The following is a 43,493-nucleotide window of genomic DNA, read 5'->3' on the forward strand; positions in this document are numbered from 1 at the left end:
CGCCCCGAAGGGGCGCGGGGAACTGCGCGACCGGCCACGACGGTGCCGCAGGCGGCCGACGGCACAGCGCGGCACTTCCAGCGGAGCGCTCAGCGTCGCCGCTGCATGAAGTACGCCCCACACAACGCACCGATCGCCGCCGTGCCGAGCAGCGCCATCCACAGGGGCATCGTGACCTCGGGAATCAGCACGCGGATCTTCGTGGTGCGGGTGTTCCCGAAGATGAAGACCAGGGCGAAGACGCCGAGCACGATGACGGCGATCCGGCCGGGGGTCAGCAGACTCCTGGCGCCGGTCCCGCCGCCACTGCCGCGCTTCGAGGACTTCGAGGTCTTCGGGCTCATGCAATCAGGATGGGCTCAGGAGCGGGGGTTGCGCGCGGCGAGGGGGTTCCTCCGGGTGAGACCCGCGCCGTGACCGCCGGGGGCCCGAGGCGTCAGGCCAACGCCGGCGCGTCCAGCGTCAGCGTCGCCGTGCCCGCGCCTGCGTCCAGCTCGGCCCGCACCCCGAACGGAATCGTCAGCGCCCCTTCCCCGTGCCCGAACCCGAACTCCTCGGCGATCGGCACCCCGAGCCCGCCGAGCCGGTCGAGGACGAGGGCCCGCACCCGGTCGTACGGGTCGCACCGCTCCCAGGAGCCGAGCAGGATCCCGGCGACCCCGTCGAGCCAGCCCGCGCGCAGGAGTTGGGTGAGGTAGCGGTCCAGGCGGTACGTCTCCTCGCCGACGTCCTCGATGCAGAGCAGGCCGCCGCTCGCCGAGGTCCGGGCGTGCGGTGCGCCGAGGTCGGCGGCGAGCAGGGAGAGGCAGCCGCCGAGGAGGACGCCGCGGGCCCGGCCCGGTACCAGGGCGCGTCCGGTCGAGGTGATGGTCCGCACCGACTCAGGGTCGAAGAGCGTCGCCCGGAGGTGCTCCTGGGCCCGGGCGCTCTTGATGAAGTCGACGCCCGCGGCCATCGGGCCGTGCAGTGTCACGAGCCCCATGCGCGTCGCGAACGCCTCGTGCAGGGCCGTGATGTCGCTGAAGCCGAGGAACACCTTGGGTCCCGCGGCCCGCATCGCGTCCCAGTCGAGCAGGTCGGCCATGCGCTGCGCGCCGTACCCGCCGCGGGCGCACAGCACCGCGTCGACGGCCGGGTCGCACCAGGCCGCCTGGAGGTCGGCGGCCCGGTCGGTGTCCGAGCCCGCGAGGTAGTCGAACTCCCCGTGCCGGTCCAGGACATGGGGCGTGGCGAGGGGCTCCAGGTCCCAGCCGCGGAGGATGTCGAGCCCCGCCTGGAGCCGCTCCTCGGGCACCGGCCCGCTGGGCGCGACGACGGCGACACGGGCACCGGGGGCCAGGCGCCGGGGTCTTACGAGTTCCTTCACGCGGTGTGTTCCTTCAGGTGGTACTTCGAGTGGTACTTCGAGTGGTCTTTCAGTCGGCTCTTCACTTGGCTAGCTCCAGGGTGGGGATGCCGGGCGGATTCAGGCCGAACACCTGGGCGTACAGGGAGAGTTCGGACTCCAGGACCCGCACCATCGTGTCCGCGCGCCGGAAACCGTGGCCCTCTCCCTCGAAGGCGATGTAGGCATGCGGCACGCGCCGCGCCTGCTGCTCCATCCCGGCCAGGAAGCGCTCACACTGGGCGGGCGGGCAGATGACGTCGTCGAGGCCCTGGAGGAGCAGGAAGGGCGTGGTGACGCGGTCGGCGTGCTCGGTGGGCGAGCGCTCGGCGTACCGTCCGGGGACCTCGGCGAGCGGTCCGACCAGGGTCTCCAGGTACTGGGACTCGAAGTCGTGGGTCTCGCCCCCGGCCCAGGCCGCCAGGTCGAGGATGGGGTAGAGGATCGTCCCGCAGGCGTACACCTCGGTGCTCACCAGGGACGCGGCCGTGGTCCAGCCGCCCGCGCTGCCGCCGCGGATGGCGAGCCGGTCGCGGTCGGCCGTGCCCTCCTCGGCGAGGGCGAGCGCGACGGCCGCGCAGTCCTCGACGTCCACGACGCCCCACTGCTCGCGCAGCCGGTTGCGGTACTCGCGGCCGTACCCGGTGGATCCGCCGTAGTTGACCTCGGCGACACCGATGCCGCGCGAGGTGAAGTAGGCGATCTGCAGGTCGAGGACGAGCGGGGCGCGGTCCGTGGGACCGCCGTGCGCCCAGACGACGTACGGCGGGAGTTCGTCGCCGGGTGCGACATGGCCGGGGTGGTGCGGCGGGTAGATGTGCGCGTGGACCTCGCGCCCGGCGGGCCCGATGAAGGTGCGGATCTGCGGTTCCGGGTAGTACGCGGGGTCCACCGGGTCGCTGTGCGCGGCGCCGATGACGCGCGCCCGGCCGGTGCGGGCGTCCAGCTCGACGACCTCCCACGCGCTGCGCGGGCTGGCCGCGATGGCGGCGACTCGGCTGCCGTCGACCGCGAGGACGGGCGAGTAGTCGGTCCACGGTCCGGCCGCGTCGACGACCTCGCCGGTCTCCGGGTCGAGGATGCCGAGCGCGCTGGCGCCCCGGCCGTGCACGACGGCGATCAGCCCGCTCTCCAGCGGCGCGAACCAGCGGCGGCCGATCGTCCACAGCGGCCCGCCGAACTCCTCCTCGCGCGAGCAGAGAGGTGCGGCAGGCCCGCTGCCGGCGGCGCGGTAGAGGTTCCACCAGCCGGTGCGGTCGCTGGAGTACAGGAGGGACCCGTCGGGGGCCCAGTCGGCCTGGGCGATCGACTCCTGCGGGCCGCCCGCGGCCGGCCGGGCCCGCCGCAGCGTCCCGTCGGGAGCCACGTCGGCGACCATCAGCTCGGTCCCGTCCCACGGCATCCGCGGGTGGTCCCAGGCGAGCCAGGCGGCGCGCGTTCCGTCGGGCGAGAGCCGGGGCCCGGTGACGAACCGGTGCGGCCCGTCGGTGAGTTCGCGCACCGCGTCCCGGTCCTGGGCCGCCGAGCCGTCCAGCGGAACCGCCGCGACGACCCGCCGGACATCGGTGGGCCCGTCGCCGGTGAACTCCTCCAGTACGCACCAGACTTCGCCCCGCTCCAGGTGCAACCGCGGGTCCACCCAACGCAGTCCGCCGCCCACCGGCGACACGGGCGTCAGGGGGCGCGGCTCGCCGCCCTCGTACGCGTACAGCCGCTGGTCGGCGAAGTTGACGAAGACCACCAGCGGCCCGTCCTCGCGCATCGCCCCGGCCCAGGGCTGTCCGCCGTACTCGATGACGCGGCTGCGGACGTTCCACGGAGCGGGCAGCACCGTCTCCTCGGTGCCGTCGGCGCGGCGGCGTACCAGGGTGCGGCGGCCACCCTCGGTGGGCCGGGGCTCGATCCACCAGGCCTCGTCGCCGACGAAGCCGACGTGGTCGGGGTGCCCGTCGTGCGCGGCGGCGAGCGACGCGTCGATGGGTGAGGGCCAGGAACCGTAGGCCAGGGTCTGCACGTTGTCCCCCATTTTCCCTAGGCCGTGCGCAGAAAGCGGTCGAGCACGCGGACGCCGAAATGCAGCGCCTCGACCGGCACCCGCTCGTCCACTCCGTGGAAGAGGGCCTGGTAGTCGAAGCCCTCGGGGAGCTTCAGCGGCGTGAACCCGTATCCGGTGATGCCCAGGCGCGAGAACTGCTTGGCGTCCGTGCCGCCCGACATGCAGTACGGCACGACATACCCCTCGGGCGCGAACTCCTCCACGGCGGCGCGCATCCGCGCATACGTCGTCGAGTCCACCGGCGCCTGGAGGGCCACCTCACGGTGCTGGTACTCCCACTCCACGTCCGGTCCGGTGAGCTGGTCAAGGGTCGCGCGGAACTCGTCCTCGGCGCCGGACAGATAGCGGCCGTCCACATACGCGACGGCTTCGCCCGGAATCACGTTGATCTTGTAACCGGCGTTGAGCATGGTGGGGTTGGCGCTGTTGCGCACGGTCGCCTCGACGAGGGCGGCGGCGGGACCGAGCTTGCCGAGGAGTCCGTCGACATCGTCGAGGTCGGCCTTGATGCCGTACAGGGCGGCCATTTCGGTGAGTGCCGCACTGACCGTCGGGGTGAGCCGGACGGGCCACTCGTGGGCGCCGATCCGCGCGATCGCGGCGGCCAGCCGGGTCACGGCGTTGTCCCGGTTCACCTTGGAACCGTGGCCCGCTCTACCGCGTGCGGTGAGCTTCAGCCAGCCGGTGCCGCGCTCCCCGGCCGCGAGGGGATACAGCTCGCGCCCGGTGCCGTCGTGGAAGGTGAACGCCCCGGACTCGCTGATGCCCTCGGTGCAGCCCTCGAAGAGCCCCGGATGCCGGTCGGCGAGGAAGCCCGAACCGTCCTCGGCGCTCGCCTCCTCGTCCGCGGTGAAGGCGATGACCATGTCGCGGCGGGGGCGTACGCCGGTACGCGCCCATTGCCGTACGACCGCGAGGATCATCGCGTCCATGTTCTTCATGTCGACCGCGCCCCGGCCCCAGACGACCCCGTCGCGGATCTCCCCGGAGAACGGGTGCACGCTCCAGTCCTCCGCCTGCGCCGGTACGACGTCCAGGTGACCGTGCAGGAGCAGCGCGTCGGCGGACGGGTCGGTGCCCTCAAGTCGCGCGACGACGTTCGTACGCCCCTTGGTGCGCTCCAGCAGGGTCGGCTCCAGGCCCGCCTCGGCGAGCCGCGCGGCGGCGTACTCGGCGGCCGGCCTCTCCTGGCAGTCCCCGCCGCCGCGGTTGGTGGTGTCGATGCGGATGAGGTCGGAGGTGAACCGCACGACCTCGTCCAGCGCCTGCTCGTCGACCGGGTGCTCGTCAGCCATACGTCTCCTCCACGGCGGCCGAGACGATCGTGGTGACCGCCTTGAAAGTACGGATGCCTTCGTACATGGTCGGGCTGGTGTACGCGACCTTGCGTTCCCCCGTCCGCTCGACGCCCGGGACGACGGTGGCCGCCATCGCGAGATGTTCGGCGTCGAACTCCAGGGCCACGGTGAAGGGGCCGCCGTCCACGGGCGCGTGCCGTACCGCGAGCTGGGCCGCCTCCTTGGCCGCCGCCCGGATGTCCGACGCCGTGCGCGCCGGTGTACGGCACACGGCCGCGTACCGCGAGACATGGTCCTTGACGGCGACCTTCAGTGCCTCGGGCGCGTAGCCGAGCGCGTCCTCGCAGGCCACGTCGTCGCCGGTGACCAGGACGACGGGGACGCCGTACTCGGCGACGACGTGTGCGTTGAGCAGGCCCTCGCTGGCGCGGACGTCGTTGATCCACACGCCGGTGATCGAGTTGGCGAGGTAGGTGTGGGCGAGGACGCCCTCCATGCCCGCTCCCGCGTGGTAGCCGACGAACGCGATGCCGTCGACGTCGCCGTGCTGCACGCCCTCCACCATGGACAGCGACTTGTGCCGCCCGGTGAGCATCTGGGCCCGCTCGTCGAGCTGCTCCAGGAGCAGGTTGCGCATGGTCCAGTGGGCCTCGTTGACGAGGACCTCGTCGGCGCCGCCGTCGAGGAAGCCGAGGACGGCGGCGTTCACGTCCGAGGTGAACATCGACCGGCACCGCTCCCACTGCGGGGTGCCCGGCAGCACGTCGGCCGGCCAGGTCACGCCGGTGGCGCCCTCCATGTCGGCACTGATGAGGATCTTTACCATGCTCCAGTTGTATCGCAGTCGGGTTGAGGCCCACAGGGGCGGGCGGTCAGGTGGACGAACCCACCGAAACCTTCATTCGGCCGTCGGCGTACTCCTGGTCCACGGTGATGGTCGTGCCACCGAGACCGCGGAAGACCGGGACGCCGGGCCGGGACCGGATGGTCGTCTCCACTCCGTTCAGGTGGAAGGTGAGCGGGGCGGTGGGCCGTCGGCCGAAGGGGGCGTCGTACGACTGGAGGCGGCCCCGGATCACGGCTCCCGAGGTGTCCCGGGCGGGCTCGGCGTGTGCGTCGACCGGCAGGATCTGGCCGTGACCGCCGTTCGCCTTGGTCCTGTTGTCCCGGTACTTGGTGTTCCAGTACCAGATCAGCGCGCCGGTCTCGTAGTGCAGCCGCTCCTTGAGCCGGGGCTTCGTGGAGCGCCAACCCAGCTGGAACGGACCCGACTTGAGGTACCTGTCCTCGCCGGTGTCCTGCCGGTTCTCGACGAGGTAGTAGCGGGCGTTGCCGTCCGTGTCCGCGGGGAGCTTCACCAGCAGGGCTTCCCTGCCCTTCGTCGCGGAGTCCACCGACAGCGGGTTCAGGGTGACCGAGGCGGCGGTGGCGGCTCTCACCGTCGCATGGTCGAGCCAGCCGAGCCGCAGCTTGGCCCAGGCTCCCAAGTCGCCCGGGTGGGCCGCCAGTTGGTCCGCTTCCGAAAGAAGAGACCCCTGCGCCATGACCGACCAGAAGCCGGTGGAGTTCTCGCCGCCCGAGGTGTCGTACAGGTCGGGCAGGCCCAGGTCGTGGCCGTACTCGTGGGCGAGGGTGCCCAGGCCCCGGTTCTCGTTGGTCATCGTGTAGTCGTTGGCCCAGACGCCGGAGTCGCCGATCTCGCTGCCGCCGTCCCGGTTGCCGTTGGCCGGGCCCAGCGTGGCGGAACCGGTCTGGAGATGGCTGACTGTTCCGCGGTGGGAGCCGAGGGCGTCGGTGCCGTTGACGCCGCCCCCGTTGGCCTGCGACTCGCCCGCGAACGTGAGCATCACGCGGTCGAGGTAGCCGTCGGGCTCGTTGAAGATCCCGTCCTTGTCGTAGTCGTTGCGGTCCCATGTGTCGTACGCGGAAAGGTACTTGGCCAGTGCGGCGGCGGTCAGGCCCGCCGCGCGCCGGTTCTCGTACCACTGGTCGAGGCCGTCGGTGACGAGCTGCTTGTTGCAGTAGTACGTCGAGATGGCGAGGCCGTTCTTCCGGCAGGCGTCGGTGCCGTAGTGCGCGAGGGTGTGGTCGACGCGGGTCCAGTCGTGGACGGTGCCGGTGATCGAGTAGGCGCCGCTGGACTGGCGGCGGTAGTACGAGGCGAGGGTGTCGCCCGTGCTGTCGCCCGTACTGCCGGCGGTGCCGAAGATCTGCCGCTGGTAGTAGGCCGGGCTGTAGTCCGGGGCCCACACCGTGGAGTTGTCGGTGGTGCGGTCGGGCTCGGGGATCTCGTTGTGCGCGTAGTCGGTGAACTCCACCGGCAGCACGAAGATCCGGTCCGAGGTCCGGGCGGTCTCGGCGTACGTACCCTTCTTGTACTCGATCCGCTGCGAGGAGCCCCGGGTCTCGGGCGCCACCTCACCGGCGGCGACCTTGGCGACGGCCAGGGCGCGGGCCCGCCGGGTCCGCTCGCCCGCCGTGCCCGGCAGGTCGTGGCCGAGTGCCTCCGCGTCGGGAGCGTCCGCGTGAGCCGCGGCCCTCGGAGAGGCGGTCGCGACGGCCGCGGAGACGCCCGAGACGGGTGCGGCCAGTGCGGCGGCGGAGACGGCGACGGCGACGGCGGCCAGGGATCTTCGGTTGCGCTTGCTCAACGTGCGTCCTCACTCGGGGGCGGCACTCAGGAGAGCATGCGTGTGCGGGCGGGGCGGGTCACCGTGAGCGTGTCGCCGCATAGGGCCCTTCTGATGGATCTCCGTGGGAGAAGGAGCGGCGTTCGGTGCGTGCTCTCGGTGTGCCGGACGGAAGTCCTCGATGGGGGTCCCCCCGCGCGAGCGAAGCCGAGCGTGGGGGAGGAGCTACTAGGGCTTGTGTCCGGTGCGGCGAGTGGGGGTCCCCCCGGCCGAAGGCTGGGGGAGCGTGCCGGGCGTCGCGACGCCGCGGAGATCCATCAGAAGGGCCCTAGGTCACCCGGCCGCCCACAGGCCCCGTACGTGTCCGAGGTGGCGCGTCATGACGGCCCGTACGGTCTCCTCGTCGCGGGCGATGAGCGCGTCGAGGATCTCCAGGTGCTCGGCGGCGGACGCCTCCAGGCGGCCCGCCTTCACCAGGGCGTGCAGGCCGTAGAGGCGGGAGCGCTTGCGGAGGTCGCGGACCACCTCGACCAGGTGCTCGTTGCCGGCGAGGGCGAGGAGGCCGAGATGGAACCGCATGTCCGCCTCGACGTGCGCGATGAGGTCACCGGTCGCGGCCGCCGTGACGCTCTCCAGCGCGGCCGGGCGCAACGCCTCCAGGGCGGCGGGATCGGCGGTGGCGGCGAGCGCCGCGGTCGTGGGGATCTCGATGAGCGAGCGGATGTGGGTGTACTCGTCCAGCTGCTTCTCGGAGACGGCCGTGACCCGGAAGCCCTTGTTGGGCACGGTGTCGACCAGGCCCTCCTTGGCAAGGTCGAGCAGCGCCTCGCGTACGGGGGTTGCCGAGACGCCGAAGCGGGCGGCGAGGGTCGGTGCGGAGTACACCTCGCCCGGGCGCAGTTCACCGGCGATCAGCGCGGCACGCAGGGCGTCCGCGACGCGCTCGCGGTAGCTGGGCTTCTTGCCGCCCAGCGTGGGCAGGGCGGGGGCGCTGGGACGCTGGGCGGGCATCGAGGTCTCTCCTTGGTGTGTGCGGTTTCCACCAGGCAGGCGGTTCTAGAGGACGAAGCCGGCCGGGAAGGGGTCGCTGGGGTCGAGCAGGTACTGGGCGGTGCCGGTCACCCAGGCGCGGCCCGTGAAGCTGGGCAGTACGGCCGGGATTCCGGCGACCTCGGTGGTGCCGAGGAGCCGGCCGGTGAAGTGCGTCCCGATGAAGGACTCGTTCAGGAACTCGGTGTGCAGGGGGAGTTCGCCGCGCGCGTGCAGTTGGGCCATGCGCGCGCTGGTGCCCGTCCCGCAGGGTGAGCGGTCGAACCAGCCGGGGTGGATCGCCATCGCGTGCCGCGAGTGCCGGGCGGTCGAGCCGGGGGCGACGAGGTGCACGTGGTGGCAGCCGCGGATGGAGGGGTCCTCGGGGTGGACGGGCTCCGCCTCCGCGTTGACGGCGTCCATCAACGACAGCCCGGCGGCGAGGATGTCGTCCTTGCGCTCCCGGTCGAAGGGCAACCCGAACTGGTCGAGCGGCAGGATCGCGTAGAAGTTGCCGCCGTACGCCAGGTCGTAGGTCACCGTCCGCCCGTCGGCGAGCTCGATCTTGCGGTCGAGGCCGACGGAGAAGGACGGCACGTTCTGGAGCGTGACCGCCTTGGCGGCCCCGTCCTCCACCGCGACCTCGGCGACGACGAGGCCGGCCGGGGTGTCGAGGCGGATGGTGGTCACCGGCTCGACGACCTCCACCATGCCGGTCTCGACGAGCACGGTCGCGACCCCGATGGTCCCGTGCCCGCACATCGGGAGATAGCCCGAGACCTCGATGTAGATGACGCCGTAGTCGCAGTCGGGACGGGTGGACGGCTGGAGGATCGCACCGCTCATCGCCGAGTGCCCGCGCGGCTCGTTCATCAGCAACTGCTTGATGTCGTCGCGGTGTTCACGGAAGTACAGGCGGCGTTCGTTCATGGTCGCACCCGGGACCGTGCCGATACCGCCGGTGATCACGCGGGTCGGCATGCCCTCGGTGTGCGAGTCGACGGCGTGCAGGACTAGTTTGCTGCGCACGGTCTGCCTCTCGTCGTTCGGGTCCTCGTTCGGGGATCAGGCGAGCCCGGCGGCGACGGCCCGCTCGGTGGCCTCGCGCACCGCCTTCTCCTGCTCGGGCGGCAACGGCACACGCGGCGCCCGCACCGGACCGCCGTGCCGCCCCACGATGTCCATCGACAACTTGATGGCCTGCACGAACTCGACCTTCGAGTCCCAGCGCAGCAGCGGGTGCAGCTGCCGGTAGAGCTTCCCGGCCGTGTCCAGGTCGCCCGCGACCGCGGCACGGTAGAGGGCGACGCTCGCGGCCGGCAGCGCGTTCGGGTAACCGGCGACCCAGCCCTTGGCACCGGCGACGGCGAGTTCCAGCAGGACGTCGTCGGCGCCGATCAACAGGTCCAGTTCCGGGGCGAGTTCGGCGATGCGGTAGGCACGGCGTACGTCGCCGGAGAACTCCTTGACGCCCTGGATGTACCCCTCGCCGTGCAGCTTCGCGAGCAGTTCGGGCACGAGGTCGACCTTGGTGTCGATGGGGTTGTTGTACGCCACGATCGGCACGCCCGCCTCGGCGACCTCCGCGTAGTGGGCGAGGACGGAGCGTTCGTCGGCGCGGTAGGCGTTCGGCGGCAGCAGCATCACGGAGGCGCAGCCCGCGTCGCGCGCCTGCTCGGCCCAACGGCGGGCCTCGGCCGAGCCGTAGGCCGCGACGCCCGGCATCACCCGCTCCCCGCCGATCGCGTCGACCGCGGTCTCCACGACCTTGGCCCGCTCCTCCGGGGTCAGCACCTGGTACTCGCCGAGCGAGCCGTTCGGTACCACGCCGTCGCAGCCGTTCTCGACGAGCCACGCGCAGTGGTCGGCGTACTTGTCGTAGGCGACGGAGAGGTCGTCGTTCAGCGGGAGGGCGGTGGCGACGAGGACGCCGCGCCAGGGGCGGTGGTCGGTCATGAGGACTCCTGTCCGATCAATGGGGGTGACCAATGGGGTGTGATCAAAGAGGTCTAACTGTTCACAGGGACTCACGGGCCGGGACTCACGGGGACTCACCGGGCTCGCGCGCCAGCACGCCGAGCGGCACCGGCCGGGCGAACGGCCGTCGCGAGGGCGTCTGAGGGCATCCGGCGAGCCCCGCCACCGCGGGGCCGCACATCCGCCCCTGACACCAGCCCATCCCGGCCCGGGTCAGCAGTTTCACCGTGCGTACGTCACCCGCGCCGAGTTCGTCGACGGCCTCCCGGATCGCGGAGGCGGGCACCTCCTCGCACCGGCACACGACGGTGTCGCCGGTGACCTGCTCGGCCCAATGGGCAGGCGGGGCACAGACGCTGTCGACGGCGTCGAAGAACTCCCGCAGTCCCGTACGCACCTTGGCGGCGGACGCGTACGAACCCCTCTCAGGTGTACGGGAGTTGAGGCGTGCGGCGACGGACAGTCCCGCGATCCGGCCCTCGGCCAGCGAGAGCACCGCACCGCCGATCCCCGTGGTCTCGCCGGCGGCCCACACTCCGGGCACATCGGTGCGCTGCTCGTCGTCCACGGCGACGTTCGGCCCGTCGAGACGGCAGCCGAGTGCCTCGGCGAGGTCGGTGTGCGGGAGCATGCCGTGGCCGACGGCGAGGGTGTCGCAGGGGATGCGCCGCTCGGTGCCCGGCCTGACCCGCCCGGCACCGTCGAGAGCGGCGACGGTCACGGCTTCGAGCCGGCCGGTGCCATGTGCCGCGACGACGGTGTGGCGGAGCCGGACCCTGACCCGGTGGCGCGCCAACTCGGCGGCGTACTGGGCGCCTTCGGCCAGCTTGGCGGGATGGGCGGCGAGGGTGCGGGCGTGCCGTACCAAGGACCTGGGGTCGGCGGACTCCACCAGGGCGACGACCTCCGCCCCGGCCGAGGCCAGCCCGACGGCGACGGGCAGCAGCAGCGGCCCGGTGCCGGCCACCACGGCGGTACGTCCCGGCAGCACGAGCCCGCCCTTCAGCATGGCCTGCGCCCCGCCCGCGGTGACCACTCCGGGGAGCGTCCAGCCGGGGAACGGCAGCACCTTCTCGTACCCCCCGGTGGCGAGCAGCACGGCGTCGGCGCGGACGGCGACGGACTCCTCCTGCTCGGGGCCGAAAAGAGCATGGACGCTGAAGACGTCGGAGACCTCGGAGTGCCGCTCCACGAACCAGACATGATGATCCGTCAGGTGTGTGATGCGACCCGCGGCGACATGCGTCGCGAGGCCGTCCCGGAGTCGTTCCCAGGTGCGCCACTGGTGGTGCAGAGCCTGCGGTCGGCGGGCGCCGAGTTCCGGGGCGGGCTGACGGTAGAACTGCCCGCCCGCCTCCGCGGCGGCGTCGACCAGTGTCACCCGTACACCGCGTCCGGCGGCGGCGAGGGCGGCCGTGAGTCCGGCGGGCCCCGCGCCGACCACCGCGAGGTGCGGCCGGTCGGCCATCGGGTCAGTCATCGTGACCGGTCCCTTCCTGTGTGCGGAGCACGTCCCCGGGCTCCACCCGCACCAGACAAGCCCGTTGATTCGTACGGCCGTTGACGCTCACCAGGCAGTCGAAGCACACCCCGATGCCGCAGAAGACACCGCGCGGCTCGCCGCTCCCCCGGGTCGTACGCCAGGACGTGATGCCCGCCGACCAGAGCGCGGCGGCGACCGTCTGGCCTGGCAGGACGGTGATCTCGCGGTCGTCGAAGGTGACGGTGAAGGCGGGACCGGGCCGGGCGTCCACCAGTTCCAGCGGGGTACGGGGCGTCACAGAACCTCCTCGGGGTCCTCGGGCGACGGGGCGGGAAAGCGGTCGGGGCGGAACGGCGCCAGATCCAGATCGGGCGTCTTGTCCGCCAGCACCTGCGCGATCAAGTGGCCCGACCCGGTGGCGAGCCCGATCCCGGCGCCCTCGTGCCCGCACGCGTGGAAGAGACCCGGCACGCGCGCGTCGGGCCCGATGGCGGGCAGATGGTCGGGCATGTACGGCCGGAAGCCGAGGTAGCCCCGCATGGCCTTCACTCCTGCCAGGAAGGGGAACAGCCTGGTGGCCCCGGCCGCCAGCGCCCGCGCGACGGGCAGCGAGAAGGAGCGGTCGAAGCCGACCCGCTCCCGGCTCGACCCGATCAGTACAGGCCCCGCCGCCGTGCCCTCCACCACCGGGGAGGTCTGCAACGCCGCCGAGTCGCTGGCCACGTCGGCGACATAGTCCGCGGCGTACACCTTGTGCCGCACCCTGCGCGGCAACGGCTCCGTGACGAGGACGAAGCCCCGCCGGGGCAGCACGGGCAGGGAGATCCCGGCCAGTGCGGCCAGCTCCCCGCCCCATGTCCCGGCCGCGTTGACGACCGCGGGTGCGTGGACCTCGCCCCGGGAGGTACGCACTCCGCGCACCGCCCCGGCCGCCGTGCGCAGCACCTCCGTGACCGTCGAGCCGGTCCGCAGTGTGGCGCCGGCCGCGCGGGCGAGTCGTACGAGATGGGCGGCGGCGAGCGTCGGCATCACCTGGGCGTCCTGTGGATAGAAGACCCCGCCCGCGAGCCCCTTCGCCAAGTAGGGCTCCAGTTCGTGCAGTTGACCGGCGTCGACGGGAACAGCCTCCACTCCGGCCGAGCGCTGCCCGGCGGCGAACCCCTCCAGCGCCGCGAGCCCCTCCGGCGCGGACGCCACGACTAGGCCACCCTTGGCCTCGTACTCGACGGCTCCGGCCACCCCGGGCTCGGCGGCGATGTCGGCCCACAACCGCCCGGAGAGCAGGGCCAGTTCGAGCTCCGGCCCAGGCTCCTTGTCCGAGACGAGCAAGTTCCCCTCACCCGAACCCGTCGTACCACCGGCCACCGGCCCCCGGTCCACCAGAACAACACACAGCCCCGCCCGAGCCGCATACAGGGCACTGGCCGCCCCCACCATCCCGGCCCCGACGACCACAACATCGCAGGTCAACGGCTTGGTCATGCCAGTACTATGTCACATACCTCTGCCGCGGCCAAGGGTGCCGCTGATGAGCGTGGTGGCCTCCTCCCGTCAGGGGCACCGCGGGAGCCCCGCGCCCCGTCAGGGGCGCGGGGAACTGCGCGACCAGCCCCCACACACCCGCAGCCGACAACCCGCCCTCAAGCCCTCACACGCTCAGCTACGCCCCGCCACCAACCACTTCGACGGCAACTCGATCCGCCGACCATCGTCACCGAACTCCGTGGTGACAAGCGGCAACTCCCCACTCGCCAGCACAGCAAGCCCAGCCACCCGCAAATACTCCGGCACCGCGGCATCAGCCACCTCACCAGGAGCGATCCCGTGCCGAAAGACGGGCGCGAGCTTGGCCGGCGGCCCACCAGGCCCTTGGGCAAGCCCGCGCAGGACGGCCCCCGCGGCCTCGGCGAGCTCGACAAGGAAGGCCCGGCCACGCTCACCGACGAGCGCGGCAAGACCATCGACCAGCGGCTGCCGATCATCGGTCTCGCACTGGTGCAGAACACCCCGCATATACACATTGACGTCACCGAGCTCGGCATGCAGCCTCTCGGCCTCACTCTTCTCGGCCGCGTCGAACAGCCGGTAGGCGACCTGGCCCGCCGGGTCCGCCTGCCGGGCATGGTCGAGGGCGGCGGCCGAGAGGTCGACGCCGACGACCCGCGGATAGCGGTCGGCGAGATACCGGGTCTGGGTGCCGTTTCCGCAGCCGAGGTCGACGAAGGGCAGGCCGGGAGCCGCCAGGTGCGGCTCGAACAACGGAAGATGGACGCCGATCGTGAGCGCGGGCTCGGCGTCCCAGAACACCGCCCCCTGATCGTCGGGGGCCTCGCGCCAGAAGCCCTCCCAGGCCTCCCTGTACCGAGTCGTCACGCTCATGCCAGCTCCCCAGGATGCGACCGCGAACCGCCCAAAAGTGACGGGCAGTCCGGTTTATCGCGCCCCGGGCAAAGCGACAAGCACATGGCGCATACCTTCACTGCTCATTCCACAGCCGTACGCGGATGCACGCCCCTCGCGCCCTTCGTGCCCTTCACGCCCCCGAGCGTCAGCGGCGCGGCACGGTCATCTCGAACCACACCGTCTTGCCGGAGTTCGTACGGCTGGTGCCCCACTCGCGCGCCAGGGTGCTGACCACACGCATCCCCCGCCCGACCTCGTCGAGCGGCCCCGCGCTGAGCAGGGTGGGCAGCGTGTGGTCGTCGTCCTCCACTTCGCACAGCAGTGTGTCGCCCCGGACCAGCCGGAGCTCGATCGGGCGACTGTGCGAGTGGCGGATGGCATTGGTGACAAGCTCGCTGACCATCAACTCGGCCTGCGGAGCCAGGGAGTTGAGGCCCCACTCGTGGAGCTGCTCACGGACCACCGCGCGCGCCCTGCCCGCCTCGACCGGGCTGAGCCCGATCCGCCACTGAGCGACGTCCGCGGGCTCGATGCCGTTGAGCCGGGCCATCAGGAGCGCGACGTCGTCCTTGCGGCCGCCGCCCTGGCCCGCTTCCGCGAACGTCACAGCGAGGGCGCGGATGATGGTGTCGCAGGCGTCGTCCATGGACGCGGCGGGGTGGGCGGCGGACTCGCAGAGCGCCGCGAGGCCGACACCGATGTCCTCGCCGCGCACCTCGACCAGTCCGTCGGTGCACATCACGAGCCGGTCGCCGGGCGCCACCCGGACCCGTACGGACTCGAAGGGCACACCGCCGACGCCGATGGGCGCGCCCGTCGGCAGGTCGAGCAGATCGCTGCGGCCGTCCTCGGCGCGCACCAACACCGGTGGTATGTGGCCCGCGTTGGCGATCTGCAGCTCGCTCGCGATGGGGTCGTACACCGCGTACAGGCAGGTCGCGAGGTAGTGCTCACCGAGGCGTTGCGCCAAGTCGTCGAGATTGCGCAGGAGTTGGGCGGGCGGCAGGTCGAGAGCGGCCATGGTCTGTACGGCGGTGCGCAACTGGCCCATCATCGCGGCCGAGTTGAGGCCGTGGCCCATCACGTCGCCGACGACGAGCGCGGTCCGTGACCCGGGCAGCTTGACCGAGTCGAACCAGTCGCCGCCGACCCGCCCCAGCAACGTACCCGGCAGATAGCGGGTGGCGATGTCGCAGCCGGCCATGCGCGGCGCGATGTGCGGCAGCATGCTGTCCTGGAGGGTCTCGGCGACGCTCTCCTGGTGCGTGTACATGCGGGCGTTGTCGAGCACGAGCCCGGCGCGGGCGGCGAGTTCGGCGCCGGTGACGCGGTCCATGTCGTTGAACTCGACGCGCTCCGGGTGGCGGAGCAGGATCATGAACCCGAGCACCACGTTGCGGGCTTTCAGGGGCACGACCAGCATGGAGCGGTTGGTGATGAGGGGCCGGATGTCGCGCTTCTCGAACTGCGCGGCGATCATGTGCCCCATCTGCTCGCTGATGCGCGGCACGAGGACGGGCTCGCCGGTGGTCATGCACTGGAAGAACGGGGTGTGCGCGGGGAACGGCATGGCCTCGCCGACCGGTACGACGTCGTCCCAGCGGCCCGGCTCGTCCGTGTGCTCCAGGGCGACCCGGTGCCACATGGTGGTCGTGTCGGGCACGCCCTCGGGGAAACCCTCACCGGCGACGACCTGTTCGCGCAGATAGGTGCCGGCCACGTCGGTGAAGCGCGGCACAACGGCCTTGCTGACCTCGATGATGGTGCGGGACAGGTCGAGCGAGGTGCCGATGCGTCCGCTGACCTCGTTCAGGAACTCCAGGCGTTCGCGGACGGCGGTGTACTCCAGGTCCTCGCCCTCGTCCTGGAGGTCCTGCGGCGGCGGATCACCGGAGACGGCCGCCGCGGCCGCCCGGTCCCGGCGCGCCTTGCGTTCGGCACGACGCGGCACGCCCCAGTCGGGGGTGACGGGAACCCGGTCGTGCTGGCTGAACTCCAGGACGGGATAGCCCAGTTCGAGAACCTGCGCGACGATGCGGGCCCCCTCCCCGACACTCATGCTGGGCAGGATCTCGGGCAGCCGGCGGGCCAGCTCCTCGGCGCCGGGAAAGTCGGTGTGCAGGGCGAATCCGGGCGCGATCCGCTCCAGACCCGCACTTCCGCCGCTGCCGTTGTCGTCGTCGGGGCGGAGCCCGCCCGCGTCGGCGGCGAGCACAAGGAGCCGTTCCGGTCCTGGGCCCACCAGCGGGTACGCCCACCACAGCACGTCGATCCGGTCGCTGCCCGCCGCTGTGAGCCGCGCGCGGCCCGCCGCCGGGTAGGACAGCCGCCCGTCGAGGGAGGACTCCAGGTCGGGACCGAGTCCGTCGTACACCGCGTAGGCGCTGTAAGGCGCGCCCTCGTCGTCCTCGGGCAGGGCGCCGGAGACGGGGAGCAGATCGACGGCGGGACGCCCGACCGCCTCTTCCTTGGCGACACCGAACAGCCGCCGGGCACCCCGGCTCCAGTGCGACACCAGCCCGTCCCGCCCGACGACCACCACAGCCAGCGGAACCCGCCCGGCCACAACACCGTCACCGCCCGCGTGATGAGGAGTCGAGCCCATCCCGGTACCACGATCCATGGCCCAGGCCCCCTTCTCCCACGGTCCGCAAAGATCTGTACCGCCACAACCACGGTACGTCCGCGCCTGGTTGCCATGTGTGGCAATACGGGAATTGCCCCGGCGCACGACGGCGCCCCTTTTAGGGGCGCGGGGAACGGCGCGACCAGCCACAGACGCCCCGCACCCACCAAACAACCATCAGCCCTCATACCCCAACTGAAGATCCCGCTCACTCCGCCCACCCCCGGCCACCTGAAGCACCGTGGCCACCGGCGGGTACCCGGACGCGATCACCGTGTACTCCCCGGACGAAAGATCAACGAACCGGAACGTTCCCTCTCCACCTGTCGTCACCGTGTCCACCACATTCCCCGCGGCATCCAGCAAGGTCACCCGCGCGTCCTCCACCGCCCGCCCCTCACTCGCCCGCACAGTCCCCCGCAGCACGGCCCCACCCGCGAGCTCGACGTCCTGCCGCGTCTCCCGCGCGGCCTGCACACTGACGGGCAGCGCGGCCGGCCGAAACGCGGGCGCACTCGCGGCCAGCGTGTACTCCCCCGCCACCAACTCACTGATGACATAAGTCCCTTCACGCCCACTGCGCGTGGTGGCCACCACCTCCCCGTGCACGTTGGTGAGCGTGACGGCGGCGTCACGAACAGGCGTCCCGTCCGCCGTCAGCACGCCCCCGGCCAGCCGCCCGGCACCGCCGAGCACGACGTCCAGTTCCACCGCCCGCTCGCCGACGGTGACGCTGACGGCCTGCGGCTGGTGCCCGCCGGCCGCGGCGATCAGGACGTACGACCCCGGTCCCGGCGTCGACAACGCGTACCGCCCGTCCTCGCCGCTCGCGCCCCGTCCGATCTGCTGCCCCGCGATGTCGATGAGGGTGAGCGCGGCCCGGGGCACGGCGGTGCCGTCGGGATGCTGCACCGTGCCGCAGACGGGGAGCCCGGCCGCGTATGACGAACGGGCCTGCGGGATCGAGGCGTTCAGCGGTGTGGTCCCGGGGTCGGCGGTGTGGGTGTGGTGGGACACCAGCGGTTTCTCCTTGAGGAAGAAGGCGATGAGCAGGCCGAGGACGAGCACCGGCACGAGGTAGAGGAAGATCCGCGGCATGGCGTCGGCGTACGCCTGGATGTAGCCCTCGCGCAGATCGGCGGGCAGCGTCCGGACGAGTTGCGGGGTGACGGACTCGGGGTCGGGCAGGCCGGCTTCGGCGGCGGCACCGGCGGGCAGCCGTTCGGTGAGGGCGTCGGCGAGCCGGTGGGCGAAGAGCGTGCCGAAGATCGCGGCGCCGACGCTGCCGCCGATCTGCCGGAAGTAGTTGTTCGCGCTCGTCGCGGTGCCGAGGTCGCGAGGGTGCGCGGAGTTCTGCACGGCGAGGATCAGTACCGGCATGACCAGGCCGATGCCGGCGCCGAGTACGGCCATCCAGACGCTGTAGTGCAGTCGGGGTGTGTCGGCCGCCAGTCTCGACAGGAGCCACATGCCGATCGCGGAGAGGGCGCAGCCGAGGATCGGGTAGATCTTGTAGTGGCCGCCTCTGCTGATGAGTTGGCCGGAGACGACCGAGGCGCCGACGATGCCGCCCATCATCGGGAGCATGAGCAGGCCGGACTCGGTGGCGGTGGCGCCGTCGACCATCTGCAGGAACGTCGGCAGATAGCTGGCCGCGCCGAAGAGGGCGACCCCGGTGATCACGCCCACCAGGCCGGTGACGTTGAAGACGCCGTCGCGGAACAGCCGGAGCGGGATGAGGGGTTCGGCCGCGAAGTGCTCGGCGACGAGGAACAGGATCGTCGAGGCGACGGCTCCCGCGCCGAGCCCGAGGATGACCCGCGAGCCCCAGGCGTACTCCGTGCCGCCCCAACTGGTCAGCAGCACCAGGCACGTTGAAGCGGCGGCGAGCAGCAGTGCGCCGAGTACGTCGAGGCGCGGCTTCGCGGTGGGCTTCGGGAGTTTGAGCACGACGGCGACGACCGCGAGTGTGAGCAGGCCGAAGGGCACGTTGATGTAGAAGCACCAGCGCCAGGAGAGATGGTCGGTGAAGTAGCCGCCGAGCAGTGGGCCCGCGACCGACGCGAGGCCGAACGCGGCACCGATCAGGCCCATGAAGCGGCCGCGTTCGCGGGGCGGCACGATGTCCGCGATGATCGCCTGGACGCCGATCATGAGACCGCCCGCGCCGACGCCCTGGAGGGCGCGGAAGGCGATCAACTGGTCCATGGTGCGCGACCGTCCGGCCAGCGCGGAGCCCACGACGAAGACGACGATCGCGAACTGGAAGACGCCCTTGCGGCCGTAGAGATCGCCCGACTTGCCGTAGACGGGCAGTCCGATGGTGGACGTGAGCAGATACGCGGTGATCGCCCAGGACATCCGGTCCAGGCCGTGCAGCTCGCCGACGATCTTCGGGAGTGCGGTGGCGACGATCATCTGCTCCAGCGCGGCGAGCAGCAGCGCCAGCATCAGCGCGAAGAACACCATCCGGACGCGGCGTGGACTGAGCTCCGCCAACCGCTGGGATTCCAGAGGCCCTTGGCGGGCTCCCGGGGCCGGAGCCGAAAGGGCCCCCTCGCTCTTCGTCAGCGTCGTCCCGCCCACGTGCTGCTCCCCTCGTCGCGCCTGCGGGGCCCATTTCTCGCATTACGCGACATCTGGGAGCAAGCGCGACGAGTCGCCCTTCAGGCCGGCCGGGCGGACGTAACCGCCGGTGGGAGCCCTACGGCGGACGACTGAGCCATACCGAAAACCACTCGAAACGGTGAGCGTGAGAATCGCCCGGACGGGCACTTCCGGGCTCGCCGGGGACCGCGGCAACGGCTGTCCCCGACAGCGGGAAGGACTACTTCTCCACCTCGGTGGCGAGCTTCTCCAGCACCCCGTCGTAGATCCGGCCGAGACCCTTGGGCGCGAAGGTCTTCTCGAAGAAGCCGCCGATACCGCCGGCGCCGTTCCAGACGCTGCTCACGACGACCCGGGACCTGCCCTCACCGGCCGGGGTGACCCGCCAGGTGGTCACCATCGAGGAGTTGCGGTCCTTCTCGACGAGCTCGCCGTCGGTGGGCTCGCTCACCTCCAGCAGGCAGTCGCGGACGCGCTTGCTGGTGGCCTGGAGCTTCCAGTGAACGAGGGAGCCCTCTCCGTCGCCGCCCTCGCGCACCTCGTACTCGCTGAAGTGCTCGGTCAGGAGTTTCGGGCGCGTGCCGCTGTAGTCGGCCAGCGCATCGAACACGTCGTCCGGCTGAGCCGCTACAACTCGCTCCGTGGTGGCCTCGACCTGCGCCATTGCGTTCCTCCAGCACTCGGGATCTCGGGGGTCGACGCTCAGCCAACCACCACGCGCCCGAGCCGCCCAAATCGGGGTCCCCCAAGGCCGTCGAAATCCCGTTCGCACGATCAAGGGAACATGTGTTCTATTCTGTGGCCAGTGCTATCGAGGAGGCGTCATGCGCTGGGAGAACCTCACAGTGGAGTCCGGCGGGAACCAGCCCGCGGACGCCGCGCTGTTCGGCGCGGACGCGGTGACCACCCGTACGTTCGACTCCCCGGAGTTCCGTGGAATCACCTTCCACGAGGTCCGGGCACGGTCGATCGTGAACCGGGTGCCGGGGGCGTCCCGCCTGCCCTTCGAGTGGACGGTCAACCCCTATCGGGGGTGCACGCACGCGTGTGTCTACTGTTTCGCCCGCAAGAGCCACAGCTATCTGGACCTCGACACGGGCCTCGGCTTCGACAGCCAGATCGTGGTGAAGGTGAACGCCCCGGAGGTGCTGAGGCGGCAACTGGGCTCGCGGCGCTGGCTGGGCGAGCACATCGCGATGGGTACGAACGTGGACTGCTACCAGCGCGCGGAGGGCCGCTACCAGTTGATGCCCGGCATCATCGCCGCCCTACGGGACCACGCGAACCCCTTCTCGATCCTGACGAAGGGCACGCTCATCCTGCGCGACCTCGACCTCCTGAAGCAGGCGGCCGCCGTCACCGAGGTCGGGATCTCCGTCTCCGTGGGTTTCACCGACCAGGAGCTGTGGCGGACCGTCGAGCCCGGCACGCCCGCCCCGGAGCGCCGCCTCGACGTCGTACGCGCCCTGACCGGGCACGGCATCGGCTGCGGGGTCCTGATGGCCCCGGTGATCCCCTTCCTGGGCGACGAGCCGTCCCAACTGCGCGCCACGGTACGGGCCATCGCGGCGTCCGGCGCCACCTCGGTGACCCCGCTCGTGCTGCATCTGCGGCCGGGGGCACGCGAGTGGTTCATGAGCTGGCTGGCGCACTACCACCCGCATCTGGTGCGCCGTTACGAGCGGCTGTACGCGGAGGGCGCGTACGCCCCGAAGTGGTACCAGCGCCGGATCACCCGTCAGGTGCACGAGCTGGCCGAGGAGTACGGGATAGGTCCCACGCGCGCGGGGATGCCGCGACGAGTCCCCGCGGCGGACCCGGCAGACCCGACGAACACAGTGGAACCCGCGGCGGGTCCGACGCAGCTGACCCTCCTGTGACGGAGACCGACTCTTTTCGGCCTGCCTCTGACCGGCATCCGAGGGCATCGCGCGGTCCAATCGGCTCAACTCTTGTCAGAACCACTCCTTCCGGGCGCCCGTTCCGGGACGATGCGGCGAAGGCCGTGGCGTGCACGGCTCAAAACCTCCGTCTTGGGAGGACCCATGCTGCATCTCCCCGGGGGACGACCCCCGGCCCCCCAGCCCGAAGAACAGGCCGGGATCCGCGCCCGGAAAGCCAATGCGAAGCGATTCTCCGTGAACCGACGTGCGGCCGCCCTGTGCGGTGCCGCCGCCATGGTGGCCGGAATGGTCACCGCGATCCCGGCCGGCGCGAGCACGGACTCCGCGACCGCGCCGCGCACCACCCGGACCGCCGACCCGGCGAAGCTCACCTGGAAGAAGTGCGGCACCGCGGACTATCCGACGCTCCAGTGCGCGTCCCTGAAGGTGCCGCTCGACCACGCGAACCCGCACGGCGAGCGCATCACGCTCGCCCTGTCCCGGGTCCCGCACACCTCGAAGAAGGCGTACCAGGGGCCGCTGCTGGTGAACCCGGGCGGGCCCGGTGCCAGTGGTCTCACGATGGCCGGGTTCGTCGCGAGCTCGCTGCCGAAGGCAGTGGCGTCGGAGTACGACGTCATCGGCTTCGACCCGCGCGGCGTCGGCGCGAGCAAGCCCGCCCTGAACTGCGGGCCGGGGCACTTCTCGCCGGTACGCCCCGACTCCGTACCGAGCACCCCGGCCATCGAGAAGGCCAACCTCGACCGGGTGCAGGCCTTCGCCGAGGCGTGCGGCACGAAGTACGGGGACCTGCTGCCGTACCTCGACACGGTGAGCGCGGTCCGTGACATGGACGCGATCCGCGCCGCACTCGGCGCCAAGAAGATCAACTACTTCGGGTACTCGTACGGCACCTACCTGGGGGCCGTCTACGCGAAGCTCTACCCGGAGCGCGTACGGCGCCTGGTGCTCGACTCCATCGTCGACCCCACCGGCGTCTGGTACGACGACAACATCGCGCAGGACTACGCCTTCAACGACCGCCACCGGGCCTTTATGGCCTGGGTCGCCAAGCACAACACGACGTACAAGCTGGGCACCGATCCGGAGAAGATCGAGGCCAAGTGGTACGCGATGCGCGCGGCGCTGGCGAAGAAGCCGGCGGACAAGATCGTGGGCGCCTCCGAACTGGAGGACACGTTCGTCCCCGGCGGCTACTTCAACGGCTACTGGCCGTACCTCGCCGAGGCGTTCGCGGCCTTCGTGAACGCCAAGAACGACGACCCGCTGGTCGAGGCGTACGAGAACTTCGGCGCCGTCGACGCCGCGGGCGACAACGGCTACAGCATCTACACCTCGGTGCAGTGCCGTGACGCGGAATGGCCACGCGACTGGGACCAGTGGCGCGGCCACAACTGGGCGGTGTACGAGAAGGCGCCGTTCATGACCTGGAACAACGCCTGGTACAACGCGCCGTGCGCGTTCTGGCCGACGGACACCCTCGAACCGGTGGACGTCTCCAACGACTCGGTGCCGCCGGCGCTGCTGTTGCAGGCGACGGGCGACGCGGCCACCCCGTACGAGGGCGGTGTCATGGTCCATCGCCTGCTGCGCGGCTCCAGCCTGGTGGTCGAGCAGGGTGGCGGCAACCACGGCATCACGCTGAGCGGGAACACCTGCCTGGACAAACACCTGGCCACCTATCTGGCCAGTGGCAAGGTGCCGCGCAGCGGCGGCGAGGTCGACGCGGTGTGCAAGGCACTGCCCGACCCGAAGCCGTTGAGCGCGGAGTCCGCGGGGTCCGCGGGCTCGCGCGGCGCGACGCTGCACGGGTTGCTCGGATTCCGGGACTGAACGTCGGCGACCGGGTCGACGACCGGGACGACTGAACGGTGATCGCCCGTCGGGGGCGTTGTCAGTGGCGTGGTGCAGGATTGATCCATGACCGAACTGACCCGCATTTCCGCCCCCGACGGGGTCGCCCCCGCCACCGCGTACACGCACGTAGTGATGGGCACGGGCCGCTTCGTGGCGATCTCGGGCCAGCTCGCGCTCGACGAGGACGGCAAGCTCGTCGGGGAGAACGACCCGGCGGCACAGGCCCGGCAGATCTTCGAGAACCTGCGGCGCTGCCTGGCCGCCTCCGGGGCCGGCTTCGACGACGTGGTCAAGCTGACCTTCTTCGTCACGGACATGGCGTACATGCCGGCCGTCCGCGCGGCCCGGGACGAGCACATATCCGCCGACCGCCTTCCGGCCGCCTCCGCGGTGCAGGTCACCGCCCTGGTGCGGCCGGAGTTCCTGATGGAGATCGAGGCGTTCGCGCTGCTGCCCGCGTAGGCCGCGGGGACCGCCGGAACCGGCTCGTGGGCCGCCGGAAATCCTCGGCGCCCCGGGATCACGAACGCCTAAGGTGCCGCCATGGACACCCCTCCCGCGCCCTTCCCCTCCCCATTCCGCACCTCCACCCCCACCTCTACCCCCGTCTCCATTCGCATCCGCGAGATGGCCCTCGCCGACTGTCTCCGCGTGGCCGAGATCCGGGTGCGCGGCTGGCAGAGCGCGTACGCGGGGATGATGCCGCGGTCGTACCTCGACCGACTCGACATGGCGGACGAGGTCGCACGCCGACGCGCACGCTTCGAGCAGGCCGGCGAGGGCGTGGTGAACCTGGTCGCGGAATGGGACGGGGAGATCGTCGGCTGGGCCTGCCACGGTCCGTACCGGGACGGTGAGATCCGTACCGGGGACGCCGAGTTGTACGCGATCTACGTGGACCCCGGCCGGCTCACGCGCGGTGTGGGCCGCGCCCTGCTGCGGGAGTCCACCGCCCGGTGCACGGCCGCCGGGCACCGCCGGATGCTGCTGTGGGTGCTCAAGGAGAACGGGCCCGCCCGGCGTTTCTACGAGAAGGCCGGCTTCACCGCGGACGGTGCCGAGGAGCCCTTCGAGGTGGAGGGCGTCGAGGTCCCCGAGGTGCGGTACGCCCGTGTGCTGGGCGGTTCCTGAAGGGGATTCCCGGCCTCCCGCTTCAACTCGGCATCGCAACAAGGGGGTTGGCCGGACACGGGGAACATTTTCCGAGTACGGCCAGGACCTGCCCGGGCCGAACGGCACTACGCTCGTAGCTCTCACAGCCTGGCCGGGACTGCGGCGACGCGGTGGGAACGGCCGACGAGGCGCCGCGGGAGGCGGCCCGTCGGCCCCTTCCGTGCCACTCCCCTCCGTGGCGCTCCCTTTTCTTCACTTCCTCCCCGTCACTTCCTTGGTGCCCGTGGTGCCGGCAGCCGCCTCAGCGCGCCGGCCGCCGTCTGGGCCAGTGCCGGATGGGCGAGGGCCTCGTTCAGGACGGGTCGGGCCCGTTCGTCGCCCAGCGCGCCGAGGCCCTCCACGCAGGCGAGGGCGACGCGGCGGTACGGGTCGTGGGGACGGAACCTGCGGGCCAGGGTGGTGATCAGCGCGGGGACGGACTCGGGGGCCCGGAGTTCGACGAGCAGCCGTACCGGATGGAGTGCGTAGGCGACGCGCAGCTCGTTGGTGGCGAGGGTGGCCGCCGCGCGGGCGGTGCGCGGGTCGCCGAGCCGGGCCAGGGCGTACGCGGCGGACGCGCAGCGCTGCGGGTCGCGGTGGTTCAGGAGCAGGACAAGGGCCTCGAAGGCCCGCCGGTCCCCGGCGACACCCAGCCGGAAGGCAGCCAACTCCCGGGCCCAGAGCGGCTGTTCGGGGGCGGTGAGCACGGCGGCCAGCTCGTCGAGATCCCCGGTGGAGGCAAGACGTTCGAGCGAGTACGAGGCCGCCGCGCCCGCCTCGTGCCGTAAGCGCTGGGTGAGCGATCGCAACTCTTCGTCCATGATGAGGAGCCTATCGGCGACGTACGTCACAAAGGTCGGGCCCGAACACGGGCTGGCGCGCTCGTTACCCGCGAGTTAAGCTCAATCGAGCGAGTTACCCACTCGCACTTGCTCGCGGTGGCCTGGTGACGCAGCCGCCACGAGTGCATCAGTGCTCGTCGGTTCGGTACTTCGTTGTACCGCAGTACGACACGGCTCCGGGACAGGGCCGGTCGGGTTTCTCCCACACCGCTTCGCGGGACTGTGTTCCGCGTCGGCGGACGGCACCGGGCGTGTGCGCTTCGTAGCCCGGACTTCACCCGCAAAAATCCGCACCGTGTGCGCCCGTCGGCGTACCCGGGTGCGTCCCTCAGTCGTCACTCATTCTGGAGTCCCGCGATGGCCGCTCCCCTGTCCGACCTGTCCGACACCTCTCCCTCCCCGCTCAGGACCGTCGCCGTCGTCGGCCTCGGCACGATGGGCACCGGCATCGCCGAGATCCTGGCCCGGGCCGGCCGCGAGGTCGTCGGCATCGACATCAGCGAGGCCGCCGCCACCCGGGCCGTCGCCGCGCTGGAGTCCTCGACCGCCCATGCGGTGAGCCGCGGGCGCCTCACCGAGCAGGAGCGCGGGGACGCCCTCACCCGCTTCCGCACCTCCACGGACCTGCGGGCCGCGGCCGACGCCGACCTGGTGATCGAGGTGGTTCCGGAGTCGTACGAGATCAAGCACCAGATCTTCCGCGAGCTGGACGGCATCGTCCGTCCGGAGACGATCCTGGCGACCGGCACCAACGCCCTGTCCGTCACGCGCCTGGCCGCCGACTCGGCCCGCCCCGAGCGCGTCCTCGGCCTGCACTTCTTCAACCCGGCGCCCGCGATGAAGCTGGTCGAGATCGTCTCGTCCGTGCTGACCGCGCCCGGCCCCGTCGCCGCCGTCACCGACCTGGCCATCGAACTCGGCAAGGAGCCCGTGGCGGTCGGCGACCGCCCCGGGTTCGTCGCCGACGGGCTGCTCTTCGGCTACCTCAACCAGGCGGCCGCGATGTACGAGGCCAAGTACGCCAGCCGCGAGGACATCGACGCCGCGATGAAGCTGGGCTGCGGCCTGCCCATGGGCCCGCTCGCCCTGCTGGACCTGATAGGCGTCGACACCGCGCGCACGGTCCTGGAGGCGATGTACTCCGAGTCGCACGACCGGCTGCACGCCCCCGCGCCCATCCTCAAACAGCTCAGCCAGGCGGGCCTGACCGGCCGCAAGACGGGCCGCGGCTTCTACACGTACGAGGCACCGGGCAGCGCGACCGTCGTGCCGGACGCGCTGACCCCGCTCTCCGGAGGTGCCGGAATCCCCGGCCGTCCCGTCCGCTCGGTCGGCGTCGCGGGCTCCGGAACGATGGCGTCCGGCATCGCCGAGGTCTTCGCGAAGGCCGGGTACGAGGTGGTGCTCGCGGCGCGCAGCGAGGAGAAGGCGCAGGCCGCCAAAGCCCGTATCGGCAAGTCCCTTTCGCGCTCGGTCGACAAGGGGCGGATGACCGCCGAGGCCGCCGCCGAGACGCTGGAGCGGATCATCCCGGCGGGTTCGTACGACGCCTTCGCGGACGTCGATCTGGCGCTGGAGGCGGTGGCCGAGGACCTGGAGGTCAAGCAGCAGCTGTTCGCGGCGTTCGACAAGGTCTGCAAGCCGGGCGCGATCCTGGCCACCACCACCTCCTCGCTGCCCGTCATCGCCTGCGCCCGCGCCACCTCGCGGCCGCAGGACGTGATCGGCATGCACTTCTTCAACCCGGCCCCGGCGATGAAGCTCGTCGAGGTCGTGCGGACCGTCCTGACGGCGGACGACGTGCACGCCACGGTCCGCGAGGTCTGCGCGAAGGTCCGCAAGCACCCGGTGGACTGCGGCGACCGGGCGGGCTTCATCGTGAACGCGCTGCTGTTCCCGTACCTGAACAACGCGATCAAGATGGTCGAGGAGCACTACGCCTCGCTCGACGACATCGACGCCGCGATGAAGCTCGGCGGCGGCTACCCGATGGGCCCGTTCGAGCTGCTCGACGTGGTCGGCCTGGACGTCTCGCTGGCCATCGAGAAGGTCCTGCACCGCGAGTTCCGCGACCCGGGCCTGGCTCCGGCGCCGCTGCTGGAGCACCTGGTGGCCGCGGGCTGCCTCGGCCGTAAGACGGGCCGCGGCTTCCGCGAATATGCACGGCGCTGAGCCGCGCGAGGAGTGGGCCGGGAACCGGCCCGGCGAGCGGCCCGCCGATCGCGACGGCTGGGGCGGGCTGCTCGACCCGGCCAGATCTGCTCTCCCCGCCCCCGGCGGGGAGAGACCCGGTCGTGAGCGCTCCGCTGCGCGGATGCAGTACGTTCGGAGCATGTCCCAGCCCGCCAAGTCCTCCCGTACACCAGCTACGTCCGACGCTCCGGAGAGTGCCGCGGGCAGTCGCGCCGCCGCGCAGCGGCTCAAGATGCGCCGCGAACTGGCGGCCGCCGCGATGGAGCTGTTCGCGACGAAGGGGTACGAGGCGACGACCGTCGACGAGATCGCGGCCGCGGCCGGGGTGGCCCGGCGCACCTTCTTCCGGCACTTCCGCTCCAAGGAAGAGGCGATCTTCCCGGATCACGACGACACGCTGATCCGGGCCGAGGCGGTGCTCAACGCCGCGCCGGCGCACGAGCACCCGCTGGACACGGTGTGCCGGGGCATCAAGGAAGTCATGAAGATGTACGCGGCCCGGCCGGAGATCTCGGTGTCGCGCTACAAGCTCACCCGCGAGGTGCCGACGCTGCGGGAGGCGGAGATCGCGTCCGTGGCGCGGTACGAGCGGCTGTTCACCCGCTATCTGCTCGGGCACTTCGACGAGCATGCCCACGACGACGACGCCAACGACGACCCGCTGCTCGCGGAGGTCGCCGCGTCCGCCGTGGTCACGGCCCACAACCACGTGCTGCGGCGGTGGCTGCGGGCCGGGGCGCAGGGGGATGTCGAGGCGCAGCTGGACCACGCCTTCGCGATCGTCCGCAAGACCTTCGGTACGGGGATCGGCGTCGGCCGGGACACCGGGCTCCTGTCGCCGTCGGCGTCCTCCGTGTCGGTGGAGGGCGAGGTACTGGTGACCGTGGCCCGCGTGGACGCTCCGCTGCACCAGGTCATGCGGACCATCGAGCAGGCTCTCCGGGACCGGTCGTAGGTTCCGGCACCCGCCGCCGCACCCGGCTGGCGAAGATCGCGTAGCAGGCGGACCGTAGGGGGCGTGAGCCCTCTCCGACGGGCGTCCCGCGACCCGCACCCGGCACCGCGAGAGGCTCCGCGGTGCCGCCCCTCTGATCGATCATCGCTCATCTGTTACGCGCAGATGACAAGTGAGAGAAATTGTTGGCACTCGGTGCCTTGCCAGGTGACACGCCGTGCCATACGTTGGAGATGTCCGGGCGGCCGGCGTGCAGAGATCCTTCGTACGCCGGCTGTCCCCGCAAGCCAGTCGCAAGCCATTGGCGAGCGCGCCCGGACGCCTGCGTCACAGGCAAACCTTCCGCGCCACAAAGCGCTGCCAGTTCCACCCTTCGCCGAACCGACGGCACGCCTCACACCAGCAGCAACCACCCCGACGTAACCCTCAGCGTCTCCCCTCAGGACGCCACTCGCCGGAGGCAACACCGTGAAGGAAATCCTGGACGCGATTCAGTCGCCGGAGTCGACCTCCGCCGACTTCGCCGCACTGCCGCTGCCCGACTCGTACCGCGCGATCACCGTGCACAAGGACGAGACGGAGATGTTCACCGGGCTCAGCACCCGCGACAAGGACCCCCGCAAGTCGATCCACCTGGACGATGTGCCGGTGCCGGAACTCGGCCCCGGCGAGGCCCTGGTGGCCGTGATGGCCTCCTCGGTCAACTACAACTCGGTGTGGACCTCGATCTTCGAGCCCATGGCGACCTTCGGGTTCCTGGAGCGCTACGGCAAGCTCAGCGAGCTCACCAAGCGGCACGACCTGCCGTACCACATCATCGGCTCCGACCTGGCGGGCGTCGTGCTGCGTACCGGCCCGGGCGTGAACGCCTGGCGGCCCGGTGACGAGGTCGTCGCGCACTGCCTCTCCGTCGAGCTGGAGTCGTCCGACGGCCACAACGACACGATGCTCGACCCCGAGCAGCGCATCTGGGGCTTCGAGACCAACTTCGGCGGCCTCGCCGAGATCGCGCTCGTGAAGTCCAACCAGCTGATGCCCAAGCCCGACCACCTCAGCTGGGAGGAGGCCGCCGCGCCGGGGCTGGTCAACTCCACCGCGTACCGGCAGCTCGTCTCCCGCAACGGCGCCGGCATGAAGCAGGGCGACAACGTGCTCATCTGGGGTGCGAGCGGCGGACTCGGCTCGTACGCCACGCAGTTCGCGCTCGCCGGCGGCGCCAACCCGATCTGTGTCGTGAGCAGCGACCAGAAGGCGGACATCTGCCGCTCGATGGGCGCCGAGGCGATCATCGACCGCAACGCCGAGGACTACCGGTTCTGGAAGGACGAGCACCACCAGGACCCCAAGGAGTGGAAGCGCTTCGGCAAGCGCATCCGTGAACTCACCGGCGGCGAGGACGTGGACATCGTCTTCGAGCACCCGGGCCGCGAGACCTTCGGCGCCAGCGTGTACGTCACCCGCAAGGGCGGCACCATCGTCACCTGCGCCTCGACCTCGGGCTACAACCACGAGTACGACAACCGCTACCTGTGGATGTCCCTGAAGCGCATCATCGGCTCGCACTTCGCCAACTACCGCGAGGCCTGGGAGGCCAACCGGCTGATCGCGAAGGGCAAGATCCATCCGACGCTCTCCAAGGTGTACTCCCTGGAGGAGACCGGGCAGGCTGCGTACGACGTGCACCGCAACCTCCACCAGGGCAAGGTCGGCGTGCTCACGCTGGCGCCCCGCGAGGGCCTGGGCGTGCGCGACGAGGAGAAGCGGGCCCAGCACATCGACGCCATCAACCGCTTCCGGAACGTCTGAGGTTCGACAGATGACAGAGCGCCAGAAGGACCGGCCGTGGCTCATGCGGACCTATGCCGGTCACTCCACGGCAGAGGCGTCCAACGAGTTGTACCGGCGCAACCTCGCCAAGGGCCAGACCGGTCTGTCGGTCGCGTTCGACCTGCCGACGCAGACGGGCTACGACCCCGACCACGTCCTCGCCCGCGGCGAGGTCGGCCGGGTCGGGGTGCCGGTCTCCCATCTCGGTGACATGCGGCGGCTGTTCCAGGACATCCCCCTGGAGCAGATGAACACCTCGATGACGATCAACGCCACCGCCATGTGGCTGCTGGCGCTCTACCAGGTCGTCGCCGAGGAGCAGGGGGCCGAGAACACCCAGCTCCAGGGGACGACCCAGAACGACATCGTGAAGGAGTACCTGTCGCGGGGGACGCATGTCTTCCCGCCGGTGCCCTCGCTCCGTCTGACGACGGACATGATCTGCTACACGGTCAACAACATCCCCAAGTGGAACCCGATCAACATCTGCAGCTACCACCTGCAGGAGGCGGGAGCCACCCCGGTCCAGGAGATCGCGTACGCGATGTCCACCGCGATCGCCGTCCTGGACGCGGTGTTCGCCTCCGGCCAGATCGCCGAGGACCGGAAGGGGGATGTGGTCGCCCGCATCTCCTTCTTCGTGAACGCGGGCGTCCGCTTCATCGAGGAGATGTGCAAGATGCGGGCGTTCGGCCGCATCTGGGACAAGATCACGCGCGAGCGGTACGGGATCGAGAACCCCAAGCACCGGCGCTTCCGGTACGGGGTCCAGGTCAACTCCCTCGGTCTGACCGAGGCCCAGCCGGAGAACAACGTCCAGCGGATCGTCCTGGAGATGCTGGCCGTGACCCTCTCGAAGGACGCACGCGCGCGTGCCGTCCAACTCCCGGCCTGGAACGAGGCGTTGGGCCTGCCCCGCCCCTGGGACCAGCAGTGGTCGCTGCGCATGCAGCAGGTGCTCGCGTACGAGAGCGACCTGTTGGAGTACGAGGACATCTTCGCCGGGTCGCATGTCGTCGAGGCCAAGGTGGCGGAGCTGGTCGAGGAGTCGCTGGCCGAGATCGACCGCATCGAGGAGATGGGCGGCGCGATGGCGGCCGTCGAGTCGGGCTATCTGAAGTCGCAGCTCGTCTCCTCGCACGCCGAGCGCCGGGCCCGTATCGAGTCAGGCCAGGAGAAGATCGTCGGCGTCAACAGCTTCGAGGCGACCGAGCCGAACCCGTTGACGGCGGATCTGGACGCGGCCATCCACACGGCCGACCCGACGGTCGAGGCACGCGTCGTGGCGGCCCTCGGGCAGTGGCGTGCCGCGCGCGAGCCCTCCCGTCAGAGCGAGTCCCTGGAGCGGCTGAAGGAGGCCGCGGCCGGGACCGACAACCTCATGGCGGCCACCCTGGAGTGCGCCCGCGCCGGTGTCACGACCGGCGAGTGGGCCGGGGCCCTGCGCGAGGTGTTCGGCGAGTTCCGGGCACCCACCGGCGTCTCCTCGGCGCCCGTCGCGGTCACCGCCGAGGCGGGCACCGCGCTGGCGCTGGTCCGCCGCAAGGTCGACGCGACCGCTCGCGAGCTCGGGGTCGGCAAGCTCCGCTTCCTGGTGGGCAAGCCGGGCCTGGACGGGCACTCCAACGGCGCCGAGCAGATCGCCGTACGGGCCCGTGACGCCGGGTTCGAGGTGGTCTACCAGGGCATCCGGCTCACACCCGAGGAGATCGTGGCCGCGGCCGTCGCCGAGGACGTGCACGGCGTCGGCCTGTCCATCCTGTCCGGCTCGCACGCACAGCTGGTGCCGGACGTGCTGGAGCGGCTGCGCGAGGCCGGCGCCGCCGACATCCCGGTGATCGCCGGCGGAATCATCCCCAACGCCGACGCCGAACAGCTGCGGGCCGCCGGAGTGGCCGCGGTCTTCACCCCGAAGGACTTCGACATCACCGGAATCATCGGCCGTATCGTCGACGAGATCCGCAAAGCGAACAAGCTCGACCCTCTGGAGGTCCCCGCATGACAAGCCCCGTCAACCGCCTGCGACCGCGTCGCTCCTGCCTCGCTGTGCCCGGAAGCAACCCCCGCTTCCTGGAGAAGGCGCAGGGCCTCCCGGCCGACCAGGTCTTCCTCGACCTGGAGGACGCGTGCGCGCCGCTGGCCAAGCCCGAGGCGCGGCACACGATCGTCAAGTTCCTCAACGAGGGCGACTGGACGGGCAAGACGCGGGTCGTGCGCGTGAACGACTGGACGACCGAGTGGACGTACCGCGATGTCGTCACGGTGGTGGAGGGCGCGGGCCCGAACCTCGACTGCATCATGCTGCCGAAGGTCCAGGACGCCCAGCAGGTCGTCGCCCTGGACCTGCTGCTGACCCAGATCGAGAAGACGATGGGCTTCGAGGTCGGCAAGATCGGTATCGAGGCGCAGATCGAGAACGCCAAGGGCCTCAACAACGTCAACGAGATCGCCCAGGCGTCCCCGCGCGTCGAGACGATCATCTTCGGCCCGGCCGACTTCATGGCGTCGATCAACATGAAGTCGCTGGTCGTGGGCGAGCAGCCGCCCGGCTACCCGGCGGACGCCTACCACTACATCCTGATGAAGATCCTGATGGCCGCCCGCGCCAACAACCTCCAGGCGATCGACGGCCCCTACCTGCAGATCCGCAACGTCGACGGCTACCGCGAGGTCGCCCAGCGCGCCGCCGCCCTCGGCTTCGACGGCAAGTGGGTGCTGCACCCAGGCCAGGTCGAGGCGTCCAACGAGATCTTCTCGCCGTCCCAGGAGGACTTCGACCACGCCGAGCTGATCCTGGACGCGTACGAGTACTACACGTCCGAGGCGGGCGGCAAGAAGGGCTCCGCGATGATCGGCGACGAGATGATCGACGAGGCCAGCCGCAAGATGGCCCTCGTGATCAGCGGCAAGGGCCGGGCCGCCGGCATGACCCGCACGTCCAAGTTCGAAGCGCCGGAGGCCTGAGCACCATGCAGTTCGGACGCACCTACGAGGAGTTCGAGGTCGGCGCGGTCTACAAGCACTGGCCCGGCAAGACGGTCACCGAGTACGACGACCACCTCTTCTGTCTCCTGACGATGAACCACCACCCGCTCCACATGGACGCCAACTACGCGGAGAACACGACCGACTTCGGCAAGAACGTCGTCGTCGGGAACTACATCTACTCGCTGCTGCTCGGCATGTCCGTCCCCGACGTGTCCGGCAAGGCGATCGCCAACCTGGAGGTCGAGTCGCTGAAGCACGTGGCGCCGACCTTCCACGGCGACACGGTCTACGGCGAGACGACGGTCCTCGACAAGACGCCCTCCAAGTCCAAGTCGGACCGCGGAATCGTTTACGTCGAGACCAAGGGCTACAAGCAGGACGGCACGCTGGTCTGCGTGTTCCGCCGCAAGGTGATGGTCCCCACCGAGACGTACATCAAGGAGCGCGGCGGCGAACAGCCCGGCCGGCCCCAGCTGAAGGAGCAGGAGAAGTAGCCATGGCGCGACTCGCCCAGACCGCCGGTCTGACCGACATCCAGCAGGAGATCCTGTCCACCGTCCGGGACTTCGTGGACAAGGAGATCATCCCGGTCGCGACGGAGCTGGAGCACCGCGACGAGTATCCGCAGGCGATCGTCGACGGGCTCAAGGAGTTGGGCCTCTTCGGGCTGATGATCCCCGAGGAGTACGGGGGTCTGGGTGAGTCGCTCCTCACCTACGCGCTGTGCGTGGAGGAGATCGCGCGCGGCTGGATGTCGGTGTCCGGCATCATCAACACCCACTTCATCGTGGCGTACATGCTCAAGCAGCACGGCACGCAGGAGCAGCGGGAGTACTTCCTGCCGCGCATGGCGGCGGGCGAGGTGCGCGGCGCGTTCTCCATGTCGGAGCCGGCACTTGGCTCGGACGTGTCGGCGATCACGTCGAAAGCGGTCAAGGACGGCGACGAGTACGTCCTGAACGGTCAGAAGATGTGGCTGACGAACGGCGGAACGTCGACGCTCGTGGCCGTTCTGGTGAAGAGTGACGAAGGACACCCGGAGGGCACCGCCCCCCACAAGTCGATGACAACCTTCCTGGTGGAGAAGGAGCCCGGCTTCGGTGAGGTCCGCCCCGGCCTGACCATCCCCGGGAAGATCGACAAGATGGGTTACAAAGGCGTCGACACGACCGAACTCATCATGGACGACCTGCGTATTCCGGCCAATCGCGTGCTCGGCGGCGCCACCGGCCGAGGGTTCTACCAAATGATGGACGGCGTCGAGGTCGGCCGCGTCAACGTGGCCGCACGTGGCTGCGGTGTCGCTCAGCGTGCGTTCGAACTGGGGGTCTCCTACGCCCAGCAGCGCCACACCTTCGGCAAACCCATCGCCCAGCACCAGGCGATCCAGTTCAAACTGGCCGAGATGGCTACCAAGGTCGAGGCCGCTCATGCGATGATGGTTAATGCGGCACGCAAAAAGGACTCCGGGGAACGAAACGACCTTGAAGCGGGGATGGCGAAGTACCTCGCCTCCGAGTACTGCAAAGAGGTCGTGGAGGACGCTTTCCGGATCCACGGCGGTTACGGCTTCTCCAAGGAGTACGAGATCGAGCGTCTCTACCGTGAGGCGCCCATGCTGCTGATCGGTGAAGGTACCGCCGAGATCCAGAAAATGATCATCGGTCGCAGGTTGCTCGAGGAGTATCGATTCCAGGGATAGTTATCCCGATTAGGGGTGTTTCCATCGAGAACAAGGTCACACCCCGTCAACACTCTTCAGCCGCCGACTCGGCTTCCTGGCTTGCCCAGTTGTGGCCCGCGACCGGTACGATCCCGGGAAAGCCGCCGTCCCCCGTTCCAGTGCGGCATCATCCGCTACGAAGGTCATCCATGCCCCACAGCCAAACCTCTGCACCACGCGGTCGGGTTCGCCTCGCGCGCGGAGCATCGCCGTGGCTCCTCCCGACCGTCGCCACCGCAGCCCTCAGCCTGGTACGCGCGCGCCACTCCGGCGCCGCCAAGGCCGTGGCCGTACCCGCCACCGCGCTGGCGGCGGGCATGCTGTGGTTCTTCCGCGACCCCGAGCGCGAGATCGCCCCGGGCCGGGTCATCTCGCCGGCCGACGGAGTGGTGCAGAGCATCATGCCGTGGAAGGACGGCCGCACTCGCGTCGCGATCTTCATGAGCCCGCTCAACGTCCATGTCAACCGCGCGCCCCTCGCCGGCTCGGTGACATCGGTCGAGCACATCCCCGGCGGGTTCGTGCCGGCGTTCAACAAGGAGAGCGAGAACAACGAGCGCGTTGTCTGGCACTTCGACACCGAGCTCGGCGACATCGAGATGGTGCAGATCGCCGGCGCGGTCGCGCGGCGTATCGTGCCGTACATCCCTCAGGGCACCAAGGTCGAGCAGGGCGAGCGGATCGGTCTGATCCGCTTCGGCTCGCGTGTCGACATCTACCTCCCCGAGGGTGTGGAGGTCGACGTGGAGGTCGGTCAGAAGACCGTGGCTGGGGTGACTCGCATTGACCGTGATTGATCCTGAAACACAGACTGGCTGGGTGCCGACGGCCGACGAGCTGGACGACGAGGAGGAGATGCCCCTCTCTCTCCGCCTCTCGATAGCGGACACGCTCACTCTCGGTAACGCCACGTGCGGATTCATGGCGGTGTACTTCACCACCACCGGCATCCTGATCCCGCACCTCACGGGCAGCCAGGAGACGGGCATGGCGCGTCACAGCGCCGCCACCGCCGTCATCCTCATGCTGTGCGCGGCGGTCTTCGACCTCTTCGACGGTCTGGTGGCCCGCAAGCTGCGGTCGTCGCCGATGGGCGCCGAGCTGGACAACCTCTCGGACCTGATCAGCTTCGGTCTCGCCCCCGCGTACTTCGTACTCGTCTACGGCATGGTCGCCGACGACGCGCACCAGCGGGTGGCGGCGGTGGGAGCCATCGTGGTCCTACTGGCCGTCGTGCTCCGCCTAGCGAGATTCTCCTGCGTGACGGTGAAGGAGGGCACCTTCCAGGGCATGCCCTCGCCCTTCGGTGCGCTGACGGTCGTCTCGATCGTGCTCCTGGAGCTGCCGTTCGTCGCCACGCTCATGGCGATCCTCGGCATCGCGTGGCTGATGGTGAGCCGGGTCGAGTACCCGAAGCCGCGGGGCCGCCTCGCGGTCGCGATGCTCTCCTGGATCGTGCTCAGCATGGGTCTGCTGACGGCCTGGGCCTTCGACGCCCCCGGCGGACAGCTCCTGCTCCAGACCGGCTGCGCCCTGCAACTGGTCACCGGCGCGGTGATTCCCCTCTTCGCCACGGCCCGGCGGGTGAACAACTTCCGGGACAACCGCCGCGAGGCACGGGCGGGACAGCTGCCGTAGTGGCTTGTACGTCGCTGAAGAGGCCCCGAACCACACGGTTCGGGGCCTCTTCAGGTGGGGCCGGGTCCGGTCGACCGCGACGCCGGCCGCCGACACCGGATTCAACACGGTGCTCACCGCGACCGAGTGACCTCGCGGGAGCGGGGAATGTCGCATGACGAATGGCGAATTACGGCCGAGGGGCCCGGACCACACGGTTGGTCCGGGCCCCTCCGCCTGTCCGGGAGAACCTCAAGCGTCAGGTGCCCGGCGTGTAACTCTCGGCGACCGTCGAGGCCTCGGCCTCGCGGACCACCTTCATGCCGCCCGTCACGCTCTTGTCGGGCTGCAGGATGACGCTCTGCTTGGAGGAGGGGGCGTTCGGGTCGGTGAAGTCCTGGGGGATGCCGAACCCCGTGTCGAGGGCGTCGAGGGTCAGGAGGGCCTTGTCGACGCCCTCGCGGGTGAGGTCCTTGCTCTCGCAGGCCTTCTTCAGTGCCTCACTGAAGGCGTGCACGGCCGTCCAGCCGGCGACCACGCCGTTGTCCAGGGCGTCCTTCGGATAGGCCTTCTTGTAGTCGGTCACGAGCTTCTTGGCCCCCGGGGTGTCCGCTCCGATGGGCAGCGAGGGGTTCGCCACGTAGTAGTTCTTCATGAGGGCCGGGCCCGCCTGGGTGGCGAGCAGCTGCGGGGCGAAGGCCGAGTTGTTGCCGATGACCGGCACGTTGAAGCCGCCGGCCGCGGCGACGCCGACGAGCGAGGCCGCCTGGCGCGGACCCGCGCTGATCACGACGGCCTTGACGCCGGCCTTCTTCAGGGCGGAGACCTGTGCGGTCATGTCGTTGTCGGTGGGCTTGATCTTCTGCTCGACGACGGTGAGCCCGGACTCCTTCGCCATGTGCTTGGAGCCGACCAGGGCGCTCTCGCCGTAGTCGCCCTCGAAGTAGACGTGCCCGATCTTGTCGCCCTTCTTGACGCCCTTCTCCTTCATCAGGAAGTCGACGGCGTTGATCGTCTCGACGTCGTACGTGGTTCCGATGACCCGGATGTACGGGCTGCCGAGCAGCGAGGCCGACCACGCCTGCGGCAGGACCAGGGCCTTGTCCTGGCCGTCGATGCGCTGCTTGACCGCGGCGACGAACGGCGAGCCGATGAACTGGGTGAAGCCGAGCACGTCCGGCTCCAGCTCGGTGTACCCGGCGACGGCCTTCTGCGGGTCGTAGCCGTGGTCGCGGACGGTGAGCGCGACCTTGTAGCCGCAGACGCCGCCATCGGCGTTCAGCTGCTTCACGTACAGCTGCTGGGCCTGGGTGACGCTCTTGCCGAGGGTCGCGTAGACGCCGGTCATGTCGGTGAGGACGCCGAGCGTGATGGTCTTGCCGGAGATGCCGTCGCCGGTCTTGACCCCGCCCGCGGCCCCCTTGTCCTCGTTGTCGTCCTTGGCCTTGTCGCTGCAACCGGCCAGCACGAGCAGCGCGGCGAGCGCGCCTGCGGCCATCCTGGCCGCATACGTCGTACTCATCGTTCCTCCCCTGAATGGGTCCTGACGCGTCGCCCGGCGGCCACCCTGACCAGGCCGCCGGGCAGGAAGAGCACCACCGCGACGACGGCGGCGCCGTAGAGGTACCGGGATGCCTCGCCCGGTGCGATCCCACCCGTACCGGGGGCGGAGACCAGGGGCAGCGCATCGCTGTAGCGGGTCAGCAGCTGCGGCAGCAGGGAGACGAAGGCGGCCCCGACCACCGCCCCCGAGACCGAACCGAGCCCGCCGATGACGATCATGGCGAGGTATTCCAGCGACAGCGTGATGCCGAAGTAGTCGGGCACCGTCCGCTGGAAGATGAGGGCGAGCAGCACGCCCGCGAGTCCCGCGTACATCGAGGACAGTACGAAGACGGCGGCCCGGTAGCGGGCGACCGGCACTCCGATGACCCCGGCGGCGATGCGGTGGTCGCGGATCGCGTTCATGGCGCGGCCGGGGCGGCCGCGCAGCACTCCGCGGGCGAAGAGCGCACAGCCGAGGAGGAGGACGAGTCCCGCGTACCAGAGCTTCTCCGCCGATCCGAACGGCACGCCCGCGACGACGAGTTCGCTGTCGTCGAAGGTGAGGCCGAAGAGGTTCAGGGGCGGTACGTCGCGGCCGTTGGAGCCGCCGGTCAGATCGTGCGCGTTGAACATCACGTGCAGGCCGATGAAGACGAGCGCGAGCGTCGCGATGCCCAGGTAGGCGCCGCTGAGCCGGCCCGCGATGGGGCTGAAGAGGCCGCCCGCCAGGCCCGCGACGAGGACGGCGAGGACGGCCGCGAGCCAGGTCGGCAGTCCGAGGCCGGTCAGCCCGTCGCCGCCGTCCGCGGCGAACACGCAGTAGCCGTAGGCGCCGACCGCGAGGAAGAAGGCGTGGCCCATGGAGAGCTGGCCGGTGGAGCCGGTGAGCAGGTTGATGCCGATCGCGCCGATCGCTGCGGCCATCGCGAACAGCCCGGCCTGGAGCCAGAAGCGGTCCACGTAGAAGGGCAGGGCGAACAGGAGGACGGCGCCGGCCGCCCACACGTACGGACGCACGTGGGTGGGCAGGGCGGGCCCGCGGCGGGCGGGCCGGGGCTTGTCGGCCGCCGCGTCACGCGTGAGGACCTCAGACACGGGCCAGCTCCTTCGTGCCGAACAGCCCGGCGGGCCGGATGAGCAGGATCACGGTCATCACGAGATAGGGCGCCAGGTCGCCCAACCCCCGTCCCAGGAAGGTCAGTTCGCTCTGGTAGCCGGTCGCCAGGGACTCCGTGATCCCCACGAGCAGACCGCCGACGAGGGCGCCGGTCGTGGAGTCGAGGCCGCCGAGGATCGCGGCGGGGAAGGCCTTGAGGGCGGCGAGCGAGGTGGCTCTCTCCAGGCCGGGGGTCGGGAAGACGGTCAGGAAGAGCGCCGCGACGGCCGCCAGTCCACCGGCCACGGCCCAGGCGCCGAGCGACACCCTGCCGAGCCGTACGCCCATCAGCGCGGCCGTCTCCGGGCTCTCGGCGGCGGCGCGCATGGCGACGCCCCACGAGGTGTAGCGGAAGGCGAGCAGGAAGGTGGTGATGAGCAGGGCCGCGGCGACGAAGGCCGCGATGCGGGTGTGCGCCAGCGAGATGGGGCCGAGGGTGAGCACGTCGTCGCCCCACGGGTCGCCGAGCGGCAGCACGTCCGTGCCGATGCGGCGGGTCAGTTCGGTGGTGAGCAGGATGTCGACGCCGATGGTGACGATGGCCAGGACGCTGTGGTCGGAGCCCCGGTAGCGGCGCATCACCAGGAACTCGACGGCTGCCCCGACCACCGCGGCGCCGGCGATCCCGACGAGCAGCGCGGGCCAGAAGCCGAGGTCGTCGTGGAGGGTCGCGGTGACGTACCCGCCCGCCAACAGCAGTGACGCATGGGCGAAGTTGACGACCTCGGTGGCCCGGAAGATGACCACGAAACCGAGGGCGATCAGGGCGTACACGGAGCCCATCGAGATGCCGTTGAGGAGGAGTTCGGCGAGGGTGCTCATGACGCGGTCTCCTCTCCCCCGGGTCCCGCGAACCCATCCGGTCTCCCGGACTCATCCGGTCCCTCGAACTCGTCGGGTCCTTCGGCGCGTTCGCCCAGATAGGCGCGTACGACCGCCGGATCGTTCTGTACGTCGCCGGGGGCGCCGTCCGCGATCAGGCGCCCGAAGTCGAGTACGGTCACGGCGTCGGCAAGCCGCATCACCACCCCCATGTCGTGTTCCACCAGGACGATCGAGATGCCGAGGCTGTCGCGAACTCCCGCTATGACGGCGGAGGTTCGCCTTCGCTCGTCGGCGGTCATGCCCGCGACCGGCTCGTCCAGGAGCAGCAGGCGGGGCTCCATGCACAGGGCGCGGGCGAGTTCGGCGAGCTTCTGCTGCCCGTACGGGAGGGAGCCCGCCGGGCGGTTCAGATACGGCGAGATGCCGACGAACTCGGCGATCTCGCGGACGCGTTCACGGTGGCGACGCTCCTCGTGGGCCGCCGAGGGCAGCCGGAGTCCCGCCGCCAGGAAGCCGGTCCTGGTGAGCCGGTGCCGTCCCAGGAGCAGGCTGTCCTCGACCGTGGCGAGCGGCGGCAGGGCGAGGTTCTGGAAGATGCGGGCCACGCCCAGATCGGCGATGCGGTGCGGAGGCATGCCGGTCAGTTCGTGCTCGCCGAAGCGGACGCTGCCGCCGGTGGCGCGGTAGACGCCGGACAGCACGTTGAAACAGGTGGACTTTCCGGCGCCGTTGGGGCCGATGAGTGCGTGCACGGTGCCGGGACGCACGGTGAAGCTCACGGCGTCCAGGGCGGTGAGGCCGGCGAAACGGACGGTCAGGTCCGTCACCTGGAGCGGTGGGACCTCGGAGGTGGGCATGGTGTCGGCCGGCGGGGGCGGCGGGGCGGGGCTCGGCATGGCGTCGCTCATCCCTTCCACCGCGTCAGTGACGGGTGCGCGCCGCCGGCCCGCTCGGCGTCGGCCGCCGCGTCCTCGTCGACCACTCCCAGGTACCGGCGGCGCACCTCGTCCGAGGCGGCCAGTTCGTCGGCCGGTCCTGACAGGGTGACTTCGCCGACTTCGAGGACGTACGCGCGGGAGGCGAGTCGCAGGGCGAGGGCGGCGTTCTGTTCGACGAGCAGGATCGAGGTGCCCTGGGAGTTGATCTCCCGTACGGTGTCGGCGATCCGCTCGGCCATCAGCGGGGCCAGCCCGAGCGACGGCTCGTCGAGGAGCAGCATCCTGGGGGCGGCCATCAGGGCGCGGCCGACCGCGAGCATCTGCTGCTCTCCGCCCGACAGGAGGCCGGCGCGCTGCTGGGCGCGCTCGGCGAGGACGGGGAACAGTTCGTGCACGCGGCGCAGCGCGGCGGCCCGGGCGGCGCGGCCGCCGGTGGCGCCGAGTGCTCCGGCGCGGAGGTTGTCGGCGACGGTCATACGGGCGAACACCCGTCTCCCCTCCGGGATCTGGCACACTCCGGCGGCGACCACGCGGTCCGGTGAAAGACCGTCGAGACGGCGGCCGTTCAGGCTCACCGTGCCGCCGGTGACCGCCCCGCGGTGGAACGACAGCGTCCGGCAGACCGCCCGCAGCAGGGTCGACTTGCCCGCGCCGTTGCCACCGAGCACCGTGACCACGGCTCCCTCGGGCACCTCCAGGGACACCTGGCGCAGTGCGCGTACGGGGCCGTATCCGACCGACAGGTCCCGTACGACCAGTCCTGCACCACCACCCATGGATCTCCCCCTCTCCTCGCTCTGTCCCGGCCGTGTTCCGGCGTTGTGCCCGCCGCGCTCTCGTCCGGTGTGGCGCTCACCCCAGCACCGGCCGGGGCGCCCGTCCACGGGGCGCGGGCGAAACGCTGCGGGTGACCAGCGGGCACGGCCGCGCGTTGTGCACGCGCACAACACTGCGTGTCAGGGGCCTGTGCGGGGCGGCGCAGCGGTGGCATCCTCCGGCCATGGGAGCGCGCAGAAGGCGTACCGGTCACGACTGGAAACTGCTTGCCGAGTCCTGCACGGCGCTGCTGGAGCGGCTGCCGGAGCTCGTCGACGAGCACATGCGGCAACTTGCCGAGTACTCACCCGTGTACGGGGAGTTCCTGCCGTACGACCAGCAGTGGCGGGAGGCCGAGGAGGCGATGCGGATCGGCATCGAGACGATCTCCGCGCCACGGGCCTCGCCGCGCCGTGACCTGGAGTACGCGGAGGAGGCGGGGCGGCGTCGGGCCCAGCAGGGCCTGCCGCTTGAGCTGCTGGTGCACGCGTACCGTACCGCCGGCTATCTGGTGTGGGACGCGCTGATGGAGGGGGCGGCGGCCCGGCAGGAGCCGGAGCGGCTGGCGGTGCTGATGCGCTCGGCGACGATGGTGTGGTCCGCCGTGGACGCGCAGGCCGCCTCAGCCAGTGAGGCGTACCGGGCGACCGAGACGGAGCTGCGGCGGCGTACCGACGAACAGCTTCAGGCGCTTCTCGACGCGCTGTTGGAGGGGCAGGAGGCGCCGGGGCTCGCGGCGCGGGCGGCCGCCGGGCTCGATCTTCCGGAGCGTGGACCGTACGCCGTGGTCGTGCTCCGTGCCGAGCGGCGGGAGTCGCGGGAGTCGTTCCGGCGGCCCTTGGAGGGGGACGGGTACCGGTTCATCTGGCGGATGCGGGCGGACTGTGAGGTGGGGGTGGTGGCGCTGGTCGCCGGGCAGGGGCTCGACGGGGTGGCGCGGGCGCTGGACGGGCGGTGTTCCGGTCCTGGCGGGATCAGCCCGGTGGTCGCGGGTCTCGGTGAGCTCGGGCGGGCTCGGCGGCTTGCCGAGCTGGCGCTGCGGACCTGTCCGCCCGACGCGACGGCCGTCGTGCGGCTCGATCAGCGGATGCCGACCGCGCTGGTCGTGAGCCAGCCCGAGTTGGCGGGGCGGCTTGTGTCCGACGTGTTCGGGGCGGTGCTTGAGCTTGAACCCGGGGATCGGGCCGTGTTGCTCGAAACGCTGGACGTCTGGCTGTCCTGCGAAGGGTCCGCCGGGCGGGCGGCCGGGCGCCTGTACTGCCACCGGAACACCGTCTTCAACCGCCTCCGCCGCTTGGAACAGCTGACGTCCCGGTCGCTGGCCCGGCCGCGGGATCTGATCGAGATGACGTTGGCGTTGGATGCGTATCGGTTGGCGGGGGTGGGGTGAGGAGGGGCTTTTCTTCGCCCCCGCCGCCCCTACCCGTCCCGTCCCCGGGGGCTCCGCCCCAGACCCCGGGGGGTGTGGTGCGTCGGGTGCGGGTGGGTTGTGGCTGGTCGCGCAGTTCCCCGCGCCCCTGGAGGGCGGGCTGCGCCCTGCCCTCCAGGCCATCCAGCCCACCCGCGCCCACTCAGCCCGTCCGGCGTTTGAGGTCCCGCCGAGGCACGTTCGGCCAGCGCCACGCGGTGCTCATCGACCGGGAGACGGGCGCGGACTACACC

The 43,493-nt window shown here is 70.7% G+C and carries 36 protein-coding genes; 14 read left to right on the forward strand and 22 right to left on the reverse strand.

Features of this window, described 5'->3' with window-relative positions; genetic code table 11:
- Window positions 1-89 precede the first annotated feature (89 nt).
- The 16 genes from AB0I18_RS37425 to AB0I18_RS37500 all read right to left on the reverse strand — a co-directional run bounded on the left by AB0I18_RS37425 (window position 90) and on the right by AB0I18_RS37500 (window position 20,157).
- Window positions 90-344, reverse strand: a complete 255-nt coding sequence (locus tag AB0I18_RS37425) for a LapA family protein (RefSeq protein WP_363110159.1) — start codon at window positions 342-344, stop codon at window positions 90-92.
- A 92-nt stretch (window positions 345-436) separates the two neighbouring features.
- Window positions 437-1,366, reverse strand: a complete 930-nt coding sequence (locus tag AB0I18_RS37430; RefSeq protein ID WP_363110160.1) for an LD-carboxypeptidase — start codon at window positions 1,364-1,366, stop codon at window positions 437-439.
- Window positions 1,367-1,427: 61 nt separating this feature from the next.
- Complete coding sequence (locus AB0I18_RS37435; RefSeq protein WP_363110161.1) at window positions 1,428-3,410, reverse strand: prolyl oligopeptidase family serine peptidase; 1,983 nt, start codon at window positions 3,408-3,410, stop codon at window positions 1,428-1,430.
- A gap of 5 nt (window positions 3,411-3,415) precedes the next feature.
- Window positions 3,416-4,735, reverse strand: a complete 1,320-nt coding sequence (locus tag AB0I18_RS37440) for a M20/M25/M40 family metallo-hydrolase (protein ID WP_363110162.1) — start codon at window positions 4,733-4,735, stop codon at window positions 3,416-3,418.
- Entirely contained in the window at window positions 4,728-5,564 is an 837-nt protein-coding gene (locus tag AB0I18_RS37445) for a M55 family metallopeptidase (RefSeq protein ID WP_363110163.1), read from the reverse strand. The genes AB0I18_RS37440 and AB0I18_RS37445 overlap by 8 nt, the downstream gene beginning before the upstream one ends.
- A 46-nt stretch (window positions 5,565-5,610) precedes the next feature.
- Window positions 5,611-7,389 carry an immune inhibitor A domain-containing protein gene (locus AB0I18_RS37450; protein WP_363110164.1) on the reverse strand — a complete coding sequence of 593 codons (1,779 nt, stop codon included), beginning with the start codon at window positions 7,387-7,389 and terminating at the stop codon, window positions 5,611-5,613.
- Window positions 7,390-7,701: 312 nt separating this feature from the next.
- Window positions 7,702-8,379 (reverse strand): GntR family transcriptional regulator, encoded by a 678-nt coding sequence (locus AB0I18_RS37455; protein ID WP_363110165.1) that lies wholly within the window; start codon window positions 8,377-8,379, stop codon window positions 7,702-7,704.
- Between the two features lie 45 nt (window positions 8,380-8,424).
- Complete coding sequence (locus tag AB0I18_RS37460; protein ID WP_363110166.1) at window positions 8,425-9,426, reverse strand: proline racemase family protein; 1,002 nt, start codon at window positions 9,424-9,426, stop codon at window positions 8,425-8,427.
- 36 nt (window positions 9,427-9,462) lie between these two features.
- Window positions 9,463-10,353 (reverse strand): dihydrodipicolinate synthase family protein, encoded by an 891-nt coding sequence (locus AB0I18_RS37465; protein WP_363110167.1) that lies wholly within the window; start codon window positions 10,351-10,353, stop codon window positions 9,463-9,465.
- An 85-nt stretch (window positions 10,354-10,438) separates the two neighbouring features.
- Complete coding sequence (locus AB0I18_RS37470; protein WP_363110168.1) at window positions 10,439-11,854, reverse strand: FAD-dependent oxidoreductase; 1,416 nt, start codon at window positions 11,852-11,854, stop codon at window positions 10,439-10,441.
- Window positions 11,847-12,155, reverse strand: a complete 309-nt coding sequence (locus tag AB0I18_RS37475) for a (2Fe-2S)-binding protein (protein ID WP_363110169.1) — start codon at window positions 12,153-12,155, stop codon at window positions 11,847-11,849. The genes AB0I18_RS37470 and AB0I18_RS37475 overlap by 8 nt, the downstream gene beginning before the upstream one ends.
- Entirely contained in the window at window positions 12,152-13,339 is a 1,188-nt protein-coding gene (locus tag AB0I18_RS37480) for an FAD-binding oxidoreductase (RefSeq protein ID WP_363110170.1), read from the reverse strand. The genes AB0I18_RS37475 and AB0I18_RS37480 overlap by 4 nt, the downstream gene beginning before the upstream one ends.
- A gap of 174 nt (window positions 13,340-13,513) precedes the next feature.
- On the reverse strand, window positions 13,514-14,236 hold the full coding sequence (locus AB0I18_RS37485) for a class I SAM-dependent methyltransferase (RefSeq protein ID WP_363110171.1): 723 nt from the start codon (window positions 14,234-14,236) through the stop codon (window positions 13,514-13,516).
- A gap of 169 nt (window positions 14,237-14,405) precedes the next feature.
- Window positions 14,406-16,883, reverse strand: coding sequence for a SpoIIE family protein phosphatase (locus AB0I18_RS37490; RefSeq protein ID WP_363110172.1), 2,478 nt, complete (start codon window positions 16,881-16,883; stop codon window positions 14,406-14,408).
- A gap of 180 nt (window positions 16,884-17,063) precedes the next feature.
- Complete coding sequence (locus AB0I18_RS37495; protein ID WP_363110173.1) at window positions 17,064-19,472, reverse strand: MFS transporter; 2,409 nt, start codon at window positions 19,470-19,472, stop codon at window positions 17,064-17,066.
- Window positions 19,473-19,713: 241 nt separating this feature from the next.
- Window positions 19,714-20,157 (reverse strand): SRPBCC family protein, encoded by a 444-nt coding sequence (locus AB0I18_RS37500; protein ID WP_363110174.1) that lies wholly within the window; start codon window positions 20,155-20,157, stop codon window positions 19,714-19,716.
- A gap of 160 nt (window positions 20,158-20,317) precedes the next feature.
- On the opposite strand from AB0I18_RS37500, the gene AB0I18_RS37505 reads away from it, so the two are divergent.
- The 4 genes from AB0I18_RS37505 (at window position 20,318) to AB0I18_RS37520 (ending at window position 24,385) form a co-directional block, all read left to right on the forward strand.
- Window positions 20,318-21,373: an Rv2578c family radical SAM protein gene (locus AB0I18_RS37505; RefSeq protein WP_363110175.1), complete on the forward strand. Its 1,056-nt coding sequence runs from the start codon at window positions 20,318-20,320 to the stop codon at window positions 21,371-21,373.
- Between the two features lie 258 nt (window positions 21,374-21,631).
- Window positions 21,632-23,230 carry an alpha/beta hydrolase gene (locus tag AB0I18_RS37510; protein WP_363110176.1) on the forward strand — a complete coding sequence of 533 codons (1,599 nt, stop codon included), beginning with the start codon at window positions 21,632-21,634 and terminating at the stop codon, window positions 23,228-23,230.
- A gap of 87 nt (window positions 23,231-23,317) precedes the next feature.
- On the forward strand, window positions 23,318-23,716 hold the full coding sequence (locus AB0I18_RS37515; protein WP_363110177.1) for a RidA family protein: 399 nt from the start codon (window positions 23,318-23,320) through the stop codon (window positions 23,714-23,716).
- A 165-nt stretch (window positions 23,717-23,881) separates the two neighbouring features.
- Window positions 23,882-24,385: a GNAT family N-acetyltransferase gene (locus AB0I18_RS37520; RefSeq protein WP_363110192.1), complete on the forward strand. Its 504-nt coding sequence runs from the start codon at window positions 23,882-23,884 to the stop codon at window positions 24,383-24,385.
- Between the two features lie 248 nt (window positions 24,386-24,633).
- Here the strand turns inward: AB0I18_RS37520 and AB0I18_RS37525 are convergent, their stop codons facing one another.
- Window positions 24,634-25,227 (reverse strand): adenylosuccinate lyase, encoded by a 594-nt coding sequence (locus tag AB0I18_RS37525; RefSeq protein ID WP_363110178.1) that lies wholly within the window; start codon window positions 25,225-25,227, stop codon window positions 24,634-24,636.
- A 378-nt stretch (window positions 25,228-25,605) separates the two neighbouring features.
- Between AB0I18_RS37525 and AB0I18_RS37530 the strand changes: the two genes are divergently transcribed.
- From AB0I18_RS37530 to pssA, 9 genes are all read left to right on the forward strand, one after another.
- Window positions 25,606-27,420 (forward strand): 3-hydroxybutyryl-CoA dehydrogenase, encoded by a 1,815-nt coding sequence (locus AB0I18_RS37530; protein WP_363110179.1) that lies wholly within the window; start codon window positions 25,606-25,608, stop codon window positions 27,418-27,420.
- 160 nt (window positions 27,421-27,580) lie between these two features.
- Window positions 27,581-28,396: a TetR family transcriptional regulator gene (locus tag AB0I18_RS37535; protein WP_363110180.1), complete on the forward strand. Its 816-nt coding sequence runs from the start codon at window positions 27,581-27,583 to the stop codon at window positions 28,394-28,396.
- 468 nt (window positions 28,397-28,864) lie between these two features.
- Window positions 28,865-30,202 (forward strand): crotonyl-CoA carboxylase/reductase, encoded by a 1,338-nt coding sequence (gene ccrA, locus AB0I18_RS37540; protein ID WP_363110181.1) that lies wholly within the window; start codon window positions 28,865-28,867, stop codon window positions 30,200-30,202.
- Between the two features lie 10 nt (window positions 30,203-30,212).
- A complete protein-coding gene (locus tag AB0I18_RS37545) occupies window positions 30,213-32,225 on the forward strand; it encodes a protein meaA (protein ID WP_363110182.1) in 2,013 nt (670 codons plus the stop codon).
- Window positions 32,222-33,187 carry a CoA ester lyase gene (locus tag AB0I18_RS37550; RefSeq protein WP_363110183.1) on the forward strand — a complete coding sequence of 322 codons (966 nt, stop codon included), beginning with the start codon at window positions 32,222-32,224 and terminating at the stop codon, window positions 33,185-33,187. Before AB0I18_RS37545 ends, AB0I18_RS37550 begins: the two co-directional genes overlap by 4 nt.
- A gap of 5 nt (window positions 33,188-33,192) precedes the next feature.
- Window positions 33,193-33,705 (forward strand): MaoC family dehydratase, encoded by a 513-nt coding sequence (locus tag AB0I18_RS37555; protein WP_363110184.1) that lies wholly within the window; start codon window positions 33,193-33,195, stop codon window positions 33,703-33,705.
- A 2-nt stretch (window positions 33,706-33,707) separates the two neighbouring features.
- Entirely contained in the window at window positions 33,708-34,913 is a 1,206-nt protein-coding gene (locus AB0I18_RS37560) for an acyl-CoA dehydrogenase family protein (protein WP_363110185.1), read from the forward strand.
- A 170-nt stretch (window positions 34,914-35,083) separates the two neighbouring features.
- Entirely contained in the window at window positions 35,084-35,731 is a 648-nt protein-coding gene (locus AB0I18_RS37565) for a phosphatidylserine decarboxylase (protein ID WP_363110186.1), read from the forward strand.
- 22 nt (window positions 35,732-35,753) lie between these two features.
- A complete protein-coding gene (gene pssA / locus AB0I18_RS37570) occupies window positions 35,754-36,572 on the forward strand; it encodes a CDP-diacylglycerol--serine O-phosphatidyltransferase (RefSeq protein WP_363110187.1) in 819 nt (272 codons plus the stop codon).
- Between the two features lie 238 nt (window positions 36,573-36,810).
- Here the strand turns inward: pssA and AB0I18_RS37575 are convergent, their stop codons facing one another.
- Genes AB0I18_RS37575 through AB0I18_RS37595 form a run of 5 tightly spaced genes read right to left on the reverse strand, consistent with a single transcriptional unit; the run spans window position 36,811 to window position 41,791 of the window.
- A complete protein-coding gene (locus tag AB0I18_RS37575; RefSeq protein ID WP_363110188.1) occupies window positions 36,811-38,073 on the reverse strand; it encodes an ABC transporter substrate-binding protein in 1,263 nt (420 codons plus the stop codon).
- Complete coding sequence (locus tag AB0I18_RS37580) at window positions 38,070-39,125, reverse strand: branched-chain amino acid ABC transporter permease (protein WP_363110193.1); 1,056 nt, start codon at window positions 39,123-39,125, stop codon at window positions 38,070-38,072. The genes AB0I18_RS37575 and AB0I18_RS37580 overlap by 4 nt, the downstream gene beginning before the upstream one ends.
- Before the next feature lie 58 nt (window positions 39,126-39,183).
- Window positions 39,184-40,074 (reverse strand): branched-chain amino acid ABC transporter permease, encoded by an 891-nt coding sequence (locus tag AB0I18_RS37585; RefSeq protein WP_363110189.1) that lies wholly within the window; start codon window positions 40,072-40,074, stop codon window positions 39,184-39,186.
- Window positions 40,071-40,934: an ABC transporter ATP-binding protein gene (locus tag AB0I18_RS37590; protein WP_363110194.1), complete on the reverse strand. Its 864-nt coding sequence runs from the start codon at window positions 40,932-40,934 to the stop codon at window positions 40,071-40,073. The genes AB0I18_RS37585 and AB0I18_RS37590 overlap by 4 nt, the downstream gene beginning before the upstream one ends.
- Window positions 40,935-40,981: 47 nt before the next feature.
- Entirely contained in the window at window positions 40,982-41,791 is an 810-nt protein-coding gene (locus AB0I18_RS37595; protein WP_363110190.1) for an ABC transporter ATP-binding protein, read from the reverse strand.
- Window positions 41,792-42,015: 224 nt separating this feature from the next.
- Here AB0I18_RS37595 and AB0I18_RS37600 point away from each other — a divergent pair, with 224 nt between their 5' ends.
- The gene (locus tag AB0I18_RS37600; protein ID WP_363110191.1) at window positions 42,016-43,221 is read left to right on the forward strand and encodes a helix-turn-helix domain-containing protein; all 1,206 of its coding nucleotides are present in this window, start codon (window positions 42,016-42,018) and stop codon (window positions 43,219-43,221) included.
- The last annotated feature ends 272 nt before the right edge of the window (window positions 43,222-43,493 follow it).

Source organism: Streptomyces sp. NPDC050704 (genome assembly GCF_040654355.1).
GTDB lineage: Bacteria > Actinomycetota > Actinomycetes > Streptomycetales > Streptomycetaceae > Streptomyces.

Coding starts and splice junctions, on each gene's coding strand:
- AB0I18_RS37425 (WP_363110159.1), bottom strand. CDS start 344: ATGAGCCCGAAGACCTCGAAGTCCTCGAAGCGCGGCAGTGGCGGCGGG.
- AB0I18_RS37435 (WP_363110161.1), bottom strand. CDS start 3,410: ATGGGGGACAACGTGCAGACCCTGGCCTACGGTTCCTGGCCCTCACCC.
- AB0I18_RS37440 (WP_363110162.1), bottom strand. CDS start 4,735: ATGGCTGACGAGCACCCGGTCGACGAGCAGGCGCTGGACGAGGTCGTG.
- AB0I18_RS37445 (WP_363110163.1), bottom strand. CDS start 5,564: ATGGTAAAGATCCTCATCAGTGCCGACATGGAGGGCGCCACCGGCGTG.
- AB0I18_RS37455 (WP_363110165.1), bottom strand. CDS start 8,379: ATGCCCGCCCAGCGTCCCAGCGCCCCCGCCCTGCCCACGCTGGGCGGC.
- AB0I18_RS37465 (WP_363110167.1), bottom strand. CDS start 10,353: ATGACCGACCACCGCCCCTGGCGCGGCGTCCTCGTCGCCACCGCCCTC.
- AB0I18_RS37470 (WP_363110168.1), bottom strand. CDS start 11,854: ATGACTGACCCGATGGCCGACCGGCCGCACCTCGCGGTGGTCGGCGCG.
- AB0I18_RS37480 (WP_363110170.1), bottom strand. CDS start 13,339: ATGACCAAGCCGTTGACCTGCGATGTTGTGGTCGTCGGGGCCGGGATG.
- AB0I18_RS37485 (WP_363110171.1), bottom strand. CDS start 14,236: ATGAGCGTGACGACTCGGTACAGGGAGGCCTGGGAGGGCTTCTGGCGC.
- AB0I18_RS37490 (WP_363110172.1), bottom strand. CDS start 16,883: ATGGATCGTGGTACCGGGATGGGCTCGACTCCTCATCACGCGGGCGGT.
- AB0I18_RS37500 (WP_363110174.1), bottom strand. CDS start 20,157: ATGGCGCAGGTCGAGGCCACCACGGAGCGAGTTGTAGCGGCTCAGCCG.
- AB0I18_RS37505 (WP_363110175.1), top strand. CDS start 20,318: ATGCGCTGGGAGAACCTCACAGTGGAGTCCGGCGGGAACCAGCCCGCG.
- AB0I18_RS37515 (WP_363110177.1), top strand. CDS start 23,318: ATGACCGAACTGACCCGCATTTCCGCCCCCGACGGGGTCGCCCCCGCC.
- AB0I18_RS37520 (WP_363110192.1), top strand. CDS start 23,882: ATGGCCCTCGCCGACTGTCTCCGCGTGGCCGAGATCCGGGTGCGCGGC.
- AB0I18_RS37525 (WP_363110178.1), bottom strand. CDS start 25,227: ATGGACGAAGAGTTGCGATCGCTCACCCAGCGCTTACGGCACGAGGCG.
- AB0I18_RS37530 (WP_363110179.1), top strand. CDS start 25,606: ATGGCCGCTCCCCTGTCCGACCTGTCCGACACCTCTCCCTCCCCGCTC.
- AB0I18_RS37535 (WP_363110180.1), top strand. CDS start 27,581: ATGTCCCAGCCCGCCAAGTCCTCCCGTACACCAGCTACGTCCGACGCT.
- AB0I18_RS37545 (WP_363110182.1), top strand. CDS start 30,213: ATGACAGAGCGCCAGAAGGACCGGCCGTGGCTCATGCGGACCTATGCC.
- AB0I18_RS37550 (WP_363110183.1), top strand. CDS start 32,222: ATGACAAGCCCCGTCAACCGCCTGCGACCGCGTCGCTCCTGCCTCGCT.
- AB0I18_RS37555 (WP_363110184.1), top strand. CDS start 33,193: ATGCAGTTCGGACGCACCTACGAGGAGTTCGAGGTCGGCGCGGTCTAC.
- AB0I18_RS37560 (WP_363110185.1), top strand. CDS start 33,708: ATGGCGCGACTCGCCCAGACCGCCGGTCTGACCGACATCCAGCAGGAG.
- AB0I18_RS37565 (WP_363110186.1), top strand. CDS start 35,084: ATGCCCCACAGCCAAACCTCTGCACCACGCGGTCGGGTTCGCCTCGCG.
- AB0I18_RS37575 (WP_363110188.1), bottom strand. CDS start 38,073: ATGAGTACGACGTATGCGGCCAGGATGGCCGCAGGCGCGCTCGCCGCG.
- AB0I18_RS37585 (WP_363110189.1), bottom strand. CDS start 40,074: ATGAGCACCCTCGCCGAACTCCTCCTCAACGGCATCTCGATGGGCTCC.
- AB0I18_RS37590 (WP_363110194.1), bottom strand. CDS start 40,934: ATGCCCACCTCCGAGGTCCCACCGCTCCAGGTGACGGACCTGACCGTC.
- AB0I18_RS37595 (WP_363110190.1), bottom strand. CDS start 41,791: ATGGGTGGTGGTGCAGGACTGGTCGTACGGGACCTGTCGGTCGGATAC.
- AB0I18_RS37600 (WP_363110191.1), top strand. CDS start 42,016: ATGGGAGCGCGCAGAAGGCGTACCGGTCACGACTGGAAACTGCTTGCC.